We start from the raw sequence: 55,284 nt of genomic DNA on the forward strand, positions 1-55,284 counted from the left end.
CCTGGGCCAGGGCCAGTTTCGCCCGTTGGACGGCAGCCAGCCGTTCCTCGGGCAAACCGGCCAGGTCGAGGTGGTTGAGGAGTGGAAGGTGGAGCTGGTGGTGGCTGACGACCTGATTGCTCAGGTCGTCGCTGCGCTCAAGCAGCATCATCCCTACGAGACGCCGGCCTTTGAGGTCTGGCGGCTCGAAGCGTTCTGAAGTTCAGCCGAAGTAAAACGCGTTGCCGATGATATCCGACACGGTGTTGGGGGCATTGCGGAAGCTTTCTCCCAGCACTTTCACTCTATCCCGTTCATCTTTCTCGAGTTGCGCCTGCAACGCTGCCAAATCGTCGAGTTGGCTACCCAAGCGGATCTTGGCGCTTGAATCGTCACGGTCCTTCGCCTCCCATGCAGCGACGATGTCGTCATGCCAGTCATCATCGTTGGGGTGCAAGATAAAACCCTTGGCCACGCTGGCCGGGTCTCGCTCGGTGTCGCCCTGCCAATACTGATACATCGAACGCCCGACTTCCTGCACTGCATGAGTTGCCAGGTAGGCTGCAAGTTCGTGAAACGGGTGACTGTCGTGATCTTTCGCCAGTTGGGAGTGGGTGGGGTGCAGACCTGCCGTTTCATTGGGATTGTGGCCGGACAAGGTCTGAAACTCGTCAATGCTGTCCCCAAGCCAACTGAGTATTCCCCGGAACGCGGCGTTGATTGCATTCTTTAATGCTGTCAGCGGCAAACTGGCTGCCCAGCTGCCAAGTTCATACAGCCCGAACAAAGGGTCCTTTGCCGCGTCGTCGCGCCACTGCAGATACTGTTTCAACGCACCGAGTGGAATGTCGCTGTGATGCTCTTCGAACAAGATCAGCAATACTTGCTCGGCATCACTCCGATAACCCGATTCCGTGCGCTTGAACTCGAGCTTTTGCGCGGCGAAGAGAATTTCTCCCAGGGGCTCGGCGATGCTGGCGATCACATCCAGGCCACCAAACATGCCGGTAACTATCGGCAGGCCGTGCTTGCAGTCCGTTGCAGTCGTCCAGGGCAACACCGGATGCCCTCTCTTGCGCAAACACAATTCCACGAAGTTGGAATGGGCGAAGTAGTCTTCCAGTACATGTAATGCTTCGCCCAAATAACGCCTGCCCTCAGGGGTATTGCCCGCGTACATGGCGGCGATCAGCTTATCGTACATATAGCGTGTCGCAGGGTCGACGTAACTCGATATCGAGCGTTCTTGGTCGACTTCAAGTAGCGGATGGTTATGCCCTACCAACGGTTCGAAATCCGCGTCGATCTCCTGGGGGTCGCTTGCCTCTGCCACCGGGTTCAGCGGATTGTCGATATGCTCGGAAGGGCGATAGACCCCCAGCATATCTGGTATCACGGTGTAGGCATCGCGACCTTGCGGTGTGCTCTGCAGGTCATGAAATTCCTTGAGCGCCAAAATGTCGACCAGCTGGGTCAGGGCTGCGCGGGACAGTTTTGATGGGAAGCTTTTCGGCGCGTCCTGCTTTCGCACGATCTTGGGGTCGAGGAGCTGGGAATAATCACGCAGCCAGTTGCCAAAATAGATGCTCCTGCGTTCTTCGTCTGTGAAACCCACCGAGGCCAACCCCTTTTCGAGGGACTCATGACCGAACGAGCCTGGCTGGTCATGGCCTTTGCCCGCATTAAACTCAGCCTTTTCGGGGGCGGGTTCAAGGTTGGGTATGGTCAGACGCAAATCCTCACCCGCAACGCTAGCGAAAACGGTGCCGTCAGCCGTTTTGGCCCCGCAGAAAAAGATCATGGCAGCATAATCGGCGCCGACGTCTCGCTCCGCATCCGCCAGGGGCTGAATCGGAGCCTGCAGTGCGGAAGCATCAAAGTCTTGCCTGATCACATCCTTCAGATATTCGCCAAACGCCCTGGTCATGGCGCTGAGCAGGTTGACGCTCATGTGGTCCTCGGTGCGTGCCTGCGCGATGGCGGTAGCAGCCACGTAAATCGTACGGCTAGTACTGTCATAGCGGGCGGTAGCGCTGCCCTGCGGGTCAACTTGATACAGGGGATTGTCGATGCCGCCTTCGCGCAGGGCTGCCTGCAGTTTCAGATAAACGTCTACCGGCAGATCCGTGCCGTATACGGACATGAGCATCGCTACGAAGAGGCTTTTTTCGGTGTGTTCGGCAAAGCTGCTCAGGCGGTCCAGCGCATAGGTACTGATTAGCGTGGGGCTGTTGGCATCAGTTTCGGTAAGCATGGGCGTTATTCCATGGAGAATTGGACGCCCAGCTTGATTTGTTACTGTGCCTGCAAGAACCGAGCAGCTTTACCTGCGCAGGTAATCTTCCCCGGCTGCAGGCTCGCCCGTTTCGGGCGAGGGAAGCTTGCCGACTAGCTGGCTGGCCACCAGTCCCAGTTCGAACAATACCCACATCGGCACCGCCAGCATGGTCTGCGAAAACACGTCCGGCGGTGTAAGAATCATCCCCACCACAAAACACCCGACGATCACGTACGGCCTGCTGCGGCGCAACGTGGCCACATCGGCCAGCCCCACCCATACCACGATGAACGTTGCCACCGGGATTTCGAACGCCAAGCCGAACGCCAGGAATAGCGCCATGATGAAATCCAGGTACTGGCTGATGTCGGTCATCATCGCCACGCCATCAGGTGTCACGCTGGCAAAGAAGCCGAACATCATCGGGAACACCAGGTAGAACGCGAAGGCCATGCCGGCGTAGAACAGCAGGATGCTCGACACCAGCAACGGCAGGGCGATGCGCCGTTCGCGGCGGTAAAGCCCCGGTGCAAGGAACCCCCAGGCCTGGTGCAGCAGTAGCGGCATGGCCACGAACAACGCGCACATCGCCGTCAGCTTGAACGGCGTCAGAAAGGGCGAGGTGACGCTGGTGGCGATCATGCTGGCGCCTTCCGGGAGAAAGCGGCGCAGCGGTTCCGAGACCAACGTATAAAGCTGCTGGGCGAAGGGGAACAGCCCGGCGAACACTAGCGCTATCAATAGCAGGCAACGCACCAGGCGCTTGCGCAGGTCGCGCAGGTGATCGGTCAGCGGCATGCGTGCCGCTGGGTCCAGGGCAATACTCATGAGCTGCTCTCCCGCGTCACGCTGACTGCTGCTGCGTCATTGGCCGGTTCCACCTTCAGGCTGATGCCCTGGCGGATTTCCTGCTCCAGGCGCTGCAGGGGCGCACGCTCGAAATGGGGCATATCGATTTCGCGCTCCATCTGCGTACGCAAACCCTGCATCGCCCGGCGCGCCTGGCCGAGCCCCCGGCCCAGGGTGCGCGCCGCCACCGGCAGGCGCTCCGGCCCTAGCACCAACAGGGCGACGATGCCGACCAGCAGCAGTTCGCTGAAACCTACCTCGAACATCAGGCCTGTCGGTCCGCGTGCGGCTGTGGCTGCGCAGCAGCCTGGCTGGTCAGCGGTGGCTGTTGTGCTTGCGTAGCGCCAGGGGTGTCGGCGTCGCTGTCGCCGCCCATGGACTTGCGAAAGCCCTGGATCGCTTCACCCACGTCGCTGCCCAGGCCTTTGAGGCGTTTGGTGCCAAACAGCAGAAAAACGATCAGCAGTACGATTACCAGTTGCCAGATTCCGATGCCACCCATTACCAACACTCCTGTAAGGCCATGAAAAGAATGGCTAATCCTGCCTCGCCTTGATGACGCGCAGATGACTGAAAAGTGATTGCCATCTCCCTGCAACAACCCCTGTGTTGACTGGCGCCTCGAATGATCAAAAGGGTGGCTGCGAATGGGCAACAAGCGACAGCAGGGCGCGGCACTGCTGATGGTGATGGTGGTGTTGGCGATGCTCGCTGCGGGGATGGCCTGGCTGGTGGAAGACGGCCGCCGCCAGGTCGATGACGTGCAGTTGTTGCGCCAGCGGGTGCAGGTGAGGGCTATGGAGCAGGCCGGCCTGGCCTATGCCGAGCAGGCCCTGCGCGACCCTGCCTGGCGGCTCAGCCCGCTGTTCTGGCAGGCATTGCGGGGGCAGCCGCTGACCTACGATTTTGGCGCCGGCCAGGCGCAGTTGCGGGTGCGCGACCAACACACGTGTTTCAACGTGAATGCACTGTTGGGCGCCGATGGAGCGCGGGCCGAGCGCCAGCTTCGGTATGTGCTGGGCGATGACATGGCGGCGCAGCGCCTGGTCGATGCGCTGGCCGACTGGCTCGACAGTGACAGCGATGCCCGCCTGCAGGGCACTGAGAGTGCCCAGTACCTGCGCCAGCAACCGCCACGCCTGGCGGCGAACCAGCCGATGCTCGACACCAGTGAACTGAACCTGCTGCTCGAACCGGATGCCGCGCGCCAACGTCGTTACCCCATGCTGTGCGCCTTGCCGCAAACCACAGGCTGGCGCCTGAATGCCAATGCGCTGGGCGTGGAGCATTTGCCGTTGCTAGATGCGCTGTATGAGGGGCGCTATCCGCGCTCGCTGCTGAGCCGGATCATCAGTGGCCGGCCGGCGTCGGGGTATGAAGATGCGTCGGCGTTGCGCCAGGCGCTGGGGGCGGTGGATGACGAAACGTTCGAGCGCTTGAGCGAGGGGTTGTTGCTCAACAGCGGGCATTTTCTGTTGCAGCTGTCGTTCGAAGAGCAGGGCAGGGTGATGCGTAGCGAGTTTCAGGTGGAGGCATTGGGTGTGGTGCAGTGGCATGCGCGGGTGCCAGCGCAGCAGGTGCGGGTCAAGAGCCGTGGGCCAATTGCCTGGTAAAGGGGCTGCTGTGCAGCCCAATCGCCGGCAAGCCGGCTCCCACAAATACGGGCGGCCCCCAAGTACCCCGCTGATATTCAGCACTGCAGGGTGTCTGTGGGAGCCGGCTTGCCGGCGATTGGGCCGCACAGCGGCCCTGATGCGAGCAGGATCAGACGGTCCCGATCTCCCCGCCATCATCCCGCTGGATCACCACCGTCGAAGCCCGCGGCCGCACCGTGGCCCCCGCCGGGGTAGCATCGGTGGCCTTGTCGGTATACGGCCAGTTCTCCGGGTGCTGAATGTTCACGAACATCGACTTGTTGTCCGGGCTGAAGGCAATCCCGGTCACCTCGCAACCATTCGGCCCGACGAAGAAGCGGCGCAGGTCAACCTGGTTCTGGGCATTGATCGGCACCTGCTTGCCGGTGCCATCCACCAGGTCGGTAGGAATCACCGCCAGCAGCTGGTCGTTGGTGTAGTCGGTCAGTGTGCTCTCACCGTTGTCGGTCTCGAACCACAGCACACCACGGCTATCGAAGCTCATGCCGTCGGGGCTGGCGAACTGGTTGAGTTCGGTCAGGCCTGAGCGGTTGATGTCGGCCGTGCCTGCGGCGTTGGCGCCGAACACGAAGATATCCCAGGTGAAGCTCAACTGATCGTCGCTGTCGTGCCAGCGGATGATGTGGCCGTGGCGGTTCGGGCCACGCGGGTTGGCTGCGTCGACTTTCTCCGGGGTGCGCGCGCTGTTGTTGGTCAGGGTCAGGTACACATCGCCGTTGAGCGGGTTGACTGCGGTCCACTCTGGGCGGTCCATCGGCGTTGCACCCACCGCATCACCCGCACCACGGGTGTTGAGGATGATGCCGGGGAGGTCACCGTACAGCGCGCCGAGAGTAGTGCCGGCAGCGGTTGGGGTGGCCACGTCGAGCAACAGCCATACGCCCGAGCCATCGGCATTGAAGCGGGCCACGTAAAGCTTGCCCTGGTCCATGTACTTGGCACCGGTGGCCAGGCGGTCGGCCGGGTTCGCGTCGGCAGCGTCCCACACTGCGGTGGAGACGAATTTGTACAGGTACTCGTTGTTGGAGTCGTCACCCATGTACCAGACCAGCGGCTTGCCCACCACCGGCAGGCCCGGGCAGCAACCTTCGTGGCGGAAGCGGCCAAGGGCGGTGCGCTTGGTGGCCAGGGTGCTGCTGTTGTACGGGTCGATCTCGACGATGTAGCCATAGGTGCTGGCTTCGTTGCGGTAGTCGTCGGTGGCGCTGGCGCCTTTGACGGTCACGTCGAAGCGGGTAAATTCGTCGCTGACTTCGGTGCTGTCACCGGCAGCGCTTTCCCACTTGTACTGGCCGCTGGAGGTGCCGACACCAATGCGGCGCTGGTCTTCAGGGCGTGTGCCCTTGTTGACGAAGATGCCTGGCCAGTTCTCTTCGCAGGTCAGGTAGGTGCCCCACGGGGTGTAACCGTTGCCGCAGTTGTTGTTGGTGCCGCGGCAGTGGGTACCGGCCGCCGAGTACTTGGTCTTGACGTGGTCGGTGCCGCGCAGCGGGCCGGTGATCTCCATGCGCGAAGCCGTGGTGAAGCGGCGGTTGAGCGGGTCGTTGTCGACCACCTGCCAGCGCCCGTTGAGCTTCTGCAGCCGCACCACGCCGGCACCGTGGGCGTTGATTTCCTTGCGCACTTCCTCGGCCGGGCGCTTGCCGCTGACGTCGGTGGTGGGGCCGTTGGGGTGCAGGGCGGCCGCGTCGATGTATTCGAAGTTGATCGCCAGCAGGCCGTCTTCCGAACTGCCATTGATGGGGAAGAAGTGCATGCCGTCATGGTGCATGCCCATGGCATTGGCCTGGTCGGTCGAGGTGTTGCTGCCGTCCGATTTCCACGGGTTGGCGTTGCTGTTGAGCGGCGTGCCCCACGGTGCCAGCACGTAGGCGCTGTAGCCGGCTGCGACGACGCAGGCGTCGGTGCGCGAACCCGGGATGGACTGGAAGCCCAAGGCCATTTTCGGTTCCGGCTCCGGCTCGGTTACCGGTGGCTCGGTCACAGGCGGCTCGGTTACCGGGTCGTCGTTGTCAGAACCGCCACTGTCAAAGCAGCCGGTCAGGCCGGTACCTGCAATCATGGCGATAGCGGCGCCAAGGCTGCCGCGCATCACGCTGCGACGGCTCAGGTAAGCGTCCATGACGCTGGCCATGGGCAGGTTGCCGCTAGCGTTGCGGTCAACGTTGTCGCCGGATTCTCGACTCATCAGGGTGTCCTTGTAGTAGCTGAGTTGAAAGAAACCGCGACTTTAGAGCGCTAGTGTGATGATTCCTTGGCAGAAATGTTAACGAGGCTTTAAAACTGTAAGTTCTTACTTGTGTGCCCGACAGATCAATTTGGAATGGCTGTCGGATTTCTGCCATCAAACTGTAATGCCAACGCCGCAACATCCGGAGCCCAAAGAGAACTCGGATAAGGATGGCGGGCACGATGGCAAGCAGTGTGCGCAGGCGCGAAGTGATCAGCTGGATGGGAATCGGTGCCTTGGCACCGTTGCTCGGCGCCTGTTCTGCATTCCCAGGCCAGGGTGGCGGCAATGCCAGCGTGGACCTGCTCTATGTCGCCGACACCCTCGATGCGCGCCAGCCCGGCCTGCCCGTGGTGCCGGCGACCCGCCTGGGCCCGGTCAGCCACCTGGGCCGTGCGCCGTGGATGACCGGCACCAGCGCCAGCCTGGCTCACCCACACCTTGCGCCATTGCTCGATGCCAACCAGGCGTCAACGCTGCAAGTGGGCGGTTATGCGGTGCTCGCGGCGTTGCTGGAGCAGTTGCGTGGGGAGGCAGGCCAGAGCAACAGCCTGACCCTGGAGAATGGCCAGGGTTGGAATGGCAGTGGCCTGGCTTACCTCACTCAAGGCGAGAGCGGCCCGCAGGGCAGCCAGCTGCTGGGCAGTGAAGCGCGGGTCAGCAGCGATGAGCGCGTACTTTGGCCGCAGCGCAGCGCGGCCCTTTACCGCCAGTCTCCTGCGGTCACGCTCGGCGCCGGCCTTGCTGACCAACAGCGTAAAGCCCTGGGGCTGGAGCCGCTGCACGTATTCGAGCGAGGCGGCGCACGCATCGCCGTGGTGGGCGTCACCGACCCCTACGCCCAGGACCAGAAAGCCTCACTCAAACAGTGGTATCAGTCGCTGTTGCCCACCTTCGAGCAAGCGCGTCGGGAGGCGGACCTGGTGGTGGCGCTGGCCGATGTCGGCACCGGGCCGGGCCTGTGGCTGGCCGAACGGGTTGCAGAAATCGATGTACTGCTCTGCGCACGCGGCCAGGACCTGTGGCCGACCCCCGTGCAGGCGACCCAGGCCAGCGGCCGGCGCATTCCCGTGCTGTTTGCCGGTTGCCGTGGCAGCGGTGCATTTCGCCTGCGCTGCCAGCAAGTGGCGGGGCAGTGGCAATTCGATGGGCGCTTCTTCCCCGCCGTTAGCCAGCAGCTATCACCTGCCGCGCAGTTACGCGCCAGCCAGTTGCAGGCCCAGTTGCGCCAGCAGCGCGCCGGCCATGCCGCGTGGCTCGACCAACCGCTCGCCCGCGCCCCGCAGGCGCTGTGGCGTCGCGACACCCGCGGCGGTAGCTGGGACCGCCTGCTGCATCAAGCCTTGGCGGGTGACAGCGGCCTGCCGGTGCTGTTGCCGGGCCTGCGCTACGACTACCCCTTGGCCGCCGGTGAGCCCATCACCCGCGAACACCTGATCAGCCTGACCGGCGGCTACCCGGCACCGGTGGTCGAGGCCCCGGCCCGGCAGGTCGAACAGGTGCTGGAAAACGCCGCCGAGCAACTGTTCGGCGACCCGCTGCTGTTGGACAACAGCCAGGACCTGCCGCGCTGGCAGGGCCAGGCCTGGGGGGTTAGTTACAGCCCGCAAGGCAAGCGCATCACTGGCCTGGACCCGGTTCAGGGCCTGTGTCGCACCTTTGGCCTGCAGTTCGAAACCCAGGCCGGTGAGCCGCTGTGGCAGCGGGTCGAGGCCTGGCTCGGGCGCCAGCAACCGGGCTGGCAACTGGCGCCGCTGCAACTGCCCGAGGTGCGTTACGTGCAAGGCCACCCGGGTTGGCACCCACGGCAGGTGGTTTCGTGAGCCTTGCCTCGCGCCTGTTCACCGGTGGCCTGCTGACCCTGGCCGGCTGGCTGGCCGCCCAATGCTTGCTGCAACTGGGCCGCCAGCCGCACCCGGCCAGCCCTCCCGCAGCCGCCGATACGCCCTTGCCGGGTTTATTGGTCGGCCACTGGCACCCCCCACTCGACGACGGCGCAATCGCGCTTACCCGGTTGCCATTGCAATACCTTGGCGGCCTCAAGGCCCAGCCGCTGTCGGCCAGCGTGGTGGTGCTGCGCTACGGCCAGCAGGTGCGCACCCTCGGCCGTGGCCAGCGGCTGGCGCCGGGGATCGTGTTACAGGACATCGACGCCGATGGCCTGATTTTCGACAACCAGGGGCGGCGTGAGCGCCTGCCCTGGCCGCCACGCCCCGCCGTGACCGGCTTCAAGCGGCAAGGATGAACGATGCTGGTGAGATATTGCGTGGCCGCTGCCTTGAGCCTGGCCCTGACGATGGCCTGGGCAGAAGAACCGGAAACCTTCGATGAAAATGGCACGCCGCTGTATGAAGTGAATTTCGTCGATACCGAACTGGGCGAATTCATCGACAGTGTGTCGCGGATCACCGGTACCACATTCATTGTCGACCCCCGGGTCAAAGGCAAAGTCACCGTGCGTACTGTCGACCGCCACGATGCCGATGCTATCTACGACATTTTCCTCGCCCAGTTGCGCGCCCAGGGCTACGCCGCAGTGGACCTGCCCAATGGCAGTGTGAAGATTGTCCCCGACCAGGCGGCGCGGCTGGAGCCGGTACCGGTGGAGCCGGCTGGCAAGCAGTCCGCCGGCAGTGACGGCGTGGCTACCCGGGTATTCAATGTGCGCAACGCCGCCAGCGAGCAGATGCTCGGCATCCTCAAGCCATTGATCGACCCGCGCGTCGGCGTAATCACCCCGTACCCTGCCGCCAACCTGTTGGTGGTCACCGACTGGCGCAGCAACCTCGAACGCATCGACAGCCTGTTGCGCCAGCTCGACCAGGTGAGCGACGAGCCGCTGCAGGTCATGCCGCTACGCCACGCCAGCGCTGCCGACACCGCGCAGTTGCTGACCCGCCTGCTGGCCCGCGAGCAAGGCGCCGACAGCACCCAGGTGGTCGCCGACCCGCGCAGCAATGCCTTGTTGGTACGTGGCAGCACCGACCGCGTCAAGGCGCTGCTGCGCCAGCTCGACCAGCCCAGCGAAAACCGCCAGAGTAGCAACACCCAGGTGATCTACCTGCGTCACGCCAATGCCGGCGAAGTGGTCAAGGTGCTGCGCGGCTTGAGCCAGGAAGGCGCAGCGCCCAGCGAAGGTGCAAGCGAAGGCGAAGGCGAAGGCAAGGACAAACCGGTGATGGCCGCCGCCAGTGATTCGGGCATCCGCCTTGAGTACGAGGAAGGCACCAACGCCGTGGTCATGGTAGGCCCCGATAGCCAACTGGCCGCTTACCGCTCCATCGTCGAACAACTGGATATCCGCCGCGCCCAGGTGGTGGTCGAGGCGATCATCGCCGAAGTCTCCGACAGCAGCGCCCAGGAGCTTGGCGTGCAGTGGCTGTTTGCCGATGAGAAGTTTGGCGCCGGCATCGTCAACTTCGGCAGCAACGGGGTGAACATCGCCAACATCGCTGGCGCCGCCGCCAGTGGTGACAACGAAGGGCTCGGTGACCTGCTGTCAGCCACCACCGGTGCCACCGTTGGCATCGGCCATATCGGCGGTGGGTTCAACTTCGCAATGCTGGTCAACGCACTCAAAGGCAAGAGCGGCTTCAACCTGCTGTCCACGCCCACCTTGTTGACCCTGGACAACGCCGAGGCGTCGATCCTGGTGGGGCAGGAAGTGCCCTTCGTCACGGGTTCCGTCACCCAGAACAACGCCAACCCGTACCAGACCATCGAGCGCAAGGAAGTCGGGGTCAAGTTGCGCATCAAGCCGCAGATCAACATCGACAACAGCGTGCGCCTGGACATCGTCCAGGAGGTTTCGTCGATCGCCGACTCCAGCGCTGCCAGCGACGTGATCACCAACAAGCGCGAGATCAAGACCAAGGTCATGGTCGAGGACAATGGCCTGGTGATCCTTGGCGGGCTGATCAGTGACGAGCTGAGCACTAGCGACCAGCGCGTGCCGTTCCTCGGTGATATTCCGGGCCTGGGCCGGCTGTTCCGCTCCGACGCCAGCAAGAACACCAAGCAGAACCTGATGGTGTTCATCCGCCCGCGCATCCTGCGTGACGGGCCGAGCCTGGCCGGTTTGAGCGAAGACAAGTACCGCACCCTGCAGCAGACCACGCCGCTGAAGCTGCCCGACCTGGCACAGGACGGCCAGCTTCAGCGCGTGTTCCCAGCCAGCCGTGCGCGCCTCGAAGGCGGTGACTGGTGATGCTGCCCTATCGCCTGGCGCGCCAGGCCGGGCTGGCCATGGCCCCGGCAGAGGCCGGCTGGCAGTTGTGGCTACGCCGCGATGCCGACAGCGATCAGCTGCAGGAACTGCTGCGTGTGCATGGCCGCCCTGTTGCGCTTGCGTACCTGGAGCCTGCTGCCTTCGACGAACGTCTTGGCCTGCTGTACCAGGCTGGCGATGCCGCCACCGCAGCGCTGATCGAGGGCATAGGCGACCAGGTCGATCTGAACAGCCTGATGAGCGAAATGCCGCGCATCGAGGATTTGCTTGAAAGCGACGACGAAGCGCCGGTGATCCGCCTGATCAACGGCCTGTTCGGCCAGGCCCTGCGCCTGCGCGCTTCGGATATTCATATCGAGACCTTCGAACAGAGCCTGGTGGTGCGCCTGCGCGTCGACGGGCACCTGCGCGAAGTGCTGCGCCCGCCGCGTGCGCTTTCGGCGATGCTGGTGTCACGGATCAAGGTCATGGCGCGGCTCGACATCGCCGAAAAGCGGCAGCCGCAGGACGGCCGCATTACATTGCGCGCCGCCGGGCGCGAGGTGGATGTGCGCGTCTCGACCTTGCCCGGCATCCACGGCGAGCGCGTGGTGATGCGCGTGCTCGACAAGCAGGCCAGCCTGCTGTCGCTGACCAACCTGGGCATGCCGGCAGCAGTGCTGCAGGGCCTGCGTAGCTGCCTGGCGCGGCCCAACGGGATCGTCCTGTCCACCGGCCCGACCGGCTCGGGCAAAACAACCACGTTGTACGCCAGCCTCAACAGCCTCAACGACGGCAGCCGCAACATCCTCACCGTCGAGGACCCGGTGGAATACGCCATCGCCGGCATCGGCCAGACCGCCATCAACCCGCGCGCCGGGCTGACCTTCGCCAGTGGCCTGCGCGCCATTCTGCGCCAGGACCCGGACGTGATCATGCTCGGCGAAATCCGTGACCAGGAAACCGCGCAGATCGCCGTGCAGGCCAGCCTCACCGGGCACCTGGTGCTGTCGACGCTGCACACCAACAGCGCGGTGGGCGCGGTCACCCGCCTGCGCGACATGGGCATCGAGCCGTTCCTGATCGCCTCGTGCCTGCGCGGCGTGCTGGCCCAGCGCCTGGTACGGCGCCTGTGCAGCTGCGCCGTGGCGCAGCCGCTGCAGGCAGCCGAGCGCGCGCTGTGGCCGGAGCTTGCAGCGCTGGGCAGCAGCTACCACGCGGTGGGCTGCGAACAGTGCCAGGGCAGCGGTTATATCGGGCGCCTGGGCCTTTATGAATTCGTCGAGCTGGACGCGGGCCTGATCGCGCTGCTGTACGACGGTGCCAGCGAGCTGGCGATGCAGGACTACCTGGCCGAGCGCCGCCAGAGCCTGGTGACGATGGCCAGTGACTGCCTGGCCCGTGGCGAGACCAGCCTGGCCGAAGTGCTGCGCGTGGTGCAGGGCTGACCTATGCCGACCTTTCGCTACCAGGCCGTCGACCTTGCCGGCAAGACCCACAAGGCCAGCCTGCAGGCCGACACCGAACGCCATGCGCGCCAGCTGCTGCGCGAGCAGGGGCTGTTTGCCCGGCAATTACAGCGCCATGACGCCAGCACCCGGCAACCGCGCCGCCAGCGCCTGAGCCGGGCGCAGTTGTGCGAGCTGACCCGTCAACTGGCGACCTTGACCGGTGCCGGCATTGCCCTGGTCGATGCCTTGGCCACGCTGGAACGCCAGCTGCGCCAGCCCGCCCTGCACGGGGTGCTGGTGGCCTTGCGTGGCTCGCTCGCCGAAGGCGTGGGGCTGGCGGCGAGCCTGGCGCGCCAGGGCGCGCCGTTCACCGGTTTGTATTGCGCCCTGGTCGAGGCCGGCGAGCGCTCGGGCCGTTTGGCCCAGGTGCTGACACGGCTGGCCGACCACCTGGAGCAGGTGCAGCGCCAGCAGCACAAGGCACGCACCGCGTTGATCTACCCCTGCGTACTGATGGGCGTGTCCCTGGCGGTGGTGATCGGCCTGATGACCTTTGTCGTGCCCAAGCTCACGGAACAGTTTGCCCATGCGGGCCAGAGCCTGCCGCTGATCACGTCATTGCTGATCGGCTTCAGCCAGGGCCTTGTGCACGCCGGGCCTTGGGTTTTCGGCCTGGCAGTTCTCACCACGCTGCTGGCCAGCTGGCTGCTGCGTAAACCGCACTGGTGCCTGCGCCGCGACGACGTGCTGCTGCGCCTGCCCCGCATCGGCGGGTTGTTGCAGGTGCTGGAGAGTGCCCGCCTGGCACGCAGCCTGGCAATTCTCACCAGCAGCGGCGTGGCCCTGCTCGAAGCCTTGCAGGTGGCCACCGAAACCGTCGGCAACCGGCGCATCCGCCTGGCGATGGAACAGGTGCGCCAGCAGGTGCAGGGCGGCACCAGCCTGCACCGGGCGCTGGACGCCTGCCAACAGTTCCCGCCACTGCTGGTGAACATGGTCGGCAGCGGCGAGGCCAGCGGCACGCTGGCCGACATGCTCGAACGCGTGGCCGATGACCAAGAGCGCGGTTTTGCCCGCCAGGTGGACACCGCCATGGCGCTTTTCGAACCCCTGATGATCCTGGTGATGGGCGCCGTGGTGCTGTTCATCGTGCTGGCGGTGCTGTTGCCGATCATGCAACTCAACCAGGGCCTGCAACTGTAGATGACAAGGAGTTTCCCATGCAGCATCGTCGTAACCGCCAACGCGGCTTCACCCTGATGGAAATCATGGTGGTGATCTTCATCATCGGCCTGCTGATCGCGGTGGTCGCGCCCAGTGTGCTTGGTAACCAGGACAAGGCCATGCGGCAGAAGGTCATGGCCGACCTGGCCACGCTCGAACAGGCGCTGGACATGTACCGGCTGGACAACCTGCGCTTCCCCAGCAATGAGCAAGGCCTGGCCGCACTGGTTAAAAAACCGGCCCAGCAGCCGCTACCGCGTGCCTGGCGCAGCGACGGCTATGTGCGCCGCCTGCCCGAAGACCCGTGGGGCACCCCTTACCAGTACCGCATGCCGGGCGAGCATGGCCGGGTCGATGTGTATTCGCTGGGCGCAGACGGGGCGCCGGGCGGTGAAGGCCAGGATGCCGACCTGGGCAACTGGGCGCTGTGATCGATGCGCGGCCAACAGGGTTTCAGCCTGCTCGAGTTGCTGGTGGTGCTGGCGATCGCCGGGCTCATGACCGGGCTCGCCGTGGCCTGGCTCGACAGCGGCAAGGCCAGTGTCGACCAGGCGCTGCAGCGGTTGGCCGCGCACGTCCAGGCGCAGGCTGCATTGGCCAGGCACGCCGGGCAGTTGCGCGGGCTGCGCTGGACCGGCCAGCACCCAGAGTTCGTACGCCGTGAACGCGACGGTTGGGTGGTCGAAGCGGTCAGCCTGGGTGACTGGCCGAAGGGCCTGCGCCCGGACTGGCCAGCCAGCAGCCAGCCACGTTTACTGTTCACGCCACAGGGGTGGGCGCAGCCGGGTACAGTGCACTGGCGCTGGGCCGAAGGCAGCCAGCAGTGGGCGTGGGGCCGCGACGGTCAGTTGCGCGTCGGGCTGGCACCATGAAGCGCCGGCAGCACGGCTTCACGCTGTTGGAAGTGACCGTGGCGCTGGCGATCGCCGCAGTACTGGCGGTGATCACCAGCCAGGTCCTGCGCCAGCGCCTGGCGGTACAGGACAGCGTGCAACAGCATCGCCTGGGCGTGCTGTGCGCCCGCGAATTGCAAGCGCGTTTTGCCGTCGAGCAGTTCTGGCCGGCGAGCAGCCAGGCCAGTGGCGTGTTGCGCCAGGGTGGCCAGGCCTGCCACTGGCTACTGCAACTGCGCCGCACCGGCGTGCGCGACCTGCGCCGTGGCGAGATGCAGCTGTACGCCGACCGCGACCAGCGCCTGCCGCTTGGCCAGTACACGGTCTTTCTGGAGCGCCCATGAAGCGGCGCCAGCTCGGCTTGACCCTGATCGAACTGATGGTGGCGATGGCGCTGACGGCATTGCTTGGGGTGATGCTTGCCGCCTTGGTCAATGGCTGGCTGAAGGTCCGCGAACGGTTGCAGAGCACTCAACAGGAAACCCCCGTGCTGGAGTTTTGCCTGGCCCTGGAGCGGCGCTTCGACAGCCCGGCACTGCGCCGGGTGTACGAGCAGCGCCTGCCACTGGCCAGCCGCTGGCTCGACTGGCAGGCCGACCGTCAGCAATTGCTGTGGGTGGCAGCCACGGCGTTGCCCGAAGCCGAGGGCGGTTCGCGGCTGCAGCGCCAGCGCCTGCGTTTCGACGCCCGCGAGCAACGCCTGCTGCTGGAAACCTCGGCAGACCTGTATGCCGCCAGCGAGCCGCGTTGGGTCTTGCGTGAGCAACTGCAGCAGGTCAGTGCCTTCACTGTTCTTTATCACCAGGGTGGCCGCTGGCTGCCCTGGCCCTCCGATCAACCTGCGCACCCCGGCCGTGGCGTGCGTGTGGAACTGCAGCGCGATGGAGCACCTTATGTCTGCACCTTCATCCTCCCGTGGGGGCGTTCATGAAGCTTGAATGGCGGCGACGTACGCCCGCCCGGCCGTGGCTGTTGGTGCGCCCGGGCGAAATCTGGGACTGGGTGCTGGTCGAAGATGGGGTGGCACAGCGTGAAGGGCAGGGCGAGCCGCCCGCGAACCTGCAAGCACGGGTAGCGCTGGTCATTCCGGGCCCGCTGTGCAGCCAGTTTCAGCTAGCGGCACCGCCCGGCCTCAAGCGTGACGAGTGGCCATTGCTGCTGGAAGACCATTTGCTGCAGGGGGCGCAGGAGGTGCAATGTGCCTGCCTGTCTCGTCAGGCCGGGCAGCTGCGCTTGTTGGCGGTAGCACGGCAGCACCTGGATGACTGGCGTGGCCAATGCGCCGAATGGGGGCTTGAGGTGGAACGTTGCTGGGCCGAGTTCCAGTTGCTGCCCACAGCCGAAACGGGCGCGGCCTGGCAGTGGCAGCGGGCACCTGGCCTGAGCCTTTACCGTGGGCTCAGTGACGATAGCCGTGAACATTGGCTGGCGTGGCCGGACGCACTGGGTGATTTGCCGCAGCAGCCTTGGAGCGGGCTGCGCGCAGTAGCCTTGGCCGGTCGCTGGCCGTTAGCGCTGGCGCCGCTGGACAACCTGCCAAGCCTGTTCGAACGCTCACGTTCAGTGCGCGCGCTACCCGGCGTGCCAGCCCCCCAGCGGCGCTTGATCGTGGTTTGCCTGTTACTGGCTGCGGTGTGGGGCGCGTTGTGGTCAAGCCAGCAATGGCGCCAGGTTCAGACATGGCGAGGGCAAGTGCTGGCGGTGACCGGCGCCCAGGCCACGCCGAGGCACGCGGCGCAGGCGCTCAAGCGCCTGAGGGAGGCCGATGTGCAACAGCAACTGCGCATGCGCCAGCTGGACGACTTGCAGGCACGTCTGCACGCCTGGCTGCAGGACCACCCAGCCTGGCGTCTGCAAGCAGTGCGCTTTGACGGCCAGTGCTGGCACCTGCGCCTGGACGGCGAAGGAACCGCGCCGCCATGGCAACAAATGGCCGCTGACGCAGGTGCGGCAGTGCAGGTGCAGAGCGCGGCATCGGCGACCCAGGTGGTGTTCGATCTGGGGGCGGCAACATGACCCGTGACTGGATCCAGCGCCATCGCCTGTGGCTGGCCTGGTGCTTGATTGGCGCATTACTGGCGTTCGTGGCGCTGCGCGAAGGCCTCTGGCAGTGGCGCGAGCTCAGCCAGTGGCGCGTTCTGGCAGAGCAGGCTGCCGCGTTGCAAGGCACGTCAGGCGTAAGCCTGGAGCGCCTGCGCCAGTCAGCCCAGGCACGGCGCATCGAGCTGGCGGAGGTAGAAGCGCAAGGCAATAACTGGCAACTGCGCGGCCAGGTAGCCGATGAGCGAGCTCTGCAAGGCTGGATGCAAGCCTTGCGGGCGGAGGGCGCCCAGTTGCTGCAATGGGGGCTGGAGCAGGACGCCAAAGGCTTGCGTTTCGACCTGGTGATGCGGCCATGAACCGCAGAGGCTTGCTGTGGGCTTGCGGGGTTTTTGCCTTGACATTGCTGGTGGAGCTGCCGGCGTCCTGGGTATCGCGAGGCCTTGGCCTGCCCATGCTCGATGTCAGCGGCAGCCTGTGGCAAGGCCATGCCCTCCAGTTCGGCCCGGCAGGGCCAGTGCACTGGACTGTGCAGCCCTGGCGTTTGCAAGCCAGTGCGCAGCTGGGTTGGCAAGGGCAGGGTTGGCAGCTTCGCGCCGAAGGTTGGCCATGGCGCTGGCGCCTTGAAGCTGCGGCGTTGAATGCCCAGGCAACCGCGCCTTCCGATTACCGGCTGGCCGGGCAATGGCAGGGCATGCTGCGGATGCAGGGCTCAGGGCGCCAGTGCCGCGCCAGCGACGGCCGTATCACCGTCACCGACTTGGCATTGAGCGAGCCCTGGTCGCTGGGCCTGGGCCAAGGGTGGGTAGAAATGGACTGCCGCGACGGCTGGCGCCTGCATGGCCAGTTGGCGCAGCAAGGGCAGCATCGACTCATGGTCGATGCCGACCTGCTGGGGCGCCGGGCGCAGGTGGCCTTTGAGCTACAGCCGGACGCTGCGCTGACGCCTTTACTGCGTGGCGCTCAATGGTTGGGGCCGCAGGCTGTTAGCGGGCAACGGGATGTGCGGTGGTAAGGGCGTCGTTTCAGTCCGCCTTGCCCTGTATACGCGAAGCCCACTGCTCACTGCGGCTATGCCCGCTGGTACGCAGCAACCCCAGGTCCAGTGCATTTTCCCCAGCCGCCGCACCTTTGTTTTTGGCCACCTGGGCTATCGCGGTGCCCAAGTCTACCGGCGAATTGGAGGCGTCGATCGACACATCCCGGCGGTAGTCATTGCCACTTAGTGAGGCTTGGTTTACCGCGTTGGCCTTAAGGGCGACGTCACCCTTCGCCGACTGCAACTTCGCAGCCACCAGGTGAGCATCACCACCGACAGTCAGGTCAATTCCTTCGCTGCCCTTGAGTACCGCCTGCTGGGCCACGCTGTTGCGCTGCTCATGCGATACATCCAGGCTGAAGGTTGGCGAGAAGCCGGGGTCTACCTTGCTTGCGGCCGAGCTGGCCTTGTCGCTTACCTTGCTGCCCAGCGGGGTGGTAACGGAGCTGGCCGCGTTGGCGTAGCCCTGCGGGTTTTTCTCCTGGCTCAGGCGTGCATCACCCTTGACGGTGAGGGTGTCCACCTTGTCCATGCGGCTGGCAATGTGCAGGTCGCCATCGATTGCGCCGCTGATACGGCCAGCCTCCAGGCTGACGCCTTCGATGCGCGTGTCACCGCGGCTTTGCAGGTCGATGTTTTCGGCGCGCAGGTTGCCGGCGTTCGAGGTGTGGTTGTCGCGCTTGTCCAGGTCGACCTGCGCACGGCCATGCAGCCCGCGGGTGTCGGTCGCGCCTTTGGACAGGTTGAAACCGGCACCTGCGGTGATGTCCAGGTTGTCGCGGCGCTCGAGGTTGGACGACCCCTCGACCAGCACGCCGCCGTTGGCGGCCTGAATGTCGATTTGCTGTGCCGAAGCCTGCAGGCCTGCCAGGTGCACGGCGATTTCTTCGCGGGCACGGCTGCCGAGGGTCAGTTTGCCGGTGCTCTCGATGTGAGCGTCGACTGCCTGGCGGGCGTCTTCGTTCTGCTTGCCGTAGTTGAAGTGGCCACCAATGGCCCCGCCCTGGGTGCTGCCAGTCTTGACCGCCAGCTCCATGCCGCCACCGAGGCTTGCGCCATTCGCTTGCTGGGTATTGTCGGCCGCGTTGACCTGCAGCCCACCGCCACTTTCCAGGAATGTATCGCCGACCTTCGCCTCGCGGCTGCCAATGCGGGTGCCTTCGAGCAGCAGATCACCCTCGCTGAGCAGGCGCACGCCACCCTTGGTATCGATCTGTGCCACGTGCGCCGTGGTCTGCATGGCCTGTTGCTGACGATGGTCGAGGTAGCCACGGCCGTCGAAGCCGGTGCTGCCAGGCCGGTTGCCAACCTTGGCCCAGGCGTTGCCGTCGAGTTGGCGCGATACCTGCTGAGCATGGTCGCTGGCCTGGGTCATCGACAGCGTGCCGGCGCTCTGGACGACCACGTCGCCGTCACCACCATCGATGTGTGTGCCCTCGTAGCGGCCATCGCTTCCCAGCTGCACCTGAATGCCCTGTTGCCCATACAGGCTGCCCGGCACGGCGGTGCTGGCGGTTTTCTGCGTGTCCAGCGAGCCGCCCTTGCCGGAAGCGCGGACGTTCAAGTCCTGGCCGGTGCTGGTGTCCACGCGCAAGTCGCCACCGTAGGCAAGGCGCTGCAGCGTAGCGTCCTCGGTGTTCTCGGCGGCGCGCACGTGATGTTGCTCGGCCTCGATCTTCAGCTCACCGGCATTGGCGCGCCAGGCAGTGCCGTGGTCATCGATGGTATCGGCCTTTACCTCCACCGCGGCCCCGGCCAGCTCGCTTACCTGGGCAACGCCGCGGCGCTGGTTTTCCAGGCGCTTGAGGTGGTCGATGGTCATGTCACCGCCAACGCTGGGCGCCGTCATCGCATCTTCAGGGGAGGCTTGCTGGAAGCGTGCGGCTTCCTCGCCCAGCACCAAGCGTTCGATCGGCCGGGTCAGGTCGCGATACTCCAGGCTGGCACCGATGCTACCCGACCAGTCATTGCGCTGCTCCACACGTTCGTGGGTGTCCATCACGGCACGATTTTCAATATGTTTGGCGGTGACCTTGAGGGTATTGCCAGCCTTCACACGGGCGGCTTCGGTGACCAGTTCGTCGGCGCTGATGTTCAAACCCCCGCTGGCCTGTAGCTCGCTGCGTTGCGCCTTGCTGTCGCGCTCGGTGACCGCCTCGACGTTGTGATGGCCTTCGAACAGGCTGCCCAGCCGATCGATGCCACCCGTGACGGTCAGGCCGCCGCCGCTGCGGGCAGTGCTGCTGGATGATTCGTTTTCGTTGCGGGTCGCGCCCAGGGTCACCTGCCTGGCCTGGAGGTTCAAATCGCCTGCGGTGGCCTGGACCTTGGACCCGTTGACCTGCAGGTGGGCACCACTGTCCAGGCCAACGGTGGCGCCCTTCAGTTCACTGGCCTGCTGGGTAACCTTGTGCTCTTTACCCGTGGTGGTGACAACGTCGTACGCCACGCCAGCGGCGTATTGCCGCGACTCGGGTTTGCCGTCCTCGGCTGCCTGGGTCTGCTTGGCGCTGGCCGTGAAATTACGCTGTTGGCTACGTGTTTCGCTGTCACTGACCGATTGCTTGCTGTCGATGATCAGGTCGCCCTTGGCCTCGACTTGCAGATGCGCACCAGCCTCGACTTTGGAACCGCGGATGCGCATTTCTTCGGCGCTGGCAAGGCGCAGGTTGCTGGACGAGCTCACGTCGCTGACCAGCACCTGCTGGGTGCGGTCCGTGCGCTCATGTTGGCTGCCGATCAGGCCAAACAGCTTGCTGTTGCTGTCCCGCTCGGTGGTGGTGGTGCTGCCGTAGTCCGCCTCGATCGCCAGCGCGCCTTTTTCGCTGTAGAGCACCGCGTCTTGCGTGCCGTGAACGGTACTGCCTTTGATGCTGACCTGGTCGGCGGTCATGTTGAGTAGGCCATCTGCCGTAACGCTGCTGCCTGCAAGGCTTTGGCCCTGAGTGTCGTTACCTTTGCGGTCTGCGAAGAACGTGCCGGAGACCAGGTCGCCCCGGTAGTTGCGCCTGGAGCCTTGGCCCTTCAGCGCCGTTGTGCCTATTTCAATGTGAGCGGCGTTGATGTCCATGTCGCCTGTGCTGTGCAGCTTGCTGCCATTGACGGTGAGCGTGTCGTTGGCCTTGATCGTCATGCGCCCGGCATTGAGGTTGCTGCCTTTGGCCGTTTCGTTGTACTGCGTGGTATCCGAGTCGCCGCGCCACAGGTCTTTGCGGTGGCGGACTGCTTCACTGGTACGTTTGCTGTCGATGCCTGCGACGATGTCCAGGTTGGCGCCGCTGTCGACGGTCAGGTCGCCACCGGCATTCACGTCGGCCGCTACCAGGCGCATGTCCGCACCGGACTGCAACAGGGTGCTGTCAGCGCTTTTCAGTTGTGTACCGCGCAGATGTCTGTCGGCAGTGGTGCGCTCCCGGCTGTAGGTCTCGCGGGTGACGAACAGGAACTTCTTCTTCCAGTCCTCGCGTTCGTGCGCGATTTTTTCGCGGCTATCGGCATCCAGAGTGAGCTTCTTGCCCGCCTTGATTTCGATGCGTTCGGCGCGACCGTCGACGGCCGTCAGCGTCAGGTCATCGGCGGCTGTCAGCAGCATTGTGCCGTGCTCGCTGAGCAACTCGCCCGCTTGGTCGGCGCTGCCACTGACCTGTAGCGCACCGGCCGACTGAACGGTGATGCCTTGACCGGCTTTGACCTGCACCGGCCCCACCCGCACCCCGGCACCCTCGGCGGTGCTGACCACACGGATACGCCCCGCACGCATGGCGCCGAACAGGTTGGCGTCGATGCTTGAAGGTGTACCGGGCAGATGCTCGATAACCTGCCCGTCGCTGTAGCCGATGCGGTTACGGCCAACGGTGACGTTGAGGTCTTGCCCGGCCAGCAGCAAACCTTTGCTGTCGATTTTCGGCGCGATCAGTTCGAGCGCACCTTCGGCATTGCTCTGGCCCCCGTGGAGCACTTGCAAAGTGCCGCTGGCGTTCAAGGTGTTGAGGTTTTTCAATTGTTCCTCCTGCAGCTCCGGCGTGCCCACCAGGAACCCTGCGCGGGTGGTATTGATGAAGCTGCCACCGTTGAGGGTGATGCCGTTGGGGTTGGCCAGGATGTAGTCGGCGGGGCGGCCGAAGATCTCTTGCGGGCCTTCGATCAACGATGCGTTGCGGCTGACCACCTCGTTGAGAATGGTCGAGGCTGCCTGGCCCTGGAACTGCGGATTGGCAGCAAGCGCGCCGGCCAGTTGCGACTGGCCGGCTTGCACGGCGTTGTTCAACACCACGCCGGCGCCGGCGACGTTGTAATCGAGATACTGGTTGTGCGACAGCCCGCTGGGGTTGGGGGCGACGATGTCGATTACCGGCACGCCGTGGCCGTTGTTGATGACGGGAGTACCCCCAGGGCCAGTGGCTGCTTCCAGGCCGCCCTGAGCCAGCGCGGTAGAGGGGCCGAGCAGGGCGAGGAATATCTTCCAGCGCAAGGTATCGGGGCGGGTAGACGGTATCTGCGAGAGTGTCTGCATGTTCTCGTTCTCTTTGTTGTGGGTGAATCAGATGTTCAGGGCGCACTCCAGCACCCAGAAGCCGGGCTCAAGGCCAGAGCGGTGCAAGTCGTTGGTGTAGAGGGCGCGTTGGTAATCCAGGCGAAAGCGGCCATGGGGCAGGCTCAGTTCCACGCCTGCCGCTGCACCGGCAAGGCGCTGGCCAGGCTTGCCTTGCGCCACGCGAGCCCCGCCCAGGTCCACCCCCAGATAAGGGCGCACCTGCACGGGGGCGGCCCAGGCCATGGGCAGTGCCTGGCTGAAGGTATTGCGCCAGACGGCGGCGCTGGCCCCGGCGTAGGTGCGCTGGCGAAAACCGCGCACTGCCGAGTCATCGCTGGCCAGCAGTTGCTCGACGGCGGGCAGGACATCGCTGCTGTATTGCAGGGCAAGTTCACTCTGCCAACGCCAAGGCCAGTTCGCCGGCCCCTGGCGCAGATGCAGCACGCTGGCGCGGTACTTGCGAAAGTCGGGGCGCGGCGCATCCGCGCGCTGGGCTGGCTGATCGGCGCCGAACCAGCCCATGCCTTGGGCGACGCCCAGGTGCGCGCTCCACAGGCCGTCGTCCAGCCATAGCAAGTTGAGGCCAGCCTCGACGGTGGTCAGGCCATGGCTCTGTACGGCTATGACAGCTTTGCCGGCACGGTTGACCAGTTGCTTGCGATCCACTCGGGCACTGGCGCTGAGCATGCCGCGCTGGTTGCGCCACAGCAGCCGTTCGGCGCTGATGCCCTGGAAGCTGCTGCTGCCGTTGCTGCGTTGGCTGTATTGCGGGATCGGCGCGTCATAGCTCAACTGGCTGGCATTAAGCGCGAACGTCCATGGCCCGTAGGGCACGCTGTAGTACAGCGTCACGCCCTGGCTGCGCCCAGGGGCATCGATGGCTGTGGTCGCCAGCGATACGCGCAGGTCATCGTTAAGGCCGAGCGGGCTGTCCACGCCGAGGCTGAGATTCAACCTGTGCCGCCCGGTCAGGGCGCTGCCGCGGTTGTCGAAGCGGCTGTCCAGGTGCCAGCGTGAAGCCACCTGGCGAGATTGCACCAGCACCCGCGTGCCGCCCTGCATCTCGCCTGGCAACAGCTCGGCATTCAACTCATAGGCGCGCAGCCGGTTGAGTTGGTCCAGCCCTTGCTCGAGGTCTGGCAGGTACAGGGGGTGGCCCAGCAGGTCGGGGAATGCACCGTGCAGGGATAGCGGCAGGTCGGCGCTGAATTCGACCGACTCGACGAAGCCTTCGATGATGACGACATCCAGGGGCGCGTCATGCTGTGGTGGCTGGCGCAGGTAGGGGCGGCTGGTCGGGTAACCGGCTTGCACATAGCGCTGGGTGATGGCCTTGAGCAGGCGGTTGATGTCGTCGATGCCCATGCAGGGCTTGAGTGCAGCAAGAACAGCCGCTTCAAGTGCCTGCGCAGTGATCCGCTGGTTGCCGGCCAGGCCCACCCCCGTGACGTTCCAGCAGTGGCTGTCGCTGGGGACGCCCGGCGCCAGGTCATCGTTGCGCTCCAGCGCCGGGCCTTGCTGCCAGCGCTGCAGCCGTAGCTGCTGTTCCAACTGCCGCAATGTCTGCTGTTGGTCACGCAGTTGCTGGCTGGCAGGGTCTTCGGCCAGGGCCTGTGGCAGGCCCAGCATGGCGGGCACAAAGCAGGCAAGCAGCCTGCTGGCGATGCAGCGAAACCCGGACGGCATTGAACAACCCCGCAAATGGCGTACGGCATGCGTACTCGTTTGCGTGGATGCTAAGAATTTTGCCAGTCAGTTGGATGCAGTCTGCTGCCTACATGGGGGTAGGGCAAGTGGGCAAGAGCGGTGGGAAGGCTCCTACAGCCTCAATGGGTATGTAGGACTATCAAGGGCGAATCTCGATCAATGTGCCGTCCCGCACCAGGTCCCAGACCTCGCGCATGTCGGCGTTGCGCATGGCAATGCAGCCATCGGTCCAGTCGAGCGTATGGAAATACCACTCCGGGTAATCGTCGTTCAGCGGCGTGCCGTGGATCATGATCATGCTGCCGGCACTGACGCCTTCACGGGTGGCACGGGCGGCATCGCTGATGTTGGGGTAGGTGATGTGCATGGAAAGGTTGAAACGGTCGCTTTCCTTGCGCCAGTCCAGCCAGTACAGGCCCTCGGGGGTTTTCTTGTCGCCCTCGCGCTCCTTGGCGCCTTTGGGCTGTTTGCCCAATGAGATGCGGTAGGTTTTCAGCGGCTCACCGCGGCTGATCAGTTGCAGGCGGCGCTCGGATTTGATCACCAGCACCTTGTCGATCAGTGGCTGCATGGCCGCCTGCGATTGCGATTGTAGCGGCACCGGTGGTTGCGGCTTGCGAATGATGGTTTCGGTGAAGGCCGCCTGGGATACCGAGGTAACGCAAAGGCAGAGGAGAGCGAACAACCAGCGCATGAAGCAGCACCTGCAAGCTTAAGTAGTGGGCGAAACGTTCATCGGGGGCAGGTACTCATGGCCTATGGGGTAGTGCTGCCCGATGCGGTCGCGATAATAGCATTCTAGTGTGCGCGTGACGGTGCGGAAAGCCAGCTCGTCCCACGGTATCTCGTGTTCTTCGAACAACCGCACTTCCAGGCTTTCGACACCGACATCGAAGGCCATGTCGGCCAGTTCGGCGCGGAAGAACACATGCACCTGGTTGATGTGCGGCAGGTCGAACAGCTGATACAGGGCCATGGGGCCTACCCGGGCGCAGGCTTCTTCGACGGTTTCGCGACGGGCGGCCTGGTCGACGGTTTCGCCGTTCTCCATGAACCCCGCAGGCAGGGTCCAGTAGCCGCGGCGCGGCTCTATCGCACGCCGGCACAGCAGCACCTGGCTGCCCCAGGTCGGCAGCACACCGGCGACGATATTAGGGTTCTGGTAGTGGATAGTCTGGCAATGCTCGCAGACATACCGCAGGCGGGTATCGCCCTCGGGGATCCGCTGAATGACTGGCTGGCCGCACGCGCTGCAGAATTTCATGCTTTTCTTCCCTTGTGATCGGGCTATCTTGGCGCGCCACGGGGGGCTGCCGCAAGCGTACAGGGCTTGGGTGCTTCGCGGCTTTGGTGCATCATGCAGGGCAGGCCTTGGAAACGAGAGTGCGCAATGCTGGACGAGCTACTTCGCCGAATGAGCAACCACCAACCTGCTTCACTGGAAACCGACCGACGGTTCCCCGAGGCCGCGGTTCTTTTGCCCATTACCCGCAGCGAAGCGCCCGAGCTGGTTTTGACCCTGCGTGCCCAGGGCCTTTCGACCCACGGTGGCGAAGTTGCCTTCCCCGGCGGGCGGCGCGACCCGGAAGACCCTGACCTTGTATTCACCGCCCTGCGCGAAGCCGAAGAAGAAATCGGCCTGCCGCCGGGCCTGGTCGAAGTACTCGGCCCACTTAGCCCGCTGATTTCGCTGCATGGCCTGAAAGTGACGCCATTCGTCGGGGTTATTCCCGATTTCGTCGAATACCGCGCCAACGATGCGGAGATCGCGGCAGTATTCAGCGTGCCGTTGGAATTCTTCCGCCAGGACCCGCGTGACCACACCCACCGTATCGATTACCAGGGCCGCAGCTGGTATGTGCCCAGCTATCGCTATGGCGAGTACAAGATCTGGGGGCTGTCGGCGATCATGATCGTCGAGCTGGTCAACCTGCTGTACGACGCAGGGATCAGCCTGCATCACCCCCCCGAACGCTACATCGAAATCTGAGCGGGGCCCACCCCGCCGCCGTTGCCACCCTGAGGAGCAAACATGAAATACCGCCTGGGCGACCTGCGGGTCGAAAGCCATCCCACCAGTTGGGCTGCACCCAACGCCATGCTGATCGGCAAAGTGCGCCTGCAGGCGCGTGCCAGCGTGTGGTTTGGCGCGGTGCTGCGCGGCGACAACGAGCTGATCGACATTGGCGAAGACAGCAACGTCCAGGACGGTACGGTAATGCACACCGACATGGGGTCACCGCTGACCCTGGGCAAGGGCGTGACCATCGGCCACAACGCCATGCTGCATGGCTGCACGGTTGGCGATTACAGCCTGATCGGCATCAATGCGGTCATCCTCAATGGTGCGCGGATCGGCAAGCACTGCATCATCGGCGCCAATGCGCTGATCCCTGAAGGCAAGGAAATACCCGACGGTTCGCTGGTGATGGGCTCGCCCGGCAAGGTGGTGCGCGAGCTGACCGAGCAGCAGAAGCGCTTGCTCGAAGCCAGCGCAGCGCACTATGTGCACAACGCCCAACGTTATGCCCGTGAGCTGGTGGTGGACGATGAGTGAGCTGATCGCCGTCGAACGCCCGGTCGCCTCGCCGTGCGTGAGCATCTGCGCGCTGGACGAGCAGGATGTCTGCACCGGGTGCCAGCGTACCGTGGCCGAAATCGGCCGTTGGGGGCGGATGGACAATACCGAGCGCCGGGCGGTGCTGAAGCTGTGCCATGAGCGCGCAGTGGCAGCCGGTTTGATCATGGGCCAGTGATCGCTGTCTAGGCCCTGTCGCCGGCTAGCCGGCTCTTACCTCAAACGCATCGGCTTCAAGCCCTGTGCGATACCTGTGGGAGCCGGCTTGCCGGCGATGGGGCCGGTGGCCACAGCACACGTCGGAGCCTGGGCTGGCTGCCATTGACTCGAAAATCAAGTAATCTGTGCGGCTTGCCCGACGGTCATTGCCCATGTTCTTTCTCATCGCTTACATCAGCAGCGTTGTACTGATCAACTTCGCCTTCTCCAGTGCCCCGCACCTGGACGTGATCTGGTCCGCCTGGGGCGGGCTGGTGTTCATCCTGCGCGACATGGTGCAGACCCGCTACGGCCATGGCGCCCTGATCGCGATGCTGCTGGCCCTGGTGCTGTCCTACGTCACCTCGGAGCCGGCCATCGCCCTGGCCAGCGCCACCGCGTTCTTCATCTCCGAACTGATCGACTGGCTGGTCTTCAGCATCACCCGCAGGCCTCTGCGTGACCGCCTGTGGTTGAGCTCGGCGCTGAGCATCCCGGTGGATACGTTCATCTTCTTTGGCATGATCGGCGCGCTGACGCCGGCCGTGATCGGCACTGCGATGGCCTCGAAGTTTGCCGGTGTGACCGCGGTGTGGCTGGCCATGGCATTTCGCGCACGGCGGGCTGCCGTCGCCGGCTGATGGTGTAGAATACGGGTCCTTTTTCAGCGGGCGGCGCTAAGCCTGGCGCGGCCCCGGACGCCTTCGAGGACCTGAAATGACCCGTATCGGAACCCCATTGTCGCCTACCGCGACCCGTGTACTGCTCTGCGGCTGTGGCGAGCTGGGCAAGGAAGTGGTGATCGAGCTGCAGCGCCTGGGCGTCGAAGTGATCGCCGTGGACCGCTACGCCAATGCCCCGGCCATGCAGGTTGCGCACCGCAGCCACGTGGTCAACATGCTCGATGGCGTCGCCCTGCGTGCGGTGATCGAAGCTGAAAAACCGCATTACATCGTCCCTGAAATCGAAGCCATCGCCACCGCCACCCTGGTCGAGCTGGAAAACGAAGGCTTCACCGTGGTGCCGACCGCCCGCGCCACCCAGCTGACCATGAACCGCGAAGGCATCCGCCGCCTGGCCGCCGAAGAGCTGGACCTGCCGACCTCGCCGTACCACTTTGCCGACACCTATGAAGACTACGCCAAGGCCGTGGCCGACGTTGGCTACCCGTGTGTGGTCAAGCCGGTGATGAGCTCGTCGGGCAAGGGCCAGAGCCTGCTGCGCAGCGATGCCGACCTGCAGAAGTCGTGGGACTACGCCCAAGAAGGCGGCCGTGCTGGCAAGGGCCGGGTAATCATCGAAGGCTTTATCGATTTCGACTACGAAATCACCCTGCTGACCGTGCGTCACGTCGGCGGCACCACTTTCCTGGAGCCCGTTGGCCACCGCCAGGAGAAGGGCGACTATCAGGAGTCCTGGCAGCCTCAGGCCATGAGCGCAAAAGCGTTGGCCGAATCGCAGCGCGTGGCCAAGGCTGTCACCGATGCGCTGGGTGGGCGTGGCCTGTTCGGCGTCGAGTTGTTCGTCAAGGGCGATCAGGTGTGGTTCAGCGAAGTCTCGCCGCGCCCACACGACACTGGCCTGGTTACGCTCATTTCCCAGGACCTGTCGCAGTTCGCCCTGCACGCCCGCGCCATTCTCGGCCTGCCGATTCCAGTGGTGCGCCAGTTCGGCCCGTCGGCCTCGGCAGTGATCCTGCCTGAAGGCCAGTCGCAGCAGACCAGCTTCGCCAACCTCGGCGCTGCCTTGAGCGAGCCGGACACCGCGATCCGCCTGTTCGGCAAGCCTGAAATCAACGGCCAGCGCCGCATGGGCGTGTGCCTGGCACGTGACGAGTCGATCGAAGCGGCGCGGGCCAAGGCGACCCGTGCAGCGCAGGCGGTCAAGGTCGAGTTCTGATCTGAGATTGCTGGGGCCGCTTTGCGGCCCTTTCGCCGGCAAGCCGGCTCCCACAGGGTATGCGGCGCGCTCGCGAGCTTTGTTCTCTGCGCGACGGCGCAGCCCGAAGGGCTGGGCAATCTCCCACAGGTCTGGGCTGTCGGCTGTAATCGCTGTGAGCTTTAATCGCTCGGTGTACTTACCCTTGATGCCCAAGGGTTGGATTGGTGTCCAACTTCTTGGGGGCAGTGCAGGAATTGCGTCAGCTGCTGGCTTCAAGCGTTGTGCAGTACCCTGTGGGAGCCGGCTTGCCGGCGAAAGGGCTGCAAAGCAGCCCCCGATCACTCAAAGTTCGGTATGGCGAGTCTCTTTAAGGCACAGCACCGCAATCAAGCTGATCACCGCTGCCACCGACACATACCCACCCACCCAGCTCAACCCGCCCATGCTCACCAGCTTTTGAGCAAAGAACGGCGCCGCCGAAGCCCCCACGATGCCACCCAGGTTATAGGCCGCAGACGCGCCGGTATAGCGCACGTGGGTGGGGAACAGTTCGGGCAGCAACGCGCCCATCGGGGCGAAGGTTACCCCCATCAGGAACAGCTCGATGGCCAGGAACAGCGCCACGCCCGTGGTCGAGCCCGAGGTCAGCAGCGGCTCCATGGTAAAGCCCGAAGCCACCGCCAGCAGGCCGCCGACGATCAGCACCGGTTTGCGCCCGTAACGGTCGCTGAGCCAGGCTGACAGCGGTGTGGCCAGGGCCATGAAGACCACGGCGAAGCACAGCAGGCCGAGGAACGTCTCGCGGGTGTAGCCCAGGGTCGTGACCCCGTAGCTCAGCGAGAATACCGTCGAGATGTAGAAGAGCGCATAGCACACCACCATCGCTGCGGCGCCCAGCAGGGTCGGCAGCCAGTACTTGCTGAACAGGTCGACTACCGGCATTTTCACCCGCTCATGGCGGGCGACGGCCTTGGCGAACACCGGGCTTTCCTCCAGCTTCAGGCGCACATACAGGCCCACCAGCACCAGCGCAGCGCTGAGCAAAAACGGAATACGCCAGCCCCACTCACGGAACTGCTCGTCGCTGAGCGTCAGGGCCAGGGTCAGGAACAGGCCATTGGCGGCAAGAAAGCCGATCGAAGGGCCAAGTTGCGGGAACATGCCGAACCAGGCGCGCTTGCCGGCTGGTGCGTTCTCGGTAGCCAGCAACGCAGCGCCACCCCATTCACCGCCCAGGCCCAGGCCTTGGCCAAAGCGCAGCAGGCAGAGAATGATCGGTGCCCACACGCCAATGCTGTCGTAGCCCGGCAGCACGCCGATCAGCGTGGTGGACACGCCCATCAGCAGCAGCGAGGCAACCAGGGTGGACTTGCGCCCGATGCGGTCGCCAAAGTGGCCGAACAACGCCGAGCCCAGCGGGCGGGCGAGGAAGGCGATACCGAAGGTAAGGAACGCCGCGAGCATTTGCGCGGTACCCGACCCGGACGGGAAGAATACCGGGCCGATCACCAGAGCGGCAGCAGTGGCGTAAACGTAGAAATCGTAGAACTCGATGGCAGTGCCGATAAAGCTGGCGGTGGCCACCCGTGCAGGCGAGTTGACCGGCGCGGCAGGCGCTTGGGCATAGGTGCTGGTGGTCATTGAGTAGGTCCCTGACAGTCTTGTCGTGCTCCATGGCTTGATCCACACAGCAGCGCGCTGAACAGGCCAGGCACGGTTGCGCAGACGCCGGAGCGTATTGTTCTTTGCTCGCCCGACTGACGATAGCCCAAGGGGGATAGGGGCGGGAGCAGGCACTGTTCGGGGTGTTGAAGCAGGACTGCGGGGCGTGTCAGTGGGGCGGACTGGCCGTGGGGCGCCGGGTGCGGGTAGCAGGCGGGACGGCGGGGCTGGGTAAGCGTGACCCGAGTATAGCTAGCGGGTCACGGTCCACACCAGTACCTTGCTGGCGCAATTGTCCTCTGTTTCGAGGATTTCCAGGCGATAGCGGCCGATCTTCAGGCAAACGGCGCTTTCCGGGATGCTTTCCAGTGCTTCGGTGACCAGCCCGTTGAGGGTTTTCGGGCCACCGTCGCAGGGCAGGTGCCAGCCCAGGGTACGGTTGATCTCACGCAGCGAGGCGGTGCCTTCGATGACGTACGTGCCATCGGGTTGCGGGTGCACGTGAGGGTTGTCCAGGCTGTGTTCTTCCTCGAACTCACCGACTATTTCTTCGAGGATGTCTTCCAGCGTGACGATGCCCTGCACCTCACCGTATTCGTCCACCACCACGCCCAGCCGGCGCTGCTGTTTGTGAAAATTCAGCAGCTGCAGTTGCAGGGGCGTGCTTTCGGGAACGAAGTAGGGCTCGTAGCAGGCGCCGTGAAGCTTCTCCAGGGTCAGCTCAGCCTTTGGCAGCAGGTGGCTGATCAGCTTGGTATTGAGGATCGCTTCGACCTGGTTGATGTCGTTGTGGTAGACCGGCAAGCGCGTGTGGCGGCTGACAATCAGTTGCTCGATGATGCGTTCGATCGGCTCGTCGAGGTTGATGCCATCGACTTCGTTGCGCGGCACCAGGATGTCGTTGACGGTGATCTTGTCCAGCGACTGCAGGCCGTCGAGCAGGCCGTGGCGCGGCATGTCGTGGTCTTCATCTTCGGTGAAATCATCATCAGCCTGGGGGTGCAGGGCCACCGCTGTGGGCTGCGCGCGAAATGGCCGCAGGATCAGCTTGGCGATGCCATCGAGCAGGCAGGCCACCGGCTGCAGGAGAGCGAGGGGCAGCTTCAACAGGCTGGCGCCCAGGCTGATGAAGGCCAAAGGGTTGCGCCGGGCCAGGCGCCTTGGCAGGTATTCGGCAAACACCAGCAAGGCCAGGGTGGCCGCCAGGCCGGCCAGCCAGAAGCCATGCTCGCCGCTGTAGCGCTGGCCGATCAGGCAGGCCAGCCCCAGCACCAGCAGCTTGCCCAGGCTGGCGCACAGCACCAGAGCCTGGCTAGGCAGTGGCGGCTGAGGGTCTTCGCCATTGCGTAGCGAGCCATTGAGCTGCAGGCGGGCGGCATCCACTGCGGAAAACAGCGCCGACCACAGCAGCGCCAGTGCCAGAGTGCCGAGTAGCGGAGCGTACGGCAGGGTGTCCATGGGCGACCGTCAGATATGCAAGATGAATTCGCGAACCAGCTTGCTGCCGAAATAGGCCAGCATCAGCAGGCAGAAACCGGCCAGCGTCCAGCGAATTGCCTTGTGGCCACGCCAGCCCAGGCGGGTGCGGCCCCACAGCAGTACGCTGAAGACCACCCAGGCTACACAGGCCAGCAAGGTTTTGTGCACCAAGTGCTGGGCGAACAGGTTGTCGAGGAACAGCCAACCGGAGATCAGCGACAGCGACAACAGGCACCAGCCGGCCCAGAGGAAGCCGAACAGCAGGCTTTCCATGGTTTGCAGTGGCGGGAAATTGCGGATCAGGCCGGACGGGTGTTTGTTCTTCAACTGACGGTCCTGCAGCAGCAGCAGCAGCGACTGGAACACCGCGATGGTGAACAGGCCGTAGGCCAGGATCGACAGCAGGATATGCGCGAGAATCCCCGGTTGCTCATTGATCAGCGGTACCGTGCCTGGCGGGGCGAACTGCGCCAGCAGGGCGGTTACCGCGCCGAGCGGGAACAGTAGCACCAGCAGGTTTTCTACCGGTATGCGCAAGCACGCGAGCAGGGTCAGGGTAATGACCGCCACGGCAATCAGGCTGGCGGCGCTGAAAAAGTCGAGGCTCAAGCCCAGCGGGGTAATCAGCTGAAAGAACAGCGCGCCGCCCTGGGCGACCACGGCCAGGGCGCCAAGCAGGCCGAGCAGCCGCTTGTCGGCTTTGCTCGATCGGGCCAGGCGCGAGCCCTGATAAACGGTCGCTGCTATATAAAGGCCGGCGGCGATCAGGTTGGGGATGAGGCTGGGTGAGGAGAACATAAGTCCTGGTGGGCGAGCCTTAAAGACACGGAGTTTGGCATAGATCGCGCTGTGCAAGGAAGACTGCACATTGCCGCTGGGAAGCCGAGGTGTGCGCAGCGGCCGCTCTTCGCTATAATCGCCGGCTTGCTGTGCCCAGCGCGTGTGCATTTTCACCTGGGCGCCTGACAAACCTCGGCTTTTACTGGGCCTGAAAGGATCACCATGTTCGAAAACCTGACCGACCGCCTGTCACAGACGCTGCGCCATGTCACCGGCAAGGCCAAGCTGACCGAAGACAACATCAAGGACACGTTGCGCGAAGTGCGCATGGCCCTGCTCGAGGCCGACGTTGCCCTGCCGGTGGTCAAGGATTTCGTCAACAGTGTCAAAGAGCGTGCGGTCGGCACCGAGGTGTCGCGCAGCCTGACCCCGGGTCAGGCGTTCGTGAAGATCGTTCAGGCCGAGCTGGAAAGCCTGATGGGCGCGGCCAACGAAGACCTCGCGCTCAATGCCGCCCCGCCCGCCGTGGTGCTGATGGCCGGCCTGCAGGGCGCGGGCAAGACCACCACCGCCGGCAAGCTGGCGCGCTTCCTTAAAGAGCGCAAGAAGAAAAGCGTGATGGTGGTGTCGGCCGACGTCTACCGCCCAGCAGCGATCAAGCAGCTGGAAACCCTGGCCAACGACATCGGCGTGACCTTCTTCCCGTCCGACATCAGCCAGAAACCCGTGGCCATTGCCGAAGCGGCGATCCGCGAAGCCAAGCTCAAGTTCATCGACGTGGTCATCGTCGACACCGCCGGCCGTCTGCACATCGACGCCGACATGATGGACGAGATCAAGGCGCTGCATGCTGCGGTCAAGCCGATCGAAACCCTGTTCGTGGTCGACGCCATGACCGGCCAGGATGCCGCCAACACCGCCAAGGCCTTTGGTGAAGCCCTGCCGCTGACCGGTGTGGTGCTGACCAAGGTCGACGGTGATGCCCGTGGCGGTGCCGCGCTGTCGGTACGTGCCATCACCGGCAAACCGATCAAGTTCATCGGTATGGGGGAGAAGACCGAGGCCCTCGAGCCATTCCACCCCGACCGTGTTGCCTCGCGCATCCTCGGCATGGGTGACGTGCTCAGCCTGATCGAGCAGGCCGAGCAGACCATCGACAAGGCCAAGGCCGACAAGCTGGCGAAAAAGCTCAAGAAGGGTAAAGGCTTCGACCTCGAAGACTTCCGCGACCAGCTGCAACAGATGAAGAACATGGGTGGCCTGGGCGGCCTGATGGACAAGCTGCCGAGCATCGGTGGGGTCAACCTGTCGCAGATGGGCAATGCCCAGGGCGCGGCCGAGAAGCAGTTCAAGCAGATGGAAGCGATCATCAACTCGATGACCCCGGCCGAGCGTCGCGACCCTGACCTGATCAGCGGTTCACGCAAGCGCCGTATCGCCCTTGGCTCTGGTACCCAGGTTCAGGACATCGGCCGGCTGATCAAGCAGCACAAGCAGATGCAGAAGATGATGAAGAAATTCTCTGCCAAAGGTGGCATGGCCAAGATGATGCGCGGCCTGGGCGGCATGATGCCTGGCGGCGGCATGCCCAAGCTGTAAAACCGATTCAGGCCAGTGGCGGCAACCCCGCCGCTGGCCGGAACCCGCTTCGGCGGGAACACTGCCGCCTGCATTAACAGGCGGCTTAATAGCAGATCAGCAGGCTGGCCTTTTTATTTGAAGTAAAAAGGCATTTGCAAATGTCCGGATATTCCTTGAGAATGTGCGGCCTTTCGGGCACCCGTGTGCCCGCTGTGCATCATGATTTGCAGCACCGACTACAGGAACGATGTTCAATGCTTACCATTCGTCTTGCCCGTGGCGGCTCCAAAAAGCGCCCGTTCTACCAACTGACCGTAACCGACTCGCGTAACCCGCGTGACGGCTCCCACATCGAACAGGTTGGCTTCTTCAACCCGATCGCTCGTGGTCAGGAAGTTCGTCTGTCCGTTAAACAAGATCGCGTTGCTCACTGGCTGAGCATCGGCGCACAGCCGTCTGAGCGTGTTGCTCAGCTGCTGAAGGAAGCTGCCAAGGCTGCTGCCTGAACTGTATGAACGCGACGCCAGAAAAGGCTGACGACCTCATCGTCGTTGGCAAGATTTTTTCGGTTCACGGCGTTCGCGGCGAGGTGAAGGTGTATTCCTTTACCGATCCGATTGAAAACCTGTTGGATTACCGTAACTGGACGCTTCGGCGCGAAGGGTCGGTCAAGCAGGTTGAGCTGGTCAGTGGCCGTTCCAATAAAAAGGAGCTGGTCGCCAAGCTCAAAGGGCTCGACGATCGTGACGAAGCGCGTCTTCTGAGCGGTTACGAGATTTGCATCTCGCGCAGCCTTTTGCCCAACCTGACGGACGACGAGTACTACTGGTACCAGTTGGTCGGTCTGAAAGTCATCAACCAGGACGAACAGCTGTTCGGCACGGTTGATCACCTGTTGGAGACCGGCGCGAACGATGTAATGGTGGTCAAGCCTTGCGCAGGTAGCCTGGATGACCGTGAGCGCTTGTTGCCCTATACGGCGCAATGTGTGCTGACAGTCGACCTTGAAGCCGGTGTGATGCGGGTCGAATGGGACGCGGATTTCTAACTGATGGGTAACCTTCGCGTAGAAGTCATCACGTTGTTCCCCGAGATGTTCTCGGCCATTACGGAGTACGGCATTACCAGCCGCGCGGTGAAGCAGGGCTTGTTGCAAGTCACTTGCTGGAATCCGCGGGACTACACCACTGATCGCCACCACACGGTGGATGATCGGCCTTTTGGCGGTGGTCCGGGGATGGTGATGAAGATCAAGCCTCTGGAAGATGCGCTGGCCAGTGCCAGGCAAGCGACCGGAGCAGCGGCAAAGGTGATCTACCTTTCGCCACAAGGCCGCAAGCTGGATCAGCAAGCGGTCAAAGGCTTGGCCGAACAGGAATCGTTGATCCTGATCGCCGGCCGTTATGAAGGCATTGACGAGCGTTTTATTGATGCTCATGTCGATGAAGAGTGGTCGATTGGCGACTATGTGCTTTCCGGTGGTGAGCTACCGGCCATGGTACTGATCGATGCGGTTACGCGGCTGCTGCCCGGAGCTTTAGGGCATGTGGGGTCGGCGGAGGAAGATTCCTTCACCGATGGCCTGCTGGATTGCCCGCACTACACCCGACCTGAGGTGTATGCGGATCAGCGTGTACCCGACGTGTTGCTAAGTGGCAACCATGCACATATCCGGCGATGGCGGATGAAGCAGTCCCTTGGTAGGACCTTCGAACGACGCGCCGATCTTCTGGAAAGTCGCTCACTTTCTGGAGAAGAGAAGAAGCTGCTCGAGGAATACCTCCGCGAGCGGAACGATAGTTAACGTATCGATGGTGGATCACGTTTGTCCACCTTAGGAGCACAGCATGACTAACAAAATCATCCAGCAGCTCGAAGCAGAGCAGATGAGCAAGGAAATCCCGACCTTCGCACCAGGCGACACCGTTGTCGTTCAGGTTAAAGTGAAGGAAGGCGAGCGTTCCCGTCTGCAGGCGTTCGAAGGCGTTGTTATCGCCAAGCGTAACCGTGGTCTGAACAGCGCCTTCACCGTGCGCAAGATCTCGAGCGGCGTTGGTGTTGAGCGTACCTTCCAGACCTACAGCCCGCAAATCGACAGCCTGGCCGTGAAACGTCGTGGTGACGTGCGTAAAGCCAAGCTGTACTACCTGCGCGACCTGTCCGGCAAAGCCGCTCGCATCAAGGAAAAACTGTCCTGAGTACAGTTTGCCCGGTGGCCCAGGCCGCCTAGCGAGAAAAAAGCAGCCTTCGGGCTGCTTTTTTGCGTTTTGAAACCCAGGAAAAGTGACAGACATGACCAGCCGAGACCAGGAAATCCAGCGCCGCACCGAGCTGTCGGTGACCCGCGTGACCAAAGCGGTGTTCCCTAACACCACCAACCACCACAACACCCTGTTCGGCGGCACCGCGCTGGCCTGGATGGACGAAGTGTCGTTCATCGCCGCCACGCGTTTTTGCCGGCTGCCGCTGGTAACGGTGTCCACTGACCGCATCGACTTCAAGCACCCGATCCCGGCGGGCTCGATCGTCGAACTGGTCGGCACGGTGATCAAGGTCGGCAACACCAGCCTGCAGGTGCAGGTGGATGTGTTCGTCGAGAACATGTACCTGGACGGTCGCGAGCGCGCGATCCACGGGGTGTTCAGCTTTGTCGCCATCGACGAGGACAAGCGCCCGGTGCCCGTTTTGCCTCATGCCTGAGCCTCTTCATGGGCTGACGCGGTCTCTGTGGGAGCGGCCTTGTGTCGCGATGGGCCGCTCCCACAGGGGCGGTGCCAGCCGATCAGGCTCCGATTGATCACGACAACCTGTCAGCTGCTGTGAAACACTTAGCCAACGTCCAACACCCAGCAGCCCCGAATGCCCGCCCTAGACCACCCCCTGATCGACCAGTTTCTCGACGCCCTGTGGCTTGAAAAAGGCCTGTCCGACAACACCCGCGTCTCGTACCGAAGCGACCTTGCCCTGTTCAACGGCTGGTTGCAGGAGCACGGCGTGGCGCTGCCCGACGCGGGCCGCGAGCTGATCCTCGATCACCTGGCCTGGCGCCTCGATCAAGGTTACAAGCCGCGCTCCACCGCGCGCTTTCTTTCAGGTTTGAGGGGGTTCTTCCGGTATTTGCTGCGCGAAAAGCTGATCGCTGTGGACCCGACCTTGCAGGTCGAGATGCCCCTGCTGGGTAGGCCTTTGCCCAAGTCCTTGTCGGAAGCCGATGTTGAAGCCCTGCTGCAGGCGCCGGACCTGGGTGAAGCCATCGGCCAGCGCGACCGCGCCATGCTTGAAGTCCTGTACGCATGCGGCCTGCGCGTCACCGAACTGGTCAGCTTGACGCTGGACCAGGTCAACCTGCGCCAGGGCGTGTTGCGGGTGATGGGCAAGGGCAGCAAGGAGCGCCTGGTGCCGATGGGCGAGGAGGCGGTAGTGTGGCTCGAGCGCTACTTGCGCGGTGGTCGCGCCGAGTTGCTCAACGGTCGCCCGAGCGATGTGCTGTTCCCCAGCCTGCGCGGTGAGCAGATGACACGCCAGACCTTCTGGCACCGCATCAAGCATCAGGCGCAGGTTGCCGGCATCGACAAGTCGCTGTCGCCACACACCTTGCGACATGCATTTGCTACCCACCTGCTCAACCACGGCGCCGACCTGCGCGTGGTGCAGATGCTGCTGGGCCATAGCGACCTCTCGACCACGCAGATCTACACCCATGTGGCCAAGGCCCGCCTGCAGCAGCTGCACGCCCAGCACCATCCGCGTGGATGAATGATTTTCATGTTCCGCCGACCGGTACTCGCAAGCCCCTTACTGGCTAGCGTGTTGTGGTAGGCTTGGGCGGTTTGCACCAAGGGCCGCACGGTCGCCGCGTTTTTTCCGCAGGTGACGCCCTCCGGCCCCTGTCCGCCTTCAGGAGTTCCCATGCGCTTGACCCAGATTTTCGCCGCCGCCGCGATGGCGCTGGCCAGTACCTTTGCCGTTGCCGCGGCAACCGACAGCAATGCCGGTGCCGAGCAGGCCATTCGCAAGTCGTTGCAGAACCTCGAACTGGAAGTACCGGTTGAAAGCGTTGCCAGCAGCCCGCTGAACGGGCTGTACGAAGTCAAGCTGCAAGGTGGCCGGGTGTTGTACGCCAGCGCCGATGGCCAGTTCGTGATGCAGGGCTACCTGTACCAGATCCAGGACGGCAAGCCGGTCAACCTGACCGAGAAAACCGAGCGTCAGGGCGTTGCCAAGCTCATCAACGGCATTCCAGCCGCCGAGATGGTGGTTTATCCTGCCAAAGGCGAGACCAAATCGCACATTACCGTCTTCACCGACACCACCTGCCCGTATTGCCACAAGCTGCACGCCGAAGTGCCGGAGTTGAACCGTCGCGGTATCGAAGTGCGCTATGTCGCCTTCCCGCGCCAGGGCCTCGGCTCGCCGGGTGACGAGCAGTTGCAGGCAGTGTGGTGCTCCAGCGACCGCCGCGCGGCGCTGGACAAGATGGTCGATGGCAAGGAAATCAAGGCCGCCAAGTGCGCCAACCCGGTCAGCAAGCAGTTCCAGCTGGGCCAGTCGATCGGCGTCAACGGCACGCCGGCGATCGTGCTCGAAAGCGGCCAGGTGATCCCAGGCTATCAGCCGGCGCCGCAGGTGGCCAAGCTGGCCCTGGCTGGCCAGCAGCAGGCAGCGAAGTAATCAATTCAGTACGCCGTCGTCATGGGGTGACGGCATGTTTCACGGTCGGCGCAGGTGCCGGCCGTTCAATGGGGAGTTCACAGTGAAACCGGTCAAAGTAGGCATCTGTGGGTTGGGGACCGTCGGTGGCGGAACCTTCAATGTACTTCAGCGCAACGCCGAGGAGATTGCCCGCCGTGCCGGGCGCGGCATTGAAGTGGCACAGATTGCCATGCGCTCGCAGAACCCGAACTGCCAGATTACCGGTACCCCCATTACCGCTGATGTGTTCGATGTTGCGACCAACCCGGAGATCGACATTGTCATCGAGCTGATCGGTGGCTACACCATCGCCCGCGACCTGGTGCTCAAGGCCATCGAAAACGGCAAGCACGTGGTCACCGCCAACAAGGCGCTGATCGCCGTGCACGGCAACGAAATCTTCGCCAAGGCCCGCGAGAAGGGCGTCATCGTCGCCTTCGAAGCTGCAGTGGCTGGTGGCATCCCGGTGATCAAGGCCATCCGTGAAGGCCTGTCGGCCAACCACATCAACTGGCTGGCTGGCATCATCAACGGCACCGGCAACTTCATCCTCACCGAAATGCGTGAAAAGGGCCGCGCCTTCCCCGACGTGCTGGCCGAAGCGCAGGCGCTGGGTTACGCCGAAGCCGACCCCACCTTCGACGTCGAAGGCATCGATGCCGCGCACAAGCTGACCATTCTGGCGTCCATCGCCTTTGGCATCCCGCTGCAGTTCGACAAGGCCTACACCGAGGGCATCACCCAGCTGACCACTGCCGATGTGAACTACGCCGAAGCGCTGGGCTACCGCATCAAGCACCTGGGTGTGGCCCGCCGCACGGCCGAAGGCATCGAGCTGCGCGTGCACCCCACGCTGATCCCCAGCGACCGCCTGATCGCCAACGTCAACGGCGTGATGAACGCTGTGATGGTCAATGGCGACGCAGCAGGTTCGACCCTGTACTACGGCGCCGGCGCCGGCATGGAGCCTACCGCTTCGTCGGTGGTCGCCGACCTGGTCGACGTGGTTCGCGCCATGACCTCCGACCCGGAAAACCGCGTGCCGCACCTGGCCTTCCAGCCGGATTCGCTGTCGGCGCACCCGATCCTGCCGATCGAAGCCTGCCAGAGCGCCTACTACCTGCGCATCCAGGCCAAGGACCACCCGGGTGTACTGGCCCAGGTGGCGAGCATCCTGTCGGAGCGTGGTATCAACATCGAATCGATCATGCAGAAGGAAGCCGAGGAGCAGGATGGCCTGGTACCGATGATCCTGTTGACCCACCGCGTGGTCGAGCAGAGCATCAATGATGCCATCGTCGCCCTGGAAGACCTGCAGGACGTCGTCGGCAAGGTCGTGCGCATCCGCGTCGAACAGCTCAATTAACGAATAGCGCCGTCGGGCCGCTCAGCCGGCCCCGGCCTCAGTATCGAAGGTTTGTAGCCATGCGTTATATCAGCACCCGCGGCCAGGCACCGGCCCTGAATTTCGAAGACGTTCTGCTGGCCGGCCTCGCCACCGATGGCGGCCTTTACGTGCCAGAGAACCTGCCACGCTTTACCCAGGAAGAAATCGCCTCCTGGGCCGGCCTGCCGTACCACGAACTGGCCTTCCGCGTGATGCGCCCGTTCGTCGAGGGCAGCATTGCCGATGCCGATTTCAAGAAGATCCTCGAAGAAACCTACGGTGAGTTCGCCCACGCCGCGGTCGCCCCGCTGCGTCAGCTGAACAGCAACGAGTGGGTGCTCGAGCTGTTCCATGGCCCGACCCTGGCCTTCAAGGACTTCGCCCTGCAACTGCTCGGCCGCCTGCTCGATCACGTGCTGGCCAAGCGCAACGAGCGCGTGGTGATCGTCGGCGCCACCAGTGGCGACACCGGCTCGGCCGCCATCGAAGGCTGCCGCCGTTGCGACAACGTCGACATCTTCATCCTCCACCCGCACCAGCGTGTGTCGGAAGTTCAGCGCCGCCAGATGACCACCATCCTGGGCGAAAACATCCACAACATCGCCATCGAAGGCAACTTCGACGACTGCCAGGAGATGGTCAAGGCCAGCTTCGCCGACCAGTCGTTCCTCAAGGGCACGCGCCTGGTAGCGGTGAACTCGATCAACTGGGCGCGGATCATGGCCCAGATCGTCTACTACTTCCACGCAGCCTTGCAGCTGGGTGGCCCGGCGCGCTCGGTGGCGTTCTCGGTACCGACCGGCAACTTCGGCGACATCTTCGCCGGCTACCTGGCCCGCAACATGGGCCTGCCGATCAGCCAGCTGGTGGTCGCGACCAACCGCAACGACATCCTGCACCGCTTCATGAGCGGCAACCAGTACGTCAAGGAAACCCTGCACGCGACCCTGTCGCCGTCGATGGACATCATGGTGTCGTCGAACTTCGAGCGCCTGCTGTTCGACTTGCACGGCCGCAATGGCGCCGCCATCGGCGAGCTGATGGCCAACTTCAAGCAGGGCGGCGGCTTCAGCGTCGACCAGGACCGTTGGACCGAAGCGCGCAAGCTGTTCGACTCGCTGGCCGTCAGCGACGAGCAGACCTGCGAAACCATCGCCGAGGTCTTCGCCAGCACCGGTGAAGTGCTCGACCCGCACACCGCGATTGGCGTCAAGGCTGCCCGCGAGTGCCGTCGCAGCCTGGATACGCCAATGGTGGTGCTGGGTACTGCGCACCCGGTCAAGTTCCCGGAGGCCGTGGAGAAGGCTGGCGTGGGCAAGGCGCTGGAGCTGCCAGCGCACCTGAGCGACCTGTTCGGCCGTGAAGAGCGCTGCACGGTTCTGGCCAACGACCTCAAGGCAGTCCAGGCCTTCGTCAGCCAGCACGGTAACCGCGGCAAACCGCTTTAATCGAAATGAGAAGGGGCCGCTGTGTGGCCCATCGCTGGCAAGCCAGCGCCACAGGTGCAGCGTTGCCCTTCATGGCGACGCTGACTTGTAGGGGCTGGCTTGCCGGCGATGGGCTGCGCAGCGGCCCATTTCTTTGGGTGCTTTCCTTCATTTGATTCGGAATTGTCCTATATAAGGCGCCCTACGCCTTACCTAGAGTGACCGGTCCTTCCCCCAGGAGCGGCTCATGCATCAGCCCTACGTGTTGATTTACCAGGCGCGGCCTTCCCACCAGATCCTCCTGCACCAGGCGTGCAATGCCCAAGGCATGTTCAACGTCCGCGTCACCCTCGATCTCACCGACCTTGAGGCCTGCCTTGCCCGCCCTGGCAAAGCCGATCTGCTGATCCTCGATCATGCAATGGGCGATGGCCTGACCGTGCTCAAGCGCATCGAGCGCAACCGATGCTTGCGGGCGGTGCTGTTTACCGGCCGCGCCAGCGCCCGGCGGCCAGACCTCGCCAAGGAGGCGCGCCGCCGTGGGCTCTGGGTGCTGGCTGACTTGCCCTGGCCTTTACCGGTGCTGGCCTGGCAGCAGGCATTGCAGCGTATTCAAAACGTCACATCACCCACGCATGCTCACTGAAACAGCCGCAGCGTAACGAACTTTCCGCTGCGCTTGCTGGTCAGTTCCTTCATGTCCCACCACGCAGCGAGTGATCCGGATGGAAAGAATCTGCAGACTGCTTAATGACGCCCTGAGCCCTTATCAGACCCAGCTCGGCAACCTGGATGCCAGCGGCAATCGCCAATTGACTGTATTCGATAGCCTCGGCGGTACTACCTTGCGGCGCACGGTGTCCTTGCGCCAGTTACAGGAGCAAAGCCTGCTGATCGACCTGGTCGACGGCCTGCACCGTGACCTGCAAATCGCCGAAGGTCGCCTGCAGCCCTGTGTCATTGCAGCACTGCAACAACGCCAGCAACCCCAGGGAACCTTTGCCTGAATGGCGTATCAGACACAGCAAGGGCAGCCAGCCAGCACACAGCTCCGGTGATGGCAGGCTGCCGTGGGAAGCCCGACAGGGCTTTCGATTGGCCCCGGGCGTCCTCCCCAGCGTCCGGGGTTTCTTTTTACTGCCCTTCGAAGAAATGTTTGCTCTGTTCCAGGTAATCGGCTTGCAGCTCTGGGTCCAGCCAGCGTGCATAAAGTGCCGGCAGCGTGCCCGAGCGCAGCGTGGGCAGCAGTTGGTCGATATGCGCCACGGCCTCGCGCCCCAAGGGTGAGTCAGAGCAGCCCACATGCAGGAACTGGTAGCGGTTCACGCCTTGAATGGGGTGAAACTGGTACTCATCCAACGCTCCACCTTGCTGCTGGATCAGGTAACGCACCTCTGGCCAGTAGCCGAGCACCCATGGCAGACGCCCAAGACGCTGCATCTGCAGCAAGCTGGCCGTGGCATCGTTGCCGTAATGGCGGCTGACGGCCGAATCGGGCAGTTGCTGCAAGATGTCATCGATCTGCGTGCTGTAGCTGCGTTCGGCGACGATGCCAAGCTTGAGTTGCGTGGCATTAAGCAACCCTTTGAGGTCGATCTGTTGCCCGTCCAGAAACGGCGCCAGCAGCGCCGCGCCTTGATTGCGTACCACCAGACCACCGCTGATTACACCCAACGTCGGTTTGGAGAAGTGCACGTATTTGGCGCGCTCAGCCGTCCAGAGCAGGGTTGGGTCGCAGGTGAAAGTGCTAGCGTCCTGCAGCATCTGGATGCCGCGCGCGCGGTTGACCCGGACGATGGCGTGGTCGTACTCGGGCATTTGCCTGATCAGCAGCGGCAACATCTGATCGACCACGCCCTGGCCTTTCCCTTCACCCTCGAAGATGGTGAAGGGCGGCAGGTCGCGAACCAGCCACAGCAAGCGCTCCTTTGCCTGCACCGGTGCGGTGGCCATCGCGAGCAGCAGCCCGCACAGCAGGGGCAGCGCGCGCATGGGCCAGGGCAATCTCAGACCGTACCCGCTTGGCGCAACCCGGCGATGGCGGGGGCGTCATACCCCAGGGTCGTCAGCAGCGCATCGGTATGTTCGCCCAGCGCCGGGCCAACCCATTCTGCAGAGCCGGGCGTCTCGGAAAGCTTGGGCACGATGCCCGGCATCTTGAATGGCTTGCCGTCTGGCAGGCGGGCCTGCAAGAACATCTCGCGGGCCAGGTACTGCGGGTCGTGGAACATGTCTTCTGCCGAATAGATACGGCTGGCCGGTACTTCGGCGGCGGTCAGCGTCTGCATGAGCTGCTCCAGCGGCAGGCTGTTGGCCCAGCGGTCAATCACCCCGTACAGCTCGTCGCGCCGCGCATCGCGGCCGTCATTGCTGGCCAGGCTCGGGTCGTCAGCCAGGTCGCTACGCCCGATGGCCTGCATGAAGCGCTTGAAGATCGCATCGCCGTTGGCGCCGATCTGCACGTGCTTACCATCGGCGCTGGTGTGGATGGAGGAGGGCGTGATGCCGGGCATGATGTTGCCGGTGCGTTCGCGAATGAAGCCAAACACGTCGAACTCCGGGACCATGCTTTCCATCATGGCGAAGATCGCCTCGTACAGCGCCACGTCCACCACCTGGCCCTGGCCGCCGTTGACTTCGCGGTGCCGCAACGCCATCAGCGCGCCAATCACACCCCACAAAGCGGCGATCGAATCGCCGATGGAGATGCCGGTGCGCACCGGTGGGCGGTCGTCGAAGCCGGTAATGTAGCGCAGGCCGCCCATCGATTCGCCCACGGCGCCGAAGCCTGGCTGGTCCTTCATCGGGCCGGTCTGGCCGAAGCCCGACAGGCGCACCATCACCAGCTTCGGGTTGAGGGCGTGCATTACATCCCAGCCCAGGCCGAGTTTTTCCAGCACGCCGGGGCGGAAGTTCTCGATGACAATGTCAGCCTCGGCCAACAGCTGCTTGAGGATCTCGCGGCCTTCGGGGTGCTTGAGGTTGAGCGTCAGCGACTGTTTGTTGCGCGCCTGCACGAACCACCACAGCGACGTCCCCTCGTACAGCTTGCGCCACTTGCGCAGCGGGTCGCCGCCATCGGGCGACTCGACCTTGATCACCTCGGCGCCAAATTCTGCACAGATGCGCGAGGCGAACGGGCCGGCGATCAGGGTGCCGAGCTCGATGACTTTCAGGCCGGCGAGAGGTTTGCTGGGCGTAGACATGAGGCATCCGTGGCAACTGGTCAGAGCCGTGGTTTTATCATAGGTCAGTAACGGCAGATACTGCTGCGGGGCAACGAAGATCAGGATCGGTTAGACTGTGCGACTTTTCTTTGTGCAAGAAGCCCGTCGACCATGGCCCAGCCGTCCACCACCTACAAGTTCGAACTGAATTTGACCGACCTTGATCGCAACGTTTACGAAAGCGTCAAGCAGACCATTGCTTGTCACCCTTCGGAAACCGAAGAGCGGATGGCGGTTCGCCTGTTGGCGTATGCGCTCTGGTACAACGAGAACCTGTCATTTGGTCGCGGCTTGTCGGATGTCGATGAACCGGCGCTGTGGGAAAAGAGCCTGGACGACCGTGTCTTGCACTGGATCGAAGTCGGCCAGCCGGACGCCGACCGCCTGACCTGGTGTTCGCGTCGCACCGAGCGTACCAGCCTGCTGGCCTACGGTAGCCTGCGGGTGTGGGAGACCAAGGTGGTGAGTGCGGTTAAGGGCCTGAAGAACCTGAACATTGCCGCAGTGCCCCAAGAAGTGCTGGAAACCCTCGCAACCGACATGCCGCGTTCCATCAAATGGGACGTGATGATCAGCGAAGGCACGGTGTTCGTCACCGACGATCGTGGCCAGCATGAAGTGCAGCTGCAGTGGCTGCTTGGCGAGCGCGGCTGAGCCGACCGAACCCATGCGTATCGAACCTCGCCCGCTGCCACCGACCCTGCCATTGCTGGGTAACCTGCCACCCTTGCTGACCCGCCTGTACGCCGCACGCGGCGTGCAATCGGAGGCCGAGCTGGACAAGAGCCTGGCGCGGCTGTTGCCGTATCAGCAGCTCAAAGGCATCGATGCTGCAGTGGACCTGCTGGTCGACGCCCTTGACCAGCGCCAGCGCATCCTCATCGTCGGCGACTTCGATGCCGACGGCGCCACTGCCAGTACTGTCGGTGTGCTCGGCCTGCGCCTGCTGGGTGCGGCCCATGTCGACTACCTGGTGCCCAACCGTTTTGAATATGGCTATGGCCTGACCCCGGAAATCGTCCAGGTGGCATTGCAGCGCCAGCCGCACCTGCTGGTGACGGTCGATAACGGCATTTCCAGTGTCGAAGGCGTGGCGGCCGCCAAGGCGGCCGGGCTCAAGGTGCTTGTCACTGACCACCACCTGCCTGGCCAGCAACTGCCGGACGCCGACGCCATCGTCAACCCGAACCAGCCAGACTGCAGCTTCCCGAGTAAATCGCTGGCTGGCGTCGGGGTGATCTTCTACGTGCTCATGGCTTTGCGCGCGCGCCTGCGCAGCCTGGGGCGTTATGAAACCCAGGCGCAACCGAACATCGGCGAGCTGCTCGACCTGGTCGCTCTGGGCAGCGTCGCGGACGTGGTGCCGCTGGACGCCAACAACCGCATCCTTGTGCACCAAGGCCTGGAGCGTATCCGCGCGGGCCGTGCGCGGCCGGGGTTGAAGGCGATTCTGGAAGTGGCACGTCGCGATCATCGGCGCATCACCTCCACCGACCTCGGCTTCATCCTCGGCCCACGGCTCAATGCTGCCGGGCGCCTGGACGACATGAGCCTGGGCATCGAATGCCTGCTGTGCGAAGACGCGGCCCTGGCCCAGGACATGGCCCAGCAACTGGACGACCTGAACCAGGACCGCAAGTCCATCGAGCAGGGCATGCAGCGTGAAGCGTTGGCCCAGCTCAAGGATTTGCCGGTCGAGTCCATGCCCTATGGCCTGTGCTTGTTCGATGCCGACTGGCACCAAGGTGTGATCGGCATTCTCGCCTCGCGCCTGAAGGAGCGTTACCACCGCCCGACCATCGCCTTTGCCGATGCTGGCGACGGCATGCTCAAGGGCTCCGCACGTTCGGTGCCGGGGTTCCACATCCGCGATGCGCTGGATGCCGTGGCGGCGCGCCATCCTGAACTGATCAGCAAGTTCGGCGGCCATGCCATGGCTGCGGGCCTGTCGTTACCCGAAAGTAATTTCCCGGCGTTCGCCGAAGCGTTCGATGAAGAAGTCCGTCGCCAGCTGCGCGAAGAGGATTTGACCGGCCGTCTGCTTTCGGATGGCAGCCTGGCGGTGGAGGAGTTTCACCTGGACCTGGCCAAGGCCCTGCGTAATGCCGGGCCTTGGGGGCAACACTTCCCCGAGCCGCTGTTCCACGGCGTGTTTCAATTGGTCGAACAACGTGTGGTCGGCGAGCGGCACCTGAAGGTGGTGCTGAAGAGCGAATGTGGCTCGGTTCGTCTGGACGGCATCGCCTTTGGCATCGACCGCGAAGTGTGGCCCAACCCGACCGTGCGCTGGGTGGAGCTGGCGTACAAGCTGGATGTGAACGAGTTCCGCGGCAATGAAAGTGTGCAGTTGATGATTGCGCATATCGAGCCGCGCTGAGCAACACTAAAGTGCCTGCCCTGGATTTGTAGAGCTGGGCGCCGCCCGCGCGGCGCTCACTTTCATAGACGATGCAAGCCTGCCGGTGAACACTGGGTCACTCTGCAGTGCCGCCGCCCTACCAGCGCATCGTCAATCCCCGTTCAGGCCACTCACGCAGCGAACCCGCGAAATGTGGCTATATTCCGACCGCGCGCTGTTGTTTCTTATTCCTCCGGTTTTGCCAGTACATCACTGCAGCCCCTGCAAATGAGAGCAGGCTGAGCGTGCAGAAGAACACGATCCCTTCTACAGCTTCCCGATCACTCGTTTCGTTTACACGTTGCCTGATTGAAGGGTCGGATAATACTTTGTCATGGGTCGATAAGGTCCTCGCGATAGGGCCAGAAAAGGTATCTTCGATTTCTACGAACAGCGGAGTTGCCTTACTGACGTTGGCATTATCGTAGCGAGCCCTGTCCACGTACATCCATGCCTTGGCCCGTTGGCCGTTAGGCGCAGAGTAGCGAACGCCTAAACTGTATATGGATTTGTCGTAATCCCATATCTCGGGTTTTGAAATGAGTGACGCGGGGATGCGAGTCCATGGAGCGGTAATGGGCTCGATTTTTTCTCCATAGCCTAAGAGAAATATGGGTAAAAAACAGAGGAATGCGAACCCCACCATGATCAGGCACTTCACACGGTCGTGTGGAGGCAGGCTGCGCATCAGTTTGATCCAAGCTCCCCAAGTTAGCATGGGTGCCTCTCTACTATAAGTGATTGCCGGTTAGCGATATTTATCTTGCTGTGGTGCAGTGCAGCAAGCATAGTTGTCTTGCCCTCCGCCAAATCCAACGGTAATTGATGGCATCGGCCCAGCGGGTTGCTGTCCGCCTAAGCCTTCAATCCCTATTGTCAGTGAGGCATCAGCAGGCGGAGAGGGTGTAACGGTTAGATTGGTACCGCCAAGGGGGGCGGGTTGAGTGCCTGATTTGGTTTCAAACTCCGTAAGCATGCGGGTGTCTAGCTTGATGTCATGAGTGGTGGGGTTCCATGTAATGACCGTGATCAACCCGCCGAAATGAGAGGCAATCGTCGAGGGGTCCGTTACTATTAGGTTTGGCGCTATGAGGGGGGGAGAAGGTTCTTGTGCCGCATCATGAGTTTTCAATAGATTTATTATTGAGTCTGTAGCGGTTGTTTGGATTCTTTGCGCTAACTCTGAATTATATGTACCGATCAGACTCGCTCCTAGTGATACAGCGGTGAAGAAGCCGGCCGCCAGGGGGGCTCCTGACAATAGTGCAAAACCCGCGACGACACCGGCGACGTTACCCACAAGACTGACAACGTCCCCATAGTTCAGCTTTTGGTTTTCTCGGTACTCGGCAACGATTTTTAAAAAAGTAACCGTTCCTGCAAGTGAGTTGGTAACGATATTGATGAACGGCACTGCCCCTGCCGTCATCCGGGTGACTGACAGTACAGAGGCGACTGCGGTGCTCGTTTGCGCACTTTGTACAACCAGTGAAAACCCCTCTTTATCGGTATTGAACTGATCATGTACGGCTGAAGCAGCTCCCGCTTGGAATCCAGGTTTACCTACGCGGTCTACCATGGCGACAAATATTTCCACTCGATTAGTCATGCGATTTGGTCCTGATTGTTTTGAACGCCAGTGTTACACGCAGGCGATCGCATTCAATTGTCGGCGATTTTGCGCGGTGTGGGATTTCGCCGTTGAACACTGCGATGCGTTTCGGCTTGGGAAGTACGGCGGCGATAATGTCGTTCTTGACGTCGTTGCAAAAAATGAGTTCACCTCCCCACGTTGTAGCCCAGTAGTCATTACAGAACATCACTGCTGTTTGGCCGGGTTCACTGGGTATATTGTCTCGATGAATCGGGCTGTCCTGCCCTGTTGTTTGTCCGTTTGCGTATACGCCAAGTAGTTTTGAGTTTGTAAAGTGCGTTACTTTCAATCGCTGCCAAATATGAGCCAGAAAACCCCAGCGTTTATCATTTGCCAACTCTGCCTCGCAGCATTCGCGCGATTCGCGGCGGCTTCCAGCGATGAAAAAATGCCAGCAGGGACGAGAGAATGGTGTTGAATTCACCGGCCAGTCATATCTCCATAGGGCATCAGAAAATGCCGTGGTGAGAAGAATCTGTTCTTCGTCGGTAATAGCGTTATCGAGCGTACTTACATCTTGCGTGGAGAAAATCTTGTTCAATATCGTGATCGTCAAGTCAGTGGGATTTTTCATCGATTTACGAAGGCATTTCGCAAATTGAAGGCGACGCTGACGATAGATTTTTTTATTTCGGGCAGCGATAGGACGCAGCACTTACTTGTCGAGAGGAATTTCCTACGAAACCGTAGGATTGTTAGAGTTTGCTTGTAGGTCCTTCCTGGATAGCCCAGTCGGGAGTCATCAGACAGCGCTGGGGGGGTATCACGCAACGGCGTCGGAGCAGTCAGCAATCCCAGGGAACCTTCCCCCCCACCAATCTGGTCTAGTCTGATTAATGACCGGCACCGGGCCACGGATGTGCACTTGAGTGCCCGGGCCGGTTCACCATTGGAGTCCTTGGGAGGTGCCCTCATGAGCCTGCTGCTCGAGCCTTACACCCTGCGTCAGCTGACGTTGCCCAACCGCATCGCCGTCTCGCCGATGTGCCAGTATTCCGCCGTCGATGGCTTGGCCAACGACTGGCACCTTGTTCATCTGGGCAGTCGCGCTGTAGGTGGCGCCGGGTTGGTCATCAGCGAAGCGGTGGCTGTGACCGCCGATGGCCGTATCACTGCCGAAGACCTCGGCTTGTGGACCGATGAGCAGATCGCCCCACTGCAACGCATCACCCGCTTCATCACCGCCCAGGGCGCTGTGCCGGGTATTCAGCTGGCCCACGCCGGGCGCAAGGCCAGTACCCATCGCCCCTGGCTGGGCAAGCATGGCAGCGTCAAGATCGAAGACGGCGGCTGGCAGCCGGTGGGGCCGTCGAAGATTGCCTTCGACCCTGAGCACACCCCGCCGCGTGAGTTGAGCAAGGACGAGATCCAGGACGTCATCGCCGCATTCGTCAAAGCGACCGAACGGGCGTTGCAAGCAGGTTTCAAGGTGGTCGAAATCCACGCGGCCCATGGCTATTTACTGCACCAGTTCCTCTCGCCGCTGAGCAACCAGCGCCGCGATGAATATGGCAGCTGTTTCGAAAACCGCATCCGCCTGACCCTGCAGGTGACCGAGGCAGTGCGCAAGGTCTGGCCGCAGGAACTGCCGCTGTTCGTTCGCGTTTCGGCAACCGACTGGGTCGAGGATGGCTGGAACCCTGATGAGACGGTCGAACTGGCCCGCAGGCTGCGTGGGTTGGGGGTCGACCTGATCGACGTGTCGTCGGGCGGAACCTCAATGAACGCCGAGATTCCGACCGGCCCTGGCTACCAGACCCGTTTCGCCGAGCGTGTACGCAAGGAATCGGAAATCGCTACCGGCACGGTGGGCATGATCACCGAACCGGCCCAGGCTGAACACATCCTGCGCACTGGGCAGGCCGACCTGATCTTCCTGGCTCGCGAGCTGCTGCGCGACCCGTACTGGCCGTTGCATGCCGATGATGACCTCGGTGGCAACAGGGCTACATGGCCGGCGCAGTATCAACGGGCTACCAGCCGGGCGAATCCGATACATGAGTCGGACCTGCGGGACTGATTGACTACTTCAGCTGTAAGCGGCCTTGCTCAGAATATCGCTGACCCATTGATTGATGCTTTTTTCCGCCAGCTCGGCCTTTGCGGCCACGCTGGCGTGAAGGGTAGGCTCAAGGCGCAGGCTCAGCTTCCCCGAATAAGTCTTCTGCGGCTCGCGGCCAAGGCGTTTACAGGTTTCGAGATAGTCATCAACGGCCTCCTCGAATGCTTGCCGCAATTCACTGATAGATTCGCCGTGAAAACCAATCACGTCACGTATGCCCGCAACGTGTCCAATCAGCAACTGGTCCTCGTCACTGTATTCGATTCTTGCGGCATAGCCGCGGTAGGTCATGACATTCATGGTGTTACTCCGGCCTGCTCAAGGAACTGGCGGGCGTCGCGCAATTGATAGGTTTTGGCATGCTTGTCCGGGTGAGGCCGATGGAAGGTGGCAACGGCCCCATTGAGCTCGAAACGAACTCGCGAACCTCGACCTTCGATGACATTGGCGCCAACTGATATCAACAGTGACTCCAGCCGGACCCATTCCAAGGTCTTGGGCACTGGTTTCCTGAAAATGGCTTCAAGGGTCGATCGTTGATGATTATTCATGGTATCAGACTATGATACCAGTCGATTTTTGCACAACGGCCGGACTGTAGGAGATAGGGACGGTGATTGAAGGAAAGGTCCTAGGTATTCCTGCGAGGACCATCGCCACTTCATACCGGCCTCCTTGCTGACTTGTCTCAGCAGAGGCCGGTAGCTTCACATCACGTTCAATGCTTGATCATCACATGCCGCACACAGGTGTAATCCTCCAGCCCATACATCGACAGATCCTTCCCATACCCCGAATGCTTCTGCCCACCATGGGGCATTTCGCTGACCAGCATGAAGTGGGTATTGACCCAGGTGCAGCCGTACTGCAGGCGGGCCGCCAGGCGGTGGGCGCGGCCGGTGTCGCGGGTCCACACCGACGAGGCCAGGCCGTACTCCGAGTCGTTGGCCCATTCCAGCGCCTGGGCTTCGTCGGTAAAGCGCGTTACAGATACCACCGGGCCGAACACTTCGTTGCGCACGATCTCGTCATCCTGCAACGTGTCGGCCAGCACCGTCGGCTCGAAGAAAAAACCATCACCCGGCAGTGCCTTGCCCCCGGTGACCAGGCGAATGTGTGGCTGGGCGATGGCGCGTTCGACCAGGCCGGCCACCTTGTCCCGGTGCTGAGCGCTGATCAGCGGGCCGAGTTCGGTGTCTTCGGCGTCCTGCAGGCCGGCTTTCAGGCTGGCCACGGCTTTGCCGAGGCGTTCGACGAAACGCTCGTAGATGCCAGCCTGTACATACAGCCGGCAGGCCGCGGTGCAGTCCTGGCCGGCATTGTAGAAACCGAAGGTACGGATGCCGTCGATGGCGGCATCGATGTCGGCGTCGTCGAATACCAGTACCGGCGCCTTGCCGCCCAGCTCCATGTGCATGCGCTTCACGCTGTCGGCAGTGGCGCCGATGATGTGCGCGCCGGTGGGGATCGAGCCGGTCAGCGAAACCATGCGCACCTTTGGGTGGGTGATCAGCGGGTTTCCGACGGTCTGGCCGCGGCCGAAGAGTATGTTCAGCACGCCCGCAGGCAACACGTCCTTGGCCAGTTCGCCGAGGCGCAGGGCGGTCAGCGGTGTCAGCTCGGACGGTTTGATGACCACGGTATTGGCGGCAGCCAAGGCCGGCGCGATTTTCCACGCCAGCATCATCAGTGGGTAGTTCCAGGGCGCGATCGAGGCCACCACGCCCAGCGGGTCCCGGCGGATCATCGAGGTGTGCCCGGGCAGGTATTCACCCGCCGCCGAGCCACCCAGGCAGCGGGTGGCACCGGCGAAATAGCGGAACACGTCGGCGATGGCCGGTATCTCGTCGTTCAGCGCGGCGCTGAAGGGTTTGCCACAGTTCTGCGACTCCAGGCGGGCCAGCTCATCGGCGTGTGCCTCGATGATGTCAGCCAGCGCCAGCAGGGCCATGGACCGTTCTTTCGGGCTGGTTTGCGACCAGCTGTCGAAAGCCTGGTCGGCGGCACGCACAGCGGTGTCGACCTGGGCCTCGGTGGCTTCGTTGAGCTGCGCCAGGGCGCTGCCCTCGGCCGGGTTGAGCACGGTCCAGGCCGGGCCTTCGCCGGCGACCAGGCGGCCATTGATCAGCATGTTGGTTTGCATCGGGGGCTCCTTGTGGGTCATTTGCCGCTGCCCGTGACGCTCTCACCGCCGCGGGTCAGGTAGTAGGCGCCGAGGATCGGCAGCATGGTCACCAGCATCACTAGCATGGCGATCACGTTGGTCACCGGGACGTCGCGCGGGCGGCTGAGCTGGTTGAGCAGCCAGATCGGCAGGGTGCGCTCGTGGCCGGCAGTGAAGGTGGTGACGATGATTTCGTCGAATGACAAGGCGAACGCCAGCATGCCGCCGGCCAGCAGCGCCGAGCCGAGGTTGGGCAGGATGATGTAGCGGAAGGTCTGCCAGCCATCGGCGCCCAGGTCCATCGACGCTTCGATCAGGTTCTGCGAGGTGCGCCGCAGGCGGGCGATCACGTTGTTGTAGACGATCACCACGCAGAAGGTGGCGTGGCCGACCACGATGGTGAACAGGCCCGGTTCGATACCCAGCGTCTTGAACGCGGACAGCAGGGCGATGCCGGTGATGATCCCGGGCAGGGCGATCGGCAGGATCAGCATCAGCGAGATGCTCTCCTTGCCAAAGAAACTGCGCCGGTACAGCGCCGCCGAGGCCAGGGTGCCGAGTACCAGGGCGATCAGCGTGGCGAGGCAGGCCACCTGTAGCGACAGCTTGATCGCTTCGAGCACGTCCGGGCGGGCGAAGGCCACGGCGAACCATTTTAGGGTAAAGCCCTTGGGCGGGAAGCTGAATGCCGCGTCTTCGGTGTTGAAGGCGTACAAAACGATGATCAGTATCGGGAAGTGCAGGAACAGCAGCCCGCCCCAGGCCGCCAGGCGCAGGCCCATCGACGCTTTTTCAGAGTGCATCGAAGGCCCCCAGGCGCTTGACGATGGACAGGTACACCGCAATCAGCACGATCGGCACTAGGGTGAACGCCGCAGTCATGGGCATGTTGCCGATTGCGCCTTGCTGGGCGTAGACCATGCTGCCGATGAAGTAGCCGGGCGGGCCGACCAGTTGCGGCACGATGAAGTCGCCAAGGGTCAGCGAGAAGGTGAAGATCGAGCCGGCGGCGATGCCCGGTACCGACAACGGCAGGACCACCTGCAGGAAGGTCTGCCCCGGCCGGGCGCCGAGGTCTGCCGAGGCTTGCAGCAATGACGGCGGCAGGCGTTCCAGCGAGGCCTGCACGGGCAGGATCATGAAGGGCAGCCAGATGTACACGAACACCAGAAAGCGCCCCAGGTGCGAAGTCGACAGCGTGCTGCCGCCCACGCCGGGCACGGCCAGCAATGCCTGCAGCAGGCCCTCGAGGTGCAGTTGCTGGACGAACCACTGCGCGACGCCACCCTTGGCCAGCAGCAACGTCCAGGCGTAGGTCTTGACGATGTAGCTGGCCCACATCGGCATCATCACGGCGATGTAGAAGAACGCCTTGGTCTTGCCGCTGGTGTAGCGCGCCATGTAGTAGGCGATGGGGAACGCCAGCACGGCGCTGGCCAGCGAGACCGCCACGGCCATGGTCAAGGTGCGCAGGATGATGTCGAAGTTTGACGGGTTGAACAGCGCGGCGAAGTTGCCAAGGGTCAGCGTTGGGGTGACCGCCATGGTGAAGTCGTCGAAGGTGTAGAACCCCTGCCACAGCAAATTGAGCAACGAGCCCAGGTAAATGGCGCCGAACCAGGTCAGTGGCGGGATCAGCAGCAACAGCAGGTACAGGTTGGGGCGGCGGTAGAGCAGGTTGGAAAAACTGCGCAACGGGCTCATTTCACCGGCCCTCGGCCAGGACGGTTTCCTGCAGCGCCGTCATCGCCTCGCGCGGCCAATGCGCCTGCACCCGCTGGCCGGTTTGCCAGCCCTGTGGCCGTTCATGCCAGCGGTCGTTAGCCTGGCTGACCGCCAGCAGTTGGCCGCTGTCCAGCTGCAGCTCATAACGGGTGGCGCTGCCTTGGTACTGAACGTCGCGCAGCAGGCCGCTGATCTGCACGCCGTCAACCGCGCCGGGCTGGCTCAGCAGGCGGATATGCTCGGGGCGGATGGAGAAGGGGGCTCGGCTGCCACTGAGATGCTCGGCCAAGTCGCCGCGGACCA

Annotated in this window: 57 protein-coding genes (2 of these 57 running past the window's edge); 34 read left to right on the forward strand and 23 right to left on the reverse strand. The window is 63.2% G+C overall.

The window, feature by feature from the left end:
- A protein-coding gene (gene cutA / locus ACFY68_RS07370) for a divalent cation tolerance protein CutA (protein WP_387525072.1) crosses the window boundary here: on the forward strand, positions 1 to 199 show its 3' portion. It extends 113 nt beyond the left edge of the window; the window shows 199 of its 312 coding nt (coding positions 114–312); the start codon falls outside the window, past its left edge; it ends in the stop codon at positions 197 to 199.
- A 3-nt stretch (positions 200 to 202) separates the two neighbouring features.
- Here the strand turns inward: cutA and ACFY68_RS07375 are convergent, their stop codons facing one another.
- From ACFY68_RS07375 to tatA, 4 genes are all read right to left on the reverse strand, one after another.
- Entirely contained in the window at positions 203 to 2,233 is a 2,031-nt protein-coding gene (locus tag ACFY68_RS07375; protein WP_387525075.1) for an HET-C-related protein, read from the reverse strand.
- Between the two features lie 69 nt (positions 2,234 to 2,302).
- The gene (gene tatC, locus ACFY68_RS07380; RefSeq protein ID WP_387525078.1) at positions 2,303 to 3,085 is read right to left on the reverse strand and encodes a twin-arginine translocase subunit TatC; all 783 of its coding nucleotides are present in this window, start codon (positions 3,083 to 3,085) and stop codon (positions 2,303 to 2,305) included.
- Positions 3,082 to 3,372, reverse strand: coding sequence for a Sec-independent protein translocase protein TatB (gene tatB, locus ACFY68_RS07385; RefSeq protein WP_387525081.1), 291 nt, complete (start codon positions 3,370 to 3,372; stop codon positions 3,082 to 3,084). Before tatB ends, tatC begins: the two co-directional genes overlap by 4 nt.
- Entirely contained in the window at positions 3,372 to 3,608 is a 237-nt protein-coding gene (gene tatA, locus ACFY68_RS07390; protein WP_387525084.1) for a twin-arginine translocase TatA/TatE family subunit, read from the reverse strand. Before tatA ends, tatB begins: the two co-directional genes overlap by 1 nt.
- Before the next feature lie 145 nt (positions 3,609 to 3,753).
- On the opposite strand from tatA, the gene gspK reads away from it, so the two are divergent.
- Complete coding sequence (gene gspK / locus ACFY68_RS07395; protein ID WP_387525087.1) at positions 3,754 to 4,719, forward strand: type II secretion system minor pseudopilin GspK; 966 nt, start codon at positions 3,754 to 3,756, stop codon at positions 4,717 to 4,719.
- A 151-nt stretch (positions 4,720 to 4,870) separates the two neighbouring features.
- On the opposite strand, the gene ACFY68_RS07400 is transcribed toward gspK, so the two are convergent.
- Entirely contained in the window at positions 4,871 to 6,949 is a 2,079-nt protein-coding gene (locus ACFY68_RS07400) for a PhoX family protein (protein WP_387525089.1), read from the reverse strand.
- A 224-nt stretch (positions 6,950 to 7,173) separates the two neighbouring features.
- Between ACFY68_RS07400 and ACFY68_RS07405 the strand changes: the two genes are divergently transcribed.
- From ACFY68_RS07405 to ACFY68_RS07460, 12 genes are read left to right on the forward strand one after another with little or no spacing between them, the layout of a single operon-like run.
- Entirely contained in the window at positions 7,174 to 8,814 is a 1,641-nt protein-coding gene (locus ACFY68_RS07405) for a lipoprotein UxpA (protein WP_387525092.1), read from the forward strand.
- A complete protein-coding gene (locus tag ACFY68_RS07410; protein WP_387525095.1) occupies positions 8,811 to 9,236 on the forward strand; it encodes a pilus assembly protein PilZ in 426 nt (141 codons plus the stop codon). Before ACFY68_RS07405 ends, ACFY68_RS07410 begins: the two co-directional genes overlap by 4 nt.
- Before the next feature lie 21 nt (positions 9,237 to 9,257).
- A complete protein-coding gene (gene gspD, locus ACFY68_RS07415) occupies positions 9,258 to 11,198 on the forward strand; it encodes a type II secretion system secretin GspD (protein WP_387525323.1) in 1,941 nt (646 codons plus the stop codon).
- On the forward strand, positions 11,198 to 12,646 hold the full coding sequence (locus tag ACFY68_RS07420; RefSeq protein WP_387525326.1) for a GspE/PulE family protein: 1,449 nt from the start codon (positions 11,198 to 11,200) through the stop codon (positions 12,644 to 12,646). The genes gspD and ACFY68_RS07420 overlap by 1 nt, the downstream gene beginning before the upstream one ends.
- Positions 12,647 to 12,649: 3 nt before the next feature.
- Positions 12,650 to 13,852, forward strand: a complete 1,203-nt coding sequence (gspF, locus tag ACFY68_RS07425) for a type II secretion system inner membrane protein GspF (protein WP_387525097.1) — start codon at positions 12,650 to 12,652, stop codon at positions 13,850 to 13,852.
- Positions 13,853 to 13,869: 17 nt separating this feature from the next.
- Positions 13,870 to 14,304 carry a type II secretion system major pseudopilin GspG gene (gspG, locus tag ACFY68_RS07430; protein WP_387525100.1) on the forward strand — a complete coding sequence of 145 codons (435 nt, stop codon included), beginning with the start codon at positions 13,870 to 13,872 and terminating at the stop codon, positions 14,302 to 14,304.
- Positions 14,305 to 14,307: 3 nt separating this feature from the next.
- Positions 14,308 to 14,745 (forward strand): type II secretion system minor pseudopilin GspH, encoded by a 438-nt coding sequence (gene gspH / locus ACFY68_RS07435; protein WP_387525103.1) that lies wholly within the window; start codon positions 14,308 to 14,310, stop codon positions 14,743 to 14,745.
- A complete protein-coding gene (locus ACFY68_RS07440) occupies positions 14,742 to 15,110 on the forward strand; it encodes a type II secretion system protein GspI (protein WP_387525106.1) in 369 nt (122 codons plus the stop codon). Before gspH ends, ACFY68_RS07440 begins: the two co-directional genes overlap by 4 nt.
- The gene (locus tag ACFY68_RS07445) at positions 15,107 to 15,697 is read left to right on the forward strand and encodes a type II secretion system protein J (RefSeq protein WP_387525109.1); all 591 of its coding nucleotides are present in this window, start codon (positions 15,107 to 15,109) and stop codon (positions 15,695 to 15,697) included. The genes ACFY68_RS07440 and ACFY68_RS07445 overlap by 4 nt, the downstream gene beginning before the upstream one ends.
- Positions 15,694 to 16,782, forward strand: a complete 1,089-nt coding sequence (locus tag ACFY68_RS07450; protein WP_387525112.1) for a GspL/Epsl periplasmic domain-containing protein — start codon at positions 15,694 to 15,696, stop codon at positions 16,780 to 16,782. Before ACFY68_RS07445 ends, ACFY68_RS07450 begins: the two co-directional genes overlap by 4 nt.
- Positions 16,779 to 17,165, forward strand: coding sequence for a type II secretion system protein GspM (gene gspM / locus ACFY68_RS07455; RefSeq protein ID WP_387525114.1), 387 nt, complete (start codon positions 16,779 to 16,781; stop codon positions 17,163 to 17,165). The genes ACFY68_RS07450 and gspM overlap by 4 nt, the downstream gene beginning before the upstream one ends.
- Entirely contained in the window at positions 17,162 to 17,821 is a 660-nt protein-coding gene (locus ACFY68_RS07460; protein ID WP_387525117.1) for a hypothetical protein, read from the forward strand. Before gspM ends, ACFY68_RS07460 begins: the two co-directional genes overlap by 4 nt.
- A gap of 10 nt (positions 17,822 to 17,831) precedes the next feature.
- Here the strand turns inward: ACFY68_RS07460 and ACFY68_RS07465 are convergent, their stop codons facing one another.
- The 4 genes from ACFY68_RS07465 to ACFY68_RS07480 form a co-directional block, all read right to left on the reverse strand.
- Positions 17,832 to 22,358 (reverse strand): hemagglutinin repeat-containing protein, encoded by a 4,527-nt coding sequence (locus ACFY68_RS07465; protein ID WP_387525120.1) that lies wholly within the window; start codon positions 22,356 to 22,358, stop codon positions 17,832 to 17,834.
- Positions 22,359 to 22,385: 27 nt separating this feature from the next.
- Positions 22,386 to 24,065, reverse strand: a complete 1,680-nt coding sequence (locus ACFY68_RS07470) for a ShlB/FhaC/HecB family hemolysin secretion/activation protein (protein ID WP_387525122.1) — start codon at positions 24,063 to 24,065, stop codon at positions 22,386 to 22,388.
- A 160-nt stretch (positions 24,066 to 24,225) separates the two neighbouring features.
- Positions 24,226 to 24,780 (reverse strand): L,D-transpeptidase family protein, encoded by a 555-nt coding sequence (locus ACFY68_RS07475; protein ID WP_346611869.1) that lies wholly within the window; start codon positions 24,778 to 24,780, stop codon positions 24,226 to 24,228.
- Between the two features lie 18 nt (positions 24,781 to 24,798).
- Positions 24,799 to 25,350: an NUDIX hydrolase gene (locus ACFY68_RS07480; protein ID WP_387525126.1), complete on the reverse strand. Its 552-nt coding sequence runs from the start codon at positions 25,348 to 25,350 to the stop codon at positions 24,799 to 24,801.
- 126 nt (positions 25,351 to 25,476) lie between these two features.
- On the opposite strand from ACFY68_RS07480, the gene ACFY68_RS07485 reads away from it, so the two are divergent.
- From ACFY68_RS07485 to purT, 5 genes are all read left to right on the forward strand, one after another.
- The gene (locus ACFY68_RS07485) at positions 25,477 to 26,076 is read left to right on the forward strand and encodes a CoA pyrophosphatase (RefSeq protein WP_346611867.1); all 600 of its coding nucleotides are present in this window, start codon (positions 25,477 to 25,479) and stop codon (positions 26,074 to 26,076) included.
- A 42-nt stretch (positions 26,077 to 26,118) separates the two neighbouring features.
- Positions 26,119 to 26,643 carry a gamma carbonic anhydrase family protein gene (locus ACFY68_RS07490; RefSeq protein ID WP_387525129.1) on the forward strand — a complete coding sequence of 175 codons (525 nt, stop codon included), beginning with the start codon at positions 26,119 to 26,121 and terminating at the stop codon, positions 26,641 to 26,643.
- A complete protein-coding gene (locus ACFY68_RS07495) occupies positions 26,636 to 26,842 on the forward strand; it encodes a DUF1289 domain-containing protein (RefSeq protein WP_387525132.1) in 207 nt (68 codons plus the stop codon). The genes ACFY68_RS07490 and ACFY68_RS07495 overlap by 8 nt, the downstream gene beginning before the upstream one ends.
- Before the next feature lie 193 nt (positions 26,843 to 27,035).
- Positions 27,036 to 27,503: a preQ0 transporter gene (locus ACFY68_RS07500; RefSeq protein WP_387525134.1), complete on the forward strand. Its 468-nt coding sequence runs from the start codon at positions 27,036 to 27,038 to the stop codon at positions 27,501 to 27,503.
- Between the two features lie 76 nt (positions 27,504 to 27,579).
- A complete protein-coding gene (gene purT, locus ACFY68_RS07505) occupies positions 27,580 to 28,761 on the forward strand; it encodes a formate-dependent phosphoribosylglycinamide formyltransferase (RefSeq protein WP_387525137.1) in 1,182 nt (393 codons plus the stop codon).
- Between the two features lie 324 nt (positions 28,762 to 29,085).
- On the opposite strand, the gene ACFY68_RS07510 is transcribed toward purT, so the two are convergent.
- From ACFY68_RS07510 to ACFY68_RS07520, 3 genes are all read right to left on the reverse strand, one after another.
- Positions 29,086 to 30,384 (reverse strand): MFS transporter, encoded by a 1,299-nt coding sequence (locus tag ACFY68_RS07510; protein ID WP_387525139.1) that lies wholly within the window; start codon positions 30,382 to 30,384, stop codon positions 29,086 to 29,088.
- A gap of 273 nt (positions 30,385 to 30,657) precedes the next feature.
- Entirely contained in the window at positions 30,658 to 31,863 is a 1,206-nt protein-coding gene (locus ACFY68_RS07515; RefSeq protein ID WP_387525142.1) for a transporter associated domain-containing protein, read from the reverse strand.
- 9 nt (positions 31,864 to 31,872) lie between these two features.
- Positions 31,873 to 32,682, reverse strand: a complete 810-nt coding sequence (locus ACFY68_RS07520; protein WP_387525145.1) for an inner membrane protein YpjD — start codon at positions 32,680 to 32,682, stop codon at positions 31,873 to 31,875.
- A 204-nt stretch (positions 32,683 to 32,886) separates the two neighbouring features.
- Between ACFY68_RS07520 and ffh the strand changes: the two genes are divergently transcribed.
- From ffh to ACFY68_RS07580, 12 genes are all read left to right on the forward strand, one after another.
- Positions 32,887 to 34,263 carry a signal recognition particle protein gene (ffh, locus tag ACFY68_RS07525; RefSeq protein ID WP_172286731.1) on the forward strand — a complete coding sequence of 459 codons (1,377 nt, stop codon included), beginning with the start codon at positions 32,887 to 32,889 and terminating at the stop codon, positions 34,261 to 34,263.
- Positions 34,264 to 34,499: 236 nt separating this feature from the next.
- Positions 34,500 to 34,751, forward strand: a complete 252-nt coding sequence (gene rpsP, locus ACFY68_RS07530) for a 30S ribosomal protein S16 (protein WP_016501232.1) — start codon at positions 34,500 to 34,502, stop codon at positions 34,749 to 34,751.
- A 5-nt stretch (positions 34,752 to 34,756) separates the two neighbouring features.
- Positions 34,757 to 35,293 carry a ribosome maturation factor RimM gene (gene rimM / locus ACFY68_RS07535; RefSeq protein WP_119145159.1) on the forward strand — a complete coding sequence of 179 codons (537 nt, stop codon included), beginning with the start codon at positions 34,757 to 34,759 and terminating at the stop codon, positions 35,291 to 35,293.
- Between the two features lie 3 nt (positions 35,294 to 35,296).
- Positions 35,297 to 36,049: a tRNA (guanosine(37)-N1)-methyltransferase TrmD gene (gene trmD / locus ACFY68_RS07540; RefSeq protein WP_346611859.1), complete on the forward strand. Its 753-nt coding sequence runs from the start codon at positions 35,297 to 35,299 to the stop codon at positions 36,047 to 36,049.
- 43 nt (positions 36,050 to 36,092) lie between these two features.
- Positions 36,093 to 36,443, forward strand: coding sequence for a 50S ribosomal protein L19 (gene rplS, locus ACFY68_RS07545; RefSeq protein WP_003252148.1), 351 nt, complete (start codon positions 36,093 to 36,095; stop codon positions 36,441 to 36,443).
- 94 nt (positions 36,444 to 36,537) lie between these two features.
- Entirely contained in the window at positions 36,538 to 36,945 is a 408-nt protein-coding gene (locus tag ACFY68_RS07550; protein WP_387525157.1) for an acyl-CoA thioesterase, read from the forward strand.
- A 159-nt stretch (positions 36,946 to 37,104) separates the two neighbouring features.
- Positions 37,105 to 38,001: a site-specific tyrosine recombinase XerD gene (gene xerD, locus ACFY68_RS07555; protein WP_387525160.1), complete on the forward strand. Its 897-nt coding sequence runs from the start codon at positions 37,105 to 37,107 to the stop codon at positions 37,999 to 38,001.
- Between the two features lie 153 nt (positions 38,002 to 38,154).
- Complete coding sequence (locus ACFY68_RS07560; protein WP_346611856.1) at positions 38,155 to 38,916, forward strand: thioredoxin fold domain-containing protein; 762 nt, start codon at positions 38,155 to 38,157, stop codon at positions 38,914 to 38,916.
- A gap of 82 nt (positions 38,917 to 38,998) precedes the next feature.
- On the forward strand, positions 38,999 to 40,303 hold the full coding sequence (locus ACFY68_RS07565) for a homoserine dehydrogenase (RefSeq protein WP_346611855.1): 1,305 nt from the start codon (positions 38,999 to 39,001) through the stop codon (positions 40,301 to 40,303).
- Between the two features lie 59 nt (positions 40,304 to 40,362).
- Entirely contained in the window at positions 40,363 to 41,772 is a 1,410-nt protein-coding gene (gene thrC / locus ACFY68_RS07570) for a threonine synthase (protein WP_387525164.1), read from the forward strand.
- Positions 41,773 to 41,998: 226 nt separating this feature from the next.
- Positions 41,999 to 42,397, forward strand: a complete 399-nt coding sequence (locus tag ACFY68_RS07575) for a histidine kinase (protein ID WP_387525167.1) — start codon at positions 41,999 to 42,001, stop codon at positions 42,395 to 42,397.
- A 79-nt stretch (positions 42,398 to 42,476) separates the two neighbouring features.
- Positions 42,477 to 42,758, forward strand: coding sequence for a DUF3509 domain-containing protein (locus ACFY68_RS07580; protein WP_387525169.1), 282 nt, complete (start codon positions 42,477 to 42,479; stop codon positions 42,756 to 42,758).
- Positions 42,759 to 42,885: 127 nt separating this feature from the next.
- Here the strand turns inward: ACFY68_RS07580 and ACFY68_RS07585 are convergent, their stop codons facing one another.
- Together ACFY68_RS07585 and ACFY68_RS07590 are read right to left on the reverse strand one after the other, a co-directional pair.
- Positions 42,886 to 43,743 (reverse strand): TIGR02285 family protein, encoded by an 858-nt coding sequence (locus ACFY68_RS07585; protein ID WP_387525172.1) that lies wholly within the window; start codon positions 43,741 to 43,743, stop codon positions 42,886 to 42,888.
- 14 nt (positions 43,744 to 43,757) lie between these two features.
- A complete protein-coding gene (locus ACFY68_RS07590) occupies positions 43,758 to 44,957 on the reverse strand; it encodes a CaiB/BaiF CoA transferase family protein (RefSeq protein ID WP_387525175.1) in 1,200 nt (399 codons plus the stop codon).
- Positions 44,958 to 45,089: 132 nt separating this feature from the next.
- On the opposite strand from ACFY68_RS07590, the gene ACFY68_RS07595 reads away from it, so the two are divergent.
- Both ACFY68_RS07595 and recJ read left to right on the forward strand, forming a co-directional pair.
- A complete protein-coding gene (locus ACFY68_RS07595) occupies positions 45,090 to 45,632 on the forward strand; it encodes a YaeQ family protein (protein ID WP_387525178.1) in 543 nt (180 codons plus the stop codon).
- Positions 45,633 to 45,645: 13 nt separating this feature from the next.
- Positions 45,646 to 47,355: a single-stranded-DNA-specific exonuclease RecJ gene (recJ, locus tag ACFY68_RS07600; RefSeq protein WP_387525181.1), complete on the forward strand. Its 1,710-nt coding sequence runs from the start codon at positions 45,646 to 45,648 to the stop codon at positions 47,353 to 47,355.
- Positions 47,356 to 47,533: 178 nt separating this feature from the next.
- Here recJ and ACFY68_RS07605 read toward each other — a convergent pair whose 3' ends face one another.
- From ACFY68_RS07605 to ACFY68_RS07615, 3 genes are read right to left on the reverse strand one after another with little or no spacing between them, the layout of a single operon-like run.
- Positions 47,534 to 48,064, reverse strand: coding sequence for a hypothetical protein (locus tag ACFY68_RS07605; RefSeq protein ID WP_387525184.1), 531 nt, complete (start codon positions 48,062 to 48,064; stop codon positions 47,534 to 47,536).
- Between the two features lie 60 nt (positions 48,065 to 48,124).
- On the reverse strand, positions 48,125 to 48,985 hold the full coding sequence (locus ACFY68_RS07610; protein WP_387525186.1) for a hypothetical protein: 861 nt from the start codon (positions 48,983 to 48,985) through the stop codon (positions 48,125 to 48,127).
- A complete protein-coding gene (locus ACFY68_RS07615) occupies positions 48,978 to 49,685 on the reverse strand; it encodes a 2OG-Fe(II) oxygenase (protein ID WP_387525189.1) in 708 nt (235 codons plus the stop codon). Before ACFY68_RS07615 ends, ACFY68_RS07610 begins: the two co-directional genes overlap by 8 nt.
- Positions 49,686 to 49,943: 258 nt before the next feature.
- Here ACFY68_RS07615 and ACFY68_RS07620 point away from each other — a divergent pair, with 258 nt between their 5' ends.
- Positions 49,944 to 51,050 (forward strand): NADH:flavin oxidoreductase/NADH oxidase, encoded by a 1,107-nt coding sequence (locus tag ACFY68_RS07620; protein ID WP_387525192.1) that lies wholly within the window; start codon positions 49,944 to 49,946, stop codon positions 51,048 to 51,050.
- 9 nt (positions 51,051 to 51,059) lie between these two features.
- Here the strand turns inward: ACFY68_RS07620 and ACFY68_RS07625 are convergent, their stop codons facing one another.
- From ACFY68_RS07625 to ACFY68_RS07650, 6 genes are all read right to left on the reverse strand, one after another.
- Positions 51,060 to 51,392 carry a type II toxin-antitoxin system HicB family antitoxin gene (locus ACFY68_RS07625; protein WP_012315954.1) on the reverse strand — a complete coding sequence of 111 codons (333 nt, stop codon included), beginning with the start codon at positions 51,390 to 51,392 and terminating at the stop codon, positions 51,060 to 51,062.
- Entirely contained in the window at positions 51,389 to 51,643 is a 255-nt protein-coding gene (locus tag ACFY68_RS07630; protein ID WP_387525195.1) for a type II toxin-antitoxin system HicA family toxin, read from the reverse strand. The genes ACFY68_RS07625 and ACFY68_RS07630 overlap by 4 nt, the downstream gene beginning before the upstream one ends.
- Before the next feature lie 167 nt (positions 51,644 to 51,810).
- Complete coding sequence (locus tag ACFY68_RS07635; RefSeq protein ID WP_387525198.1) at positions 51,811 to 53,235, reverse strand: gamma-aminobutyraldehyde dehydrogenase; 1,425 nt, start codon at positions 53,233 to 53,235, stop codon at positions 51,811 to 51,813.
- A 17-nt stretch (positions 53,236 to 53,252) separates the two neighbouring features.
- The gene (locus ACFY68_RS07640) at positions 53,253 to 54,059 is read right to left on the reverse strand and encodes an ABC transporter permease (RefSeq protein WP_387525201.1); all 807 of its coding nucleotides are present in this window, start codon (positions 54,057 to 54,059) and stop codon (positions 53,253 to 53,255) included.
- Entirely contained in the window at positions 54,049 to 54,960 is a 912-nt protein-coding gene (locus tag ACFY68_RS07645) for an ABC transporter permease (protein ID WP_387525204.1), read from the reverse strand. The genes ACFY68_RS07640 and ACFY68_RS07645 overlap by 11 nt, the downstream gene beginning before the upstream one ends.
- Position 54,961: 1 nt before the next feature.
- On the reverse strand, positions 54,962 to 55,284 hold the 3' portion of the coding sequence (locus ACFY68_RS07650) for an ABC transporter ATP-binding protein (RefSeq protein ID WP_387525206.1). It continues 718 nt past the right edge of the window; the window shows 323 of its 1,041 coding nt (coding positions 719–1,041); the start codon falls outside the window, past its right edge — the gene reads right to left on this strand; its stop codon occupies positions 54,962 to 54,964.

It is taken from the genome of Pseudomonas sp. NPDC012596 (assembly GCF_042902325.1).
Classification (GTDB): domain Bacteria; phylum Pseudomonadota; class Gammaproteobacteria; order Pseudomonadales; family Pseudomonadaceae; genus Aquipseudomonas.

Coding starts and splice junctions, on each gene's coding strand:
- ACFY68_RS07470 (WP_387525122.1), bottom strand. CDS start 24,065: ATGCCGTCCGGGTTTCGCTGCATCGCCAGCAGGCTGCTTGCCTGCTTT.
- ACFY68_RS07510 (WP_387525139.1), bottom strand. CDS start 30,384: ATGACCACCAGCACCTATGCCCAAGCGCCTGCCGCGCCGGTCAACTCG.
- rplS (WP_003252148.1), top strand. CDS start 36,093: ATGACTAACAAAATCATCCAGCAGCTCGAAGCAGAGCAGATGAGCAAG.
- ACFY68_RS07645 (WP_387525204.1), bottom strand. CDS start 54,960: ATGAGCCCGTTGCGCAGTTTTTCCAACCTGCTCTACCGCCGCCCCAAC.
- gspH (WP_387525103.1), top strand. CDS start 14,308: ATGCGCGGCCAACAGGGTTTCAGCCTGCTCGAGTTGCTGGTGGTGCTG.
- ACFY68_RS07490 (WP_387525129.1), top strand. CDS start 26,119: ATGAAATACCGCCTGGGCGACCTGCGGGTCGAAAGCCATCCCACCAGT.
- ACFY68_RS07595 (WP_387525178.1), top strand. CDS start 45,090: ATGGCCCAGCCGTCCACCACCTACAAGTTCGAACTGAATTTGACCGAC.
- tatB (WP_387525081.1), bottom strand. CDS start 3,372: ATGTTCGAGGTAGGTTTCAGCGAACTGCTGCTGGTCGGCATCGTCGCC.
- ACFY68_RS07590 (WP_387525175.1), bottom strand. CDS start 44,957: ATGTCTACGCCCAGCAAACCTCTCGCCGGCCTGAAAGTCATCGAGCTC.
- trmD (WP_346611859.1), top strand. CDS start 35,297: ATGGGTAACCTTCGCGTAGAAGTCATCACGTTGTTCCCCGAGATGTTC.
- gspM (WP_387525114.1), top strand. CDS start 16,779: ATGACCCGTGACTGGATCCAGCGCCATCGCCTGTGGCTGGCCTGGTGC.
- ACFY68_RS07630 (WP_387525195.1), bottom strand. CDS start 51,643: ATGAATAATCATCAACGATCGACCCTTGAAGCCATTTTCAGGAAACCA.
- ACFY68_RS07575 (WP_387525167.1), top strand. CDS start 41,999: ATGCATCAGCCCTACGTGTTGATTTACCAGGCGCGGCCTTCCCACCAG.
- recJ (WP_387525181.1), top strand. CDS start 45,646: ATGCGTATCGAACCTCGCCCGCTGCCACCGACCCTGCCATTGCTGGGT.
- ACFY68_RS07420 (WP_387525326.1), top strand. CDS start 11,198: ATGCTGCCCTATCGCCTGGCGCGCCAGGCCGGGCTGGCCATGGCCCCG.
- purT (WP_387525137.1), top strand. CDS start 27,580: ATGACCCGTATCGGAACCCCATTGTCGCCTACCGCGACCCGTGTACTG.
- ACFY68_RS07620 (WP_387525192.1), top strand. CDS start 49,944: ATGAGCCTGCTGCTCGAGCCTTACACCCTGCGTCAGCTGACGTTGCCC.
- ACFY68_RS07375 (WP_387525075.1), bottom strand. CDS start 2,233: ATGCTTACCGAAACTGATGCCAACAGCCCCACGCTAATCAGTACCTAT.
- ACFY68_RS07625 (WP_012315954.1), bottom strand. CDS start 51,392: ATGAATGTCATGACCTACCGCGGCTATGCCGCAAGAATCGAATACAGT.
- ACFY68_RS07460 (WP_387525117.1), top strand. CDS start 17,162: ATGAACCGCAGAGGCTTGCTGTGGGCTTGCGGGGTTTTTGCCTTGACA.
- ACFY68_RS07440 (WP_387525106.1), top strand. CDS start 14,742: ATGAAGCGCCGGCAGCACGGCTTCACGCTGTTGGAAGTGACCGTGGCG.
- ACFY68_RS07635 (WP_387525198.1), bottom strand. CDS start 53,235: ATGCAAACCAACATGCTGATCAATGGCCGCCTGGTCGCCGGCGAAGGC.
- gspG (WP_387525100.1), top strand. CDS start 13,870: ATGCAGCATCGTCGTAACCGCCAACGCGGCTTCACCCTGATGGAAATC.
- ffh (WP_172286731.1), top strand. CDS start 32,887: ATGTTCGAAAACCTGACCGACCGCCTGTCACAGACGCTGCGCCATGTC.
- ACFY68_RS07605 (WP_387525184.1), bottom strand. CDS start 48,064: ATGCGCAGCCTGCCTCCACACGACCGTGTGAAGTGCCTGATCATGGTG.
- ACFY68_RS07450 (WP_387525112.1), top strand. CDS start 15,694: ATGAAGCTTGAATGGCGGCGACGTACGCCCGCCCGGCCGTGGCTGTTG.
- ACFY68_RS07610 (WP_387525186.1), bottom strand. CDS start 48,985: ATGACTAATCGAGTGGAAATATTTGTCGCCATGGTAGACCGCGTAGGT.
- rimM (WP_119145159.1), top strand. CDS start 34,757: ATGAACGCGACGCCAGAAAAGGCTGACGACCTCATCGTCGTTGGCAAG.
- ACFY68_RS07500 (WP_387525134.1), top strand. CDS start 27,036: ATGTTCTTTCTCATCGCTTACATCAGCAGCGTTGTACTGATCAACTTC.
- ACFY68_RS07560 (WP_346611856.1), top strand. CDS start 38,155: ATGCGCTTGACCCAGATTTTCGCCGCCGCCGCGATGGCGCTGGCCAGT.
- ACFY68_RS07445 (WP_387525109.1), top strand. CDS start 15,107: ATGAAGCGGCGCCAGCTCGGCTTGACCCTGATCGAACTGATGGTGGCG.
- ACFY68_RS07550 (WP_387525157.1), top strand. CDS start 36,538: ATGACCAGCCGAGACCAGGAAATCCAGCGCCGCACCGAGCTGTCGGTG.
- ACFY68_RS07480 (WP_387525126.1), bottom strand. CDS start 25,350: ATGAAATTCTGCAGCGCGTGCGGCCAGCCAGTCATTCAGCGGATCCCC.
- ACFY68_RS07520 (WP_387525145.1), bottom strand. CDS start 32,682: ATGTTCTCCTCACCCAGCCTCATCCCCAACCTGATCGCCGCCGGCCTT.
- ACFY68_RS07405 (WP_387525092.1), top strand. CDS start 7,174: ATGGCAAGCAGTGTGCGCAGGCGCGAAGTGATCAGCTGGATGGGAATC.
- xerD (WP_387525160.1), top strand. CDS start 37,105: ATGCCCGCCCTAGACCACCCCCTGATCGACCAGTTTCTCGACGCCCTG.
- rpsP (WP_016501232.1), top strand. CDS start 34,500: ATGCTTACCATTCGTCTTGCCCGTGGCGGCTCCAAAAAGCGCCCGTTC.
- ACFY68_RS07400 (WP_387525089.1), bottom strand. CDS start 6,949: ATGAGTCGAGAATCCGGCGACAACGTTGACCGCAACGCTAGCGGCAAC.
- ACFY68_RS07485 (WP_346611867.1), top strand. CDS start 25,477: ATGCTGGACGAGCTACTTCGCCGAATGAGCAACCACCAACCTGCTTCA.
- ACFY68_RS07580 (WP_387525169.1), top strand. CDS start 42,477: ATGGAAAGAATCTGCAGACTGCTTAATGACGCCCTGAGCCCTTATCAG.
- ACFY68_RS07465 (WP_387525120.1), bottom strand. CDS start 22,358: ATGCAGACACTCTCGCAGATACCGTCTACCCGCCCCGATACCTTGCGC.
- gspF (WP_387525097.1), top strand. CDS start 12,650: ATGCCGACCTTTCGCTACCAGGCCGTCGACCTTGCCGGCAAGACCCAC.
- ACFY68_RS07640 (WP_387525201.1), bottom strand. CDS start 54,059: ATGCACTCTGAAAAAGCGTCGATGGGCCTGCGCCTGGCGGCCTGGGGC.
- tatC (WP_387525078.1), bottom strand. CDS start 3,085: ATGAGTATTGCCCTGGACCCAGCGGCACGCATGCCGCTGACCGATCAC.
- tatA (WP_387525084.1), bottom strand. CDS start 3,608: ATGGGTGGCATCGGAATCTGGCAACTGGTAATCGTACTGCTGATCGTT.
- gspK (WP_387525087.1), top strand. CDS start 3,754: ATGGGCAACAAGCGACAGCAGGGCGCGGCACTGCTGATGGTGATGGTG.
- thrC (WP_387525164.1), top strand. CDS start 40,363: ATGCGTTATATCAGCACCCGCGGCCAGGCACCGGCCCTGAATTTCGAA.
- ACFY68_RS07495 (WP_387525132.1), top strand. CDS start 26,636: ATGAGTGAGCTGATCGCCGTCGAACGCCCGGTCGCCTCGCCGTGCGTG.
- ACFY68_RS07515 (WP_387525142.1), bottom strand. CDS start 31,863: ATGGACACCCTGCCGTACGCTCCGCTACTCGGCACTCTGGCACTGGCG.
- ACFY68_RS07585 (WP_387525172.1), bottom strand. CDS start 43,743: ATGCGCGCGCTGCCCCTGCTGTGCGGGCTGCTGCTCGCGATGGCCACC.
- ACFY68_RS07475 (WP_346611869.1), bottom strand. CDS start 24,780: ATGCGCTGGTTGTTCGCTCTCCTCTGCCTTTGCGTTACCTCGGTATCC.